Consider the following 57,671-nt stretch of genomic DNA (forward strand, 5'->3'; position numbering starts at 1 on the left):
AGATCCCCGCGGCTTTGCCGTCCCTTCTGTCAGGGCTTAAGGTGGCCGCGACTTACAGCATCAGCGGAGCTGTGGTGGGAGAATGGATCGGGGCGCAGGAAGGACTTGGATATTATCTGCTGCGGGTGAAAAACGGATATATGCTGGATAAGGTATTTGCCTGTGTGGCAGTGATTATCGGTCTCAGCCTTTGTATGAACGGGGCCGTAAGGCTGCTTGGGCGGCTGTGGCTGCCCTATGAGAGAAAGCATAAGCCATACCGCAGATACAGCGGCGGGATGGACAATGAGGCATCCGGCAGGATGTAAGTGTATCCGAAGGTCACAGGAAACGTTTATAAAGGAGGAAAATGTATTATGAGAAAGAATTGGAAAAGTATGGTAAAGATGACGGCGGCAGCAGCCATGACGGCCGCTTTTGCGGCAGGAATGGCCGGATGCGGGAACCGGGCGGAAACCTCCCTTGAGCCTGTTACAGTAATCCTGGATTACGTTGCCAACACGAATCATACGGGGATGTACGCTGCTCTGGATCAGGGATACTATAAGGAAGCAGGTCTGGATGTAAATATCATCGAGCCTACGGAGGGAGCCACCGCAACCCTGATCGCCGTGGGGAAGGGTGATTTTGGAATCAGCTATCAGGAGGATGTGACTGTGGCGCGTACTTCACAGGATCCCCTTCCCATTAAGGCAATCGCAGCTCTGATCCAGCACAATACGTCAGGCTTTGTAACCTACGCGGACAAGGACATTCATTCTCCCAAGGATTTTGAGGGGAAAACCTATGCAGGCTGGGGCGGCCCCGGTGAGGAGGCAGTCTTAAAAGCGGTGATGGCCAAGGATGGAGGCGACTTTTCCAAGCTGAACATGGTAATCTCCGACGGTTCCGGTTTTGAGGCGCTCAAAGACAAAGCAGATATCATGTGGTTTTTTGAGGGCTGGGACAATGTAAAATGCAAACTCAGCGATTTCCCCATTAACTATATGGAGCTTCGCCGGCTGGATGAGCGTCTGGACTACTATACCCCGGTGATCATAGCCAATGAGGATACCTTAAAAAACAAACCGGAAATGGTAAAAAAATTCCTGGCTGCCACAGCAAAGGGCTATGAGTACGCAATCAGGCAGCCTCAGGAAAGCGCCAGGATCCTTCAAAAATACGCGCCTGACTATTCTCTGGAAATGCTTACCATGTCTCAGGAATATCTGGCAGGCAAATATATGGAGGACACAGATCGTTGGGGTTCCATGAAGGACTCTGTGTGGGATAATTACACGGACTTTATGGTGGAATACGGCGTGATCGACAAGGCGGTTCCGGCTGGGGAGTGCTATACCAACGAATTTCTTCCGCAGTAAAGGAACCATCCGCTATAGGAGGGCAGCCTTCGGCCGGGTATGTGATTCACTGATGGGGCAGAGGAATGACTGCAAGTGCATATAAAAAGGAGGAAGCAGGCCTGTTTTCCTGCAAGAGATAATGAAATTAGAGATTTCCGGTCTTACATTCAGCTATGAAAATAAGAAAATACTAAACGGTCTGGATCTTTCCATTAGGGAGGGTGAGTTTGTAAGCCTGTTAGGCCCGTCCGGCTGCGGCAAATCCACTCTTTTAAAGCTTCTCACCGGTGTGATTTCACCGGAGGGAGGCCAGGTATTTGCAGATGGCCAGAGGATCCGGGGGATTACGGAGCATTTCGCCTATATGCCTCAGAATGACCTGCTTTTCCCGTGGAAAACCATTTTGGAAAATGTGTGTCTTTACGGCAGGATCCACGGCGGACTGGAGCAGATGAAGGGCGAGGCCATGGCCCAGATGGGTGCATTCGGTCTTAAGGGGTATGAGAATGAATATCCCTCGGCTTTGTCGGGAGGGATGCGTCAGCGGGCAGCATTTTTAAGGACCCTGCTGTGCCATGCGGATATTCTGCTTTTAGATGAACCCTTTGGAGCGCTGGATGTGATCACGCGGGGGGAGATGCAGGACTGGCTTTTGGGAGTTCGGGACAGAATGAATCGAACGGTGCTTTTAGTGACCCACGATATAGATGAGGCGATCTATCTCTCTGACCGTATCCTGATTCTGGATCCTGCCACGGGAAAGACAGGAAGCGAAATCGTGATCACCGAGGCCGAGCGAAGCCGTGACTGGCTTTTTCGTCAGGGAGAACTGCGTCAGCGGATCTATGGGGAGATTATGGGCGGCGGGAAAAATGACTAAAGCGCACGGACTGGGGGATTTTTGTCGGATTGTCCATTCAGGAGAGGAGATGGGAGAATGACAGCGGTACAGAGAGGGCATATTGTAGTAACCGACGCCCATGCTCATACAGGTACAAAAGAGGAGACGCGGGAACGGATTCGGGATGGGATCATGACCATGATATGCGCAGGGGAGCCAGAGGATGCAAAACGACTGGATGAGATTTTAAAATGGCCTGGAGCCATACAGGCGCTTATTCCTGCGGCGGGCCTTCATCCCTGGAACAGCGGGAAGGCCTCTGTGGAGGACATGATGCCGTTTATGGAAAAATATCCGGTGATCGGTGAGATCGGTATGGACACACTCTGGTGCGATGTGCCTGTGAAGGTTCAGAGGGAGGCATTTGAACGCCAGCTGGCCTTTGCCATGGAGCAGAAAAAGCCGGCGGTACTCCACACGAAGGCACAGGAAAAGGAAATCGCCCGGATTCTTAGAGACTATCCGAACCGCTATCTGGTGCACTGGTATTCCTGCAGCCGCTTTCTGGATGAATATCTGGAGCAGGACTGCTATGTGTCCATCGGGCCGGATGTAGTCTGGAACCCGGCTGTACAGGAGGCGGCCCGGAGAGTTCCAAAGAACCGGATCCTGGCGGAAACGGACGGTTTGGGGGCGGTGGAATGGGCACTTAAAGAGGGAGAGAAAATGGGAATAAAAAATACGCTGCCGTCTGCCGCCCCGGTGCGCCCGGTGGGAGCCTCCCTGGAACAGACGATAAAATGTTCAGCCGGTTTGCGGGGAATGGATCCGGCTGACCTGGCCATCAGGATTCGTGAAAATATGATCCGGTTCCTCTCGAATGGCATCGCCTCTTCCTGAATTACTGCCAATACACATCATATATCAGGGGAAATAAAGATGTTTCATTTATTATTAGCCATTATTTATCTTGCATTCATCAGTCTGGGGCTTCCTGATTCCCTGCTGGGCTCTGCGTGGCCCTCCATGTATCATGAGCTTTCTGTTCCCGTTTCTTATTCCGGCATCATTTTTATGATCATCGCCTGCGGTACGATTATTTCCAGTCTGCTGAGCGATCGGCTGACAAAAAAGTTTGGAACGGGAAGAGTAACCGCATTCAGCGTCCTGATGACAGCAGCCGCGCTTCTGGGATTTTCGGTAAGCGATTCATACCTTGAACTGTGCCTGTGGGCTATTCCCTATGGATTGGGGGCAGGCAGTGTGGATGCTTCTTTAAATAACTATGTTGCCCTGCACTATGCCAGCCGTCACATGAGCTGGCTGCATTGTATGTGGGGGATAGGGGCCACTTTAGGGCCTTATATTATGGGACAGATGCTGTCCGGCGGAGAAAGCTGGACCAGGGGATACCGGCTGATAGCCCTGCTTCAGGCTGCTCTTACGGCAGTGCTGTTTTTTAGTATCCCTCTGTGGAATCGGGGAGACAGAGGCAAGGACAGCCGGCAGGCTGTGTTAGACAGTGAGGAGGCAGAGGCCAATGTACAGCTTTCCATAGCGGAAATCCTTCATATCCCGGGTGCAAAGGAAATTATGACTGCATTTTTCTGCTACAGTGCGCTGGAGCAGACGGTAAGCCTGTGGGCCAGCAGCTATCTGGTTCTGCACCATGGTCTGCCTGCCGAGACAGCTGCAGGCTTTGCAGGACTGTTTTTTATCGGGATTACAGCAGGAAGATTTGCCAGCGGCTTTTTAACCATTAGATTCAATGATTCCCAGATGATTCGCATGGGAACTGTCCTGATTTTGGCGGGAGCGGCAGCGTTTCTTCTTCCTCTGGGAACTGGAACCGCACGTTTGGGACTGGTTTTAACAGGCCTTGGCTGTGCGCCAGTGTATCCATCTATTATCCACTCTACCCCGGCTAACTTTGGAGCAGAACGTTCGCAGGCCATGATCGGTGTCCAGATGGCCTCGGCCTATATAGGCACCTGTCTTATGCCCCCGCTTTTCGGGCTGATCGCCAACCACATAAGCCCGGCCTTATTTCCGCCGTATCTTCTTGCCATACTGGCTTTAATGGCATGGATGTATGAGAGGATGCTGTCACAGGTGCAGCGCTCCCGGTGCAAAGCAACGGACTGCAGATGAAAATGCCGAAAACTGCAATTTCCGGTTTACAATCCGATCTCCTGATAGTATAATGATTTCCGGGAATGAAGTTCTCCCTTGGGAATGATACCCCTAAACCGCTTACTAGGCTGATGACTTCTGTGATTACACCGTCGCAGAAGAACACCAGCTTTTTTTGTGCATTTTCTTCGGCCTCGGTGAACCTCAACCGATACGCACAAAATATTTACACTTAAAGGAGGAACATCCATGCTTACGTCCCTTTCATTTATTTTCCTTGCAGGCCTGGCTCTGGCGGCTGTCTGCAAACGGCTTAAACTGCCCCGCATCATTGGTATGCTCATAACCGGTATCCTGCTGGGGTCTTATGTACTGAACCTTCTGGATCCATCCATTTTATCCATTTCCGCAGACCTGCGGCAGATGGCTCTGATCATCATCCTTTTAAGGGCCGGCCTGTCTCTCGACCTGGCAGACCTTAAAAAAGTAGGCCGTCCCGCAGTCATGATGTCCTGTGTTCCGGCCAGCTTTGAAATACTGGGTTTTTTACTCCTTGCTCCCGTCATTCTTGGAATTACAAGGATGGATGCGGCGGTTATGGGCGCTGTTTTAGGCGCCGTCTCTCCAGCAGTAGTGATTCCGCGGATGGTGTAGCCTATGGATGAGGGATATGGTACGGATAAGAGCATCCCTCAGCTCATCATGGCCGGGGCCTCCTGCGACGACATTTTCGTTATTGTGCTGTTTTCCACATTTGTTGCCATGGCACAGGGAGGCACTGCCAATGGAATGGATTTTGTCAATATTCCAGTGTCCGTTCTTCTTGGAATAGCGTTGGGGGCAGCGGCGGGATATTGCATGAACCTCTTTTTTGAGGCGGCCTATGCCAGCGGGAATTATATAAGAAACAGCATGAAGGCTGTTATTGTGCTGGGCGTATCATTTCTCCTTATGGCTGTGGAGACCTGGCTGAATGGCATTGTTTCTTTATCCGGCCTTCTGGCAGTTGTCAGCATGGCCTGTGTGCTGAACCGAAAGAGCCCGGCAGTTTCCAAACGGCTTTCAGAAAAATTTGGAAAACTGTGGATTGCCGCTGAGGTGCTGCTGTTTGTACTGGTAGGCGCTGCGGTGGATATCCGCTATACTCTAAACGCCGGATTTCCGGCCGTGCTTATGATCCTGACGGCGCTGGTGTTCCGTTCCCTGGGTGTGTCTCTCTGCCTGGTGGGAACGGCCTTAAATCGAAAGGAGCGTCTGTTCTGCATCATTGCCTATCTTCCCAAGGCCACAGTTCAGGCTGCCATTGGCTCTGTTCCGCTGGCCCTGGGCCTGCCCTGCGGTCAGCTCGTTCTCTGTGTGGCTGTGCTTTCCATTCTCATAACAGCTCCTCTGGGCGCTGTGGGAATGGACCTGACCTTCCGTAAGCTGCTCAAAAAGGAAGAGCACAGCATGGCTGACAGACAGGAAGATTCAGCACCGCCATTTACCGGTAGTACGTCAGCATAAGATCCACCATCCGCCCATAGCTTTTGATCCCATCGGTCTGGCTGTGGGCTTTTAAATAGGTGTCGTTCATTTTGGCGGACGCCTCTGCCACTTTTCCTTTGAACCGATCCCAGAAGGCGTTATTTTCCCCCAGATCCTGCACTGCCTGGGGATCTAACTGTCCATACAGTCTGCGATACCCGTCAAAATCCGCCTGGGCCAGGGCATTTCCCGCGTATACCCAGCCAGTCAGATACCCACTGTAGCGAAAAGCCGTATCTTCCGACCCGATACAGGCCAGATAACCGATAAAATTGGCCTCATCCTCCCGCATATAGCCCTTTAGATGGGACAGCTCATGGCAAATGGTATGGGGAATATTGTAAAATGGTATTTCACGGTTATAGTTAGCCTCGATGGTAAAAGGCGAGTAGATTCCAGTCAGCTGCTGCACGGATAAGAGCCGGGAGTTGATCAAAGGCTTTGGAAACGGATACCAGCCTCCAAGCTGGGGAAATTCATTTCCAAGTCCGCTCATAGCTTCCCGCCCCAGCTGTCCCATGCTCTGAAAATAGGACAGACTGCGGTCAGGGTCTGTCTCCTGAGGGATATTTTCGTTGACTTTCTGAACTAGAAACTCACACAGTTCATAAAGCTCCCTCTGGGAACTGCCCTCGGCCAACTTCTCCGAAAAACCGGCCTCCACCGAAAAGGGCGTCCTGTAATAATTGATTCCGCAGTTGATGGTGTAGATAAAAAACAGCAGTGAGGACAGGAAAAATGCCTTTTTTAAGAGGAAAAGGGGCTGCCGAAAGGAATGGATCAGCTGATACACACAGGCGGCTGATAAAAGATAGAGCCCTGCTTCTGACAGAGAAAAAGGAAATAGTCCACAGGCCCGTCCTACTGTATTTTTTAAGAAGGAATAAACCGTGACAGAATACTGCTGGGCAAAGCCGGATACATTTCTGGCGCACCAGGTAAGGAGAAGAGAGACGGCAAGCAAAAGCACGGCTGCGGCTTCCTCTTTTGTGAAACTTTTTATTAGGGACAGTATTTTTCGTCTTATGTAATTCGATTTCATAGGCAGTACCATTTCTCTGAATATTATAAGTGCCATCCACAAGGGAAAAACTGTGCGAAACGGCAGTTTCCTACATTATAATATCAGAAAAAAACACCGTCAAGGGCTGGATAAAACAGCGCGCATCCAGCCGGGCAGGTTTGTTTCTCTATCTTGACGCGGCCTGTCATTTCCACTATACTTAGCAGAGAATGCCGCTGTCAGAAACGAAAACCGTCGGTTTTTGCGTCTTGGGCGGCAATTAACAATCAGGAGTGAGACTGCTATGGGATATCAGGATGATTATGTAATGCGGACCATTACCGATCTTGTGCGCACGATCGCAGGTGTGGCTCTCGGAAAGAATGAAATTGACTATGAACTGCCTTCACTGGATGACGCCTATACGCCGGCGGACCGTATCTACCGCCATTTAAAGGAGATGGTAGATGCCGGAGACATCAATGGGGCGGAAAATGAGCTGTATGAGGCGCTGGATGTCACGGACAGAAACTATCTGGAAATGGCGCTGGCCTTCTATATGTATTTAAACCAGCTGGATGATAATACCCTCTATACCGCCAACTATTCCAGAGAGGAGATCGTGGACGGGATCAACAGTGTCAGCGCCCAGTTCGGCATCAGCGGTTTTGAGCACTTTGTAGACACCACAATGGTGTAGAGGATGGACAGCAGAAAAGAATGTGCCGGTTATCTGGCAGACTGTTATAAAGAAATATTCTTCGGCCCGGTCAACAAGCGCTACCGCTCTATGACCGGGGCCGAGATGCGCAAGCGTCTGGCCCGCCTGACGGAAAAAGGACTGGCGGAGGTGGAAAAGGCAAATGAGCTGAATGACATACACGCCATGTTTGCCAAGGTCTGTGCCTGTCTGATGAAAAGGGAAGGCCATTTAAAACCCGGCCCCCAGCTTGGGGAGTGGGAGGAAAACTGCCGCAATATGCACCGATTCTGTGCACTGCTGGCAAAAAAGGATCTGGAATACCTGCCGGAGCTTTCTTTGGAGGAGCTGGAGCGTGTTTTGAAGATGCAGGGGATCCGCAGATATCTTCTTACAAATTCCCTGGAACGGGCATATCAGCTGTTCTATATTCCAAAGACCATCAAAAAAGGCATCCGAGAGTCGGTAAAACGGCGTCCGGAGGACGAATACCCCGAAGCCAGGGCCATGAAACGCCGGTTCATTCTCCATATCGGACCTACAAACAGCGGAAAGACCCATGATGCTCTGGAACGGCTGAAACAGGCGGAGCATGGGGCATATTTCGGTCCCCTGCGTCTTCTGGCTCTGGAGGTGTATGACCGCTTAAACAGTGAAAACGTGCCCTGCTCCATGATTACCGGCGAGGAGACCCTGGAGATCCCCGGCGCAGTCTGTCAGGCCTGTACAGTAGAAATGCTCAATGACCACGAATATTTTGATGTGGCCGTAGTGGATGAGTGCCAGATGGCATCCGATCCCTATCGGGGCCACAACTGGACCAGGGCTGTATTGGGGCTTCGGGCGGAGGAGATCCATCTGTGTATGGCTCCGGAGGCAGAGGATATCGTGATTCAGATGATCCGCCGCTGCAAAGACAGCTTTCAGGTTGTGCGCCATAAGCGCAATACCCGGCTGACCCTGGAGAAAAAGCCCTATTCCTTAAAACGGGATCTGAAAAAGGGAGATGCGCTGATCGTATTTTCAAAGAAATCCGTTCTGGCGCTGGCGGCCCATCTGGAAAATCAGGGCGTCCGCTGCAGCGTTATCTATGGAAGCCTGCCGCCGGCCACCCGAAGGGAACAGGTGCGACGGTTCCTGGAACGGGAAACTGAGGTGGTGGTCAGCACCGATGCCATCGGTATGGGCTTAAATCTTCCTATCCGTCGGATCGTATTTGTAGAGACACGGAAATTTGACGGCACTTCCAGACGCAGCCTTCTGCCGGAGGAGATTCGTCAGATTGCAGGCCGGGCAGGACGCTTCGGTCTGTATGAGGAGGGCTTTGTGACCGCCATCGATGATATAGAAACTATTGAAGACGGCTTATCCGCCCGTCCCCTTCCGATTATGAAGGCATATGTGGGCTTCCCGGAGCAGCTTTTAAGCCTGCCTGCGGATATTGATACCCTTGTAAAGATCTGGGCCGGGATGGAGGCCCCTGCGATCTATGAGAAGATGGAGGTGGACGAGCTTTTATCTCTGTATATGAGTTTTGAGCATATTCACAGGGAGCATATGGAAGAATTTTCCAAACAGGAGATCTATAAGCTGATCACCTGCTCGGTAGATATTGATAACAAGCTGGTGATGGAGCTTTGGAGAGATTACTGCCGGGAGTACCGGGGGGCGGAGGAACTGGAATTTCCCTACCATCCGGGGCCGGATCTTTATGATATGGAGAGCTATTATAAAATGCTGGATCTCTATTTCCAGTTTTCAAGAAAGGTGGGTCTGCCGGTGAAGGAGGAGGAGCTTTCTCTTGAACGGCGCCATACTGAGGAGGAAATCAGCCGCATCCTGCGGACAGAGTGCGCCAGCTACACACGAAAATGCTCCATCTGCAGCAGAGAGCTTTCCTGGGATTATCCGTTTTCCATCTGTGAGCGCTGCTTTGAACAGGGACGCTCCGCCCGGCCGGGAGGCAGGAGGGGAAGGAGAGGGTAAAACGCCCCCTCCCAATATACTATTTCACCATCTTTCTCATCTTCGCGATCAGAGGAATCACCATCAGTACCCATACGACAGGTTCGGCCACGATAATGCCCCAATACTGGAAGATATCTGCCAGAAAGAAGGCTGCAATGATCTTTCCGACCAGTTCGATCATACTGGAGCACACGGGCGTCACATGGTCGCCCATGCCCTGGAGACCATTTCTGAGGATTGAGATGGCGGCGGGAGCGAAGTAGAACAGGGTGTTGAATCTCAGATACAGGGCCGCGGTAGAGCGGATCACAGGATTATCCGAGCCGGTGACCATTCCCGCCAGAGCAGGAGATGCGGTGAAACTGAGAAGAATCATCCCAACAGCCCAGATCCATGTCAGGATCAGCGCCTGGCGTATGCCCCCGCGGATCCTGTCCATGCGTCCGGCTCCTGTATTCTGACCGCAGTAATTGGCCATGGTGACGCCCATGACGCTGAAGGGGAGCATGAAAAATTCTGTGATCTTCCGGGCGGCTGTATGGGCCACAATGATATCCTGGCCAAAGGTATTGATGGCACACTGGAGCGACAGCGTGCCGAAAAAGACCAGCGACATCATAGCGGCCATGGAAAGGCCGGAGGCATAAAGGGCCTTTGCCTGTTTGGCGGATATTTTAAAATCCCGGAGGGTAAAGCGGAATACCTCATATTTACGGAACATATAAATCAGGCTTAAAAAGGCCGCCAGCCCCTGGGAAAATACAGTCGCCCAGGCCGCTCCCGCCACGCCCCAGCCAAAGATCAGGATAAAGGCCAGATCCAGCCCAACATTGAGTACCGCTGCAAAAATAAGAAAAAGCAGAGGGGCAGCCGTATCGCCTATTGCCCTCAGAACAGAGGCGCAGGCATTATAAAGCATGGTAGCAATCAGGCCCATAAGGACGACGCGGATGTAGCTGTCCGCCTGATCCATGAGCTCCTGGGGGACATTTAACAGATGAAGGATTGTTTTCAGACTTCCCATACAGGCAAACGTCAGCACAAGGGCGGTTATGGTTCCTAAGAGCAGGCTCCCCGCGGCATAGCCCTTGACGCCCTTTTGATTGCCTGCTCCAAATTCCCTGGCAATCAGAAGGGAAAAACCGCTTGTCAGGCCGGAGAGAAAACCGATGAACAGAGTGCTGACAGAGGCAGTAGCTCCCACTGCCGCAAGAGCTGTTTCTCCCAGAGTGCTTCCCACGACCCGCGTATCTGCAAGACTGTAACACAGCTGAAACATATTTCCAAGAGCTACCGGAACTGCAAACTGGATCATGACCCGCGCCGGAGTACCTTTTGTAAGGTCTTTCATATTGGATTCCCTTTCGTATTTTAGTCATCCTCCACATTGTACCTGATTTATTCCCGAACCGCAACCGGATATGGCAGCTGCGCGGTTGTGGGCGCCTCCCTATATCCTGCGCACTAAAATTTCCCGTGTCGTCCGCTGGCGAAGCCCAACCACCTTTTTATGTATCCGGTAGGCCGAGAGCCCGGCCATGCGGCTTTTGAAAATACAGGTCACGGGTTCGCCGAAGCGAAACCCCTGCTGTCCCAGACGGCGTTCCATGGACGGTTCACAGATAAGCCACACCACGGTTGCTGTTTCTCCGGCGTTCAGATCGCATAATGGAAATACCATTCCTGTCCCATCCTGTTTCTTCTATAATAAACATCTTATGCGCCAGTGGAACAGAATGTGCGTTAAAGATCGGCGGACAGTCGGACGGCTACCTTCTTTTGAAGGACTAAAGAGTTAATTTCTGTCCGACAGTCATAGGCCAGAATGTGCACCCCGGCGTCTGCACCCGCCCGCAGAGCGTCTCCGAAGGCCGGGTGGGTCTTATCATTGGGGCGAAATTCAGTAACCCCGTTCATCTGCACCACGAAAAGCACAAAGGCTTCAAAGCCCTCCCTAATCGCCCTGGAAAGCCCCTGAATATGCTTTATGCCCCGTTGGGTGGGAGCGTCTGGAAACATTACGATTCCATTTTCTTCTAAAGTTACCCCTTTTACCTCCATAAACGCGGGACGTTCCTGTCCTGTCTGCTCATTTTGCAGGGTAAAGGCAAGATCAAAACGGGAATCCCCGTGGGTGACTTCCCGACGAAGGTTTCCGGGCTGGAAAAAACCGTCCTGCCTATCCCAGGGCTGCAGCTCCCAAAGCGCGCCCATTAGTCTGCAGTCGGCGGGCTTGCTGTCTGTCATGCAGAGCTGCTCCATCCACTCCCAGGCTGCTTTATTCGGAGCTTGAGAATCCATATTGATCAGCAGGTCTCCCTTATATACCGCTATCAGGTCAAATTCCGTTTTTCTCCCGGCAGCTCTGGCTCCCGGATGGTACTCCAGCACTACTCTGCATCCGGGGATCAGAAGCTCCCGGCACCGTCCCGTATTCTTCACATGGCAGACCATCCTCTGCCCATTCACTTCCACATAAGCAATAAAACGATTGGGCCGTTCCAGAAAACGGCCCAATACAGTGTGTTCATATTTCATCCTTAAAACATCCTTTCATTCCCTGTAACCTGCATTTTTATCTGTGCCGGGCATATCAGCCATTGACATTGTACCAGGGAACGGCCGGACAGTGCCTTTAAGGCCACGGCGGTTCAGGCTGTCAGAAGAATCGTTTCCTTACAACCTCTGCCAGCACCTCGGCGGTCTCATCCACCCCCAGTAGGGAAGAGTCAAGCAGCAGGTGCTTGTGGGACGTATCCGACGGCAGATATCCGGCATATTTCCTGTGGTAGGCATTTCGGGCCTTATCCACGCCTGCGATCATCCGTCTGGCCTCTTCCTGTGTCATTCCCAGCTGCTTCACGCAGTTTTCGAGCCGCGCTTCATAGGGAGCATAGATAAATACGTTCATTACATTTTTCTCATTCTTCAGCAGAAAATCCGAGCACCGCCCAACGATGATACAGCTGGATTTTTTCGCCAGCTCCCGAATAATGTCCTTTTGCACATCAAAGATCATATCCTGAATATACTCCTCATCGGTTCCCAGCGGAAACATATGGGAGAAAAAGCCGTGGTGGGACCGCTCCTCTGCGCTGCTGATCTGTGACAGCGGAAGATTCAGCTGCTGCGCTACCTGATCTACAATGTCCCTGTCATAATACTCGATTCCCAGCTTTCCTGCAAGCCTTTGCGCCACGGCACGGCCCAGACTGCCAAATTCCCTGGCAATAGTGATCGTATATCGTTCCATCTCATACCCCTCCTTAAGCCGTTACAATGGTTTTCTGATAACCTCTTACCGCACAGCTCAGTGCAAAACAGATTACAAAATAGCATAGGGCTTCAAAACCCAGTAAAAGCAGCATCCCGCGCCAGTCATATATGGTTCCCATAACAACCGTACAGTTTCGCATAAACTCCGCCACATCTACCATTTTTAAGAAAGAAGTATCCTTAATGATCGTAATGACCTGACTTAACAGCGCCGGAATCACCTTTTTATAGGTCTGGGGCAGCACAATATACCACAGCGTCTGAAAAAAGTTAAATCCCTGCGAACGGGCCGCTTCAAACTGTCCTGCGGGAATGGAGTTTAATCCGCCTCGCAGGATCTCTGCCATAACAGCAGAGGTAAACAGGGTGATGGCAAAGACGCTGACTGCTACTTTATTTCCTTTTACTGTAAAATAGATCCACAAGATCCACAGCAGGTTCGGCGTGCATCTAAAAAATTCCGTATAAGCCGCAACCAGAGTTTTCGCCCATCGGAAGTTTCCTTCGGCATAGGTTCTCACCAGCGCCAGGATCGTCCCAAAGAACAGGCTGAACAGGGTAGCCAGGATGGCGATCACAATCGTCATCCCAAGGCCCTTAAACATAAATCCCACATTTGCAGGTGTAAAAATCTGATGAAATAATGTCATCATGTGCTTTCCTCCTCAAAGACCATCCGCTTCGGCGCAGGCAGACGCATGGAGCGGATCTCCAGATAGCGGGCCAGCCTTGCAAGAGGGAAGCAGATGATAAAATACAGGACGGCGCTTGTTAAATACGCCTGGGCAAAATATCCCCGGTCCGCGCCCCAGGAATCTGTAAAATACATCAGATCCATACCGGCCACCATAGCCAGAATGGAGGTGTTTTTTACCAGATTCAGCGCCTGATTGGCCAGGGGAGGCATGATAATCCGAACGGTCTGAGGGAGAATGATGTAATACATGGTCTCCAGATAGGAAAATCCCTGGGAAGCCGCAGCCTCAGACTGTCCCTTTGGAATTGCCTCAATACCGGTCCGGATGACCTCGGAAATATAGGCTCCATGGTAAATGCCCACGCCAATCACGCCAAGAACAAACTTGGGGATACGGATGCCGGAGCCGGAGGCTGTGCTTGACAGGATGATGGGAAGCACAGAGTAGTAGAACAGCACCTGCAGGGCAAGGGGCGTATTCTGAATAAATTCCACATAGATTCTGGAAATGATTCTGGCTGGCTTAAAGCGCATGGAAGAAAGAGAGCCGAAGATCACGCCCAGGATTAAGGCCAGCAAAAGGCCCGAAACGGCAATCTTAAGGGTCATGATAAATCCCGGAATATAGTAGTCCGGCAGCGCCTTCCACAGCGCAGCCCATCGTTTTCCTTCAAAAAGACCTTTAATCATAGCAGTATTCCTCTTTTAGTGTTTACTTAAGCCCCCACTGTGTTTCAAGGGCGTCCATGGTGCCGTCAGAGAGCATGGCGTTTACCTTTTTATCAACCAGTTCAGCCAGTCCAGTGTTTTTCTTTGCGGAGGCTACGCCATATTCCTGCTCGGCGAACCGGTCGTCCAGCAGGTGGTTGGAATCATTGATGTAGCCTGCCAGGATAGCGCCATCCACAGAGAAGCAGTCGATCTGTTTGGTAGCCAGCGCCTGCGCCAGGGCGGGATAGCTGTCAAACTCCTGAAATTCCGGTTTTACATTCAGTCCTTTTTCATCTACATAGTCCTTAAAGCCTTCCTTGGTAGTAGAGGACTGAGCCACGCCGATGATCTTGCCGTTAAGATCTTCAATGGTGCTGATGCCGGAATCATTGTTTACCAGAAGACCTACCGCATCCGTGTAATAGGGGGTGGAGAAGTTATAGGTTTCTTTTCTGTCATCGGTAATCGTAAAGGTAGCGATCACCAGGTCGATTTCGCCGTTTTCCAGCAGAGGTCCTCTTGTCTTTGCGGTGACACCCTGGAATTCCACCAGCTTTTTCTCCTTTGCTTCATCGGCGGTGCAGCCAAAGATCTCTCCGGCGATATTGTAAGCCAGATCGTCCTCAAAACCCTCATACTCGCCGGTGGCTGTATTTTGAAGGCTGAACTTGGGAACATCGGACTTGCAGCCGACCTTTAAAACGCCGCGATCCCGGATCTTTTTTACGTCCGCCGCTGTGCCGTCAGAGGAAGCAGAGGATGAACCTCCGTCTGCTGCCGTGGTTGCCTGGGCGTTTCCTGAGGAACCGGAGCAGCCGGTTAAAGCGGCTGCTGTCATCATCGCTGCCAGTGTCGCACATAAGATTCTCTTCTTCATGGTTGTTTCCTCCTGTATATAGACATTTTTTATAGGAACCGATTCTGAGCAAAACCTTCTTTAATGAAGGATCTTGCTTAAAAATGCTTTGGTTCGCTCATGCTCCGGCGCAGTAAAGAAATGATCCGGCGTCCCTTCTTCCACAATATATCCGCCATCCATAAAGATCACCCGGTCGGCCACCTGTCTTGCAAAGCCCATCTCGTGGGTTACGCAGATCATGGTGATATTTTCATGGGCCAGCTCGACCATAACGTTTAGCACCTCCTGAACCATTTCAGGATCCAGAGCCGAGGTGGGCTCGTCAAACAGGATCAGGGGCTGGCTGGTGCACAGCGCCCTGGCAATGGCAACGCGCTGCTGCTGTCCGCCGGAGAGCTGAACCGGATAGTTTCCCGCCTTTTCCTTAAGTCCTACGCGTTCCAGGCACTTAAGGGCTTTTGAGCGCGCTTCGTCTTTTGGCACACGCTGGAGCTTTACAGGCGCCAGGGTCAGGTTTTCCAGCACCGTCAGATGGGGATAGAGGTTAAACTGCTGAAACACCATGGAGGAATATTTTTTAGCCATCTCCAGATGATTCTTCCTGGTCACGGTCGTTCCCGCAATGGATACTGTACCGGACGTGGGTTCCTCCAGATGGTTAATGCACCGGATAAAGGTGGATTTGCCGGAGCCGGAGGGGCCGATGATAACCAGCTTTTCCCCTTCCTTTACTGTCAGGTTGATATCCTTTAAAACTTCCAGATCACCAAAATGCTTTTTCAGATGTTCGACTTTTACCATATCAGCCATATTCGTTCCGCCTTTCCTGGGATTTTTTGGAAAACATTCAGATTAAAAAAACAAAAACGGCGCAAAAAGAACAAAGTGTCTTTAAGCGCCGTCGCTTTCTTTTCTTAAGTTGTATTTCCGTTAGTTGTTTTGCATTATAGGCATAAAACCTTAAAAAGTCAAGTGTAAATTTTTCCCGGTTTCCAGTTGCGCCACCATTTAAAATATGCTAAACTTTCTGCAAACAAGGCAAAAACCCTCACACAAAGAAAGGAAATGTATCATGGCATTATCTTACCAGAGTACCAGAGGCGGACAGACCGGGGTGACGGCATCCCAGGCAGTCCTTCAGGGCCTGGCTGCCGACGGCGGCCTGTTTATGCCCACGGAGATCCCGGCGTTAGACGTATCTTTAGAGAAGCTGGCCGGGATGACCTATCAGGAGACAGCATATGAGGTAATGAAGCTTTTCCTTACGGACTATACAGAAGAAGAATTAAAGTCCTGCATCGCAAAAGCCTATGACAGCAAGTTTGACACCGAAGAGATCGCCCCCCTTGCAAAGGCGGACGGAGCCTATTATCTGGAGCTTTACCATGGAAGCACCATTGCGTTTAAGGATATGGCCCTGTCGATCCTGCCCCATCTGATGACAACAGCGGCTAAGAAGAACCGCGAGGACAGAGAAATCGTGATTCTTACCGCTACCTCCGGCGACACCGGAAAAGCTGCAATGGCGGGCTTTGCCGATGTTTTAGGCACCCGTATCATCGTATTTTATCCCAAGGGCGGCGTAAGCCCGGTGCAGGAACGCCAGATGCGCACCCAGAAGGGGGACAACACCTTTGTCGTTGCCATCCACGGCAACTTTGACGATGCCCAGACCGGAGTTAAGAAGCTTTTTAACAACAAAGAGTTTGCCAGGGAGCTTTCTGATAAGGGTTTCCTGCTTTCTTCCGCCAACTCCATCAATATCGGCCGTCTGGTGCCGCAGATCGTGTATTATGTATATGCATATGCCAGACTTCTGGCAAATGAGGAGATACAGGGGGGAGAGGAGATCAACATAGTGGTTCCCACCGGTAATTTCGGCAACATCCTTGCCGCCTACTTTGCCAAGAAAATGGGACTTCCCATCCGTACTCTGATCTGCGCCTCCAATGACAACAAGGTGCTGTATGACTTTTTCACCACAGGTACCTATGACCGCAGAAGAGAGTTTATCCTGACGAATTCTCCGTCCATGGATATTCTGATCTCCAGCAATCTGGAACGTCTGATCTATCTGAGTGCGGGCTGCGATGCGGCTGCCAACACGGATTTAATGAGGGAACTGGCGGAAGAGGGGCGCTACACAGTAACCGGTTCCATGCGGGACTTTATGTCGGATTTCAGGGGCGGTTTTGCCACACAAAAGGAGAATGCCAAAGCCATCCGAACCATTTTCCAGGACACAGGATACCTGATTGACACCCATACGGGCGTAGCCGCTGCTGTATATGACCAGTATAAAAATGACACAGGAGACATGACAAAGACCGTCATTGCCTCCACCGCCAGTCCCTTTAAATTCGCCCGCAGCGTGATGGAAGCGGTAAAGGGCAGGGACGCAGTGGAAGGAAAGGACGAGTTTGCCGTTGCAGACGCCCTTGCAGAGGAAGCGGGAATCGCCCTTCCAGAGGCAGTGGAAGAGATCCGCACCGCATCGATCCGCCACAGCAGAGAGTGCGCTGTGGATGAAATGGAAAAAACGGTGAAGAATATCCTGAGGATTTTATAAAAACTCTTCCCTTTTCCTCATGGATGGGTTATAATGGGAAGAGTGTTAAAAACGTAACAAAGTGTGCCGCCGGAAGTATGCGGCGGCACGCCAAAGTATAAGGAGGACAAACAATGTTAGTATCAGCAAGAGAAATGCTTGAAAAAGCAAGAGACGGCAAGTACGCAGTAGGACAGTTCAACATCAACAACCTGGAGTGGACAAAGTCCATCCTTCTGACGGCTCAGGAGCTGCAGTCTCCTGTGATTCTCGGCGTATCCGAGGGAGCAGGCAAGTATATGACCGGTTTTAAGACTGTAGCCGCTATGGTAGAGGCGATGATTGACGAGTTAAACATCACCGTTCCTGTAGCTCTGCATCTGGATCACGGCTCCTATGAGGGCTGCTATAAGTGCATCAAGGCAGGCTTCTCATCCATCATGTTCGACGGCTCTCATTATCCCATTGCCGAGAACATTGAAAAGACAAAGGAGTTAGTAAAGATCGCTCATGCGATGGGACTGTCCTTAGAGGCTGAGGTAGGCTCCATCGGCGGTGAGGAAGACGGCGTAGTAGGCATGGGCGAGTGTGCAGATCCTGCAGAGTGCAAGGCCATTGCAGATCTTGGAATTGATTTCCTGGCAGCAGGCATCGGAAATATTCACGGCAAATATCCTGAGAACTGGCAGGGACTGAACTTTGACGTATTAGCAAATGTAAAGGAAGCTGTAGGCGGTATGCCTTTGGTTCTTCACGGCGGTACCGGTATCCCTGAGGATATGATCAAGAAAGCGATCAGCCTGGGCGTTGCCAAGATCAATGTAAATACAGAGTGTCAGCTGTCCTTTGCAGAGGCTACAAGAAAGTACATCGAGGACGGCAAGGATCTGCAGGGCAAGGGCTTTGACCCAAGAAAGCTGTTAGCTCCCGGCGCAGACGCAATCCGCGCAACTGTAAAGGAAAAGATGGAGCTGTTCGGATCCGTTGGCAAGGCAAATGCGTAAGCATTAGTCCTGCGAATAACTCTATTAACGCAGCTTAACAAAGCTTATTAGAATAAACAAATTCATATTTTGGAAAAAGCGCTTGCATTTTCCGGGGAAATGGTTTATTTTATAGAAAAGAACGAAGGCGTTCTCTTTTTGCAAAAGGAGAGAACGCCTTTTTCTGTACAGAGCCGCCTGTGGGCGGAACGGGAGGCCGGCCGGGAAGACAACCCCCGTCAGGTCTGCGTAAACAGGATGTAATTGGGGAAATGTGAAAAGAACCCAAAAGAGAGGATGGAGTATCTATGAGCGAAGTAATAAGTGTTTCAGAGATGTTTGGCAAGGACGTATTCAATGACGCTGTGATGAGAGACCGCCTGCCAAAGAGTGTGTACAAAAAACTGAAAAAGACCATTGAGGATGGTGCGGAGCTGGATCCCAGCATTGCGGATGTAGTAGCCCACGCCATGAAGGACTGGGCCATTGAGCACGGCGCCACCCATTTTACCCACTGGTTCCAGCCTCTCACCGGCGTGACTGCGGAGAAGCATGATTCTTTCATCTCTGCCCCGGTAGACGGCAAGGTCATTATGGAATTTTCCGGCAAAGAGCTGATCAAGGGCGAGCCGGACGCCTCCTCCTTCCCCTCCGGCGGACTGCGCGCCACCTTTGAGGCCAGAGGCTATACCGTCTGGGACTGTACCTCTCCGGCCTTCTTAAAAGAGGATGCCATCGGCGTGACGCTCTGCATCCCAACCTCCTTCTGCTCCTATAAGGGAGAGGCCCTGGACAAGAAAACGCCTCTGCTGCGTTCCATGCAGGCAGTGAATGAGCAGGCCTTAAGGATCCTGCGCCTCTTTGGAAACACCACCGCAAAGCGTGTGAATCCGTCCGTAGGCCCGGAGCAGGAATACTTCCTGGTTGACCGTCAGAAGTATCTGCAGAGAAAAGACCTGATCTATACCGGACGCACCTTATTCGGCGCTATGCCGCCAAAGGGCCAGGAGATGGACGATCACTATTTCGGCATCATCCGGGAGCGTGTGGGTGCATATATGAATGATGTAAACAAAGAGCTTTGGAAGCTGGGCGTGCCTGCAAAAACGCAGCACAACGAGGTGGCTCCCGCGCAGCATGAGCTGGCTCCTATCTATGAGGGAGTAAACCAGGCTGTAGACCACAACCAGATCATCATGGAGACCTTAAAGAAAGTGGCCGGACGCCACGGAATGGCCTGCCTGCTCCATGAGAAACCGTTTGCAGGCGTAAACGGTTCCGGCAAGCACAATAACTGGTCGCTTACCGCAGACGACGGCACCAACCTGATGAATCCCGGCGATACGCCTCATGAGAACATTCAGTTCCTTCTGGTATTAGCCTGCATCATCAAGGCGGTAGACCGTCATGCGGATCTTTTAAGAGAGTCCGCTTCCGACGTGGGGAATGATCACAGACTGGGTGCAAACGAGGCTCCGCCAGCCATCATCTCCATCTTCCTTGGGGAGCAGCTGGAGGATGTTATCGACCAGCTCTGCGATACCGGCGAAGCTACCCACTCCAAGAAGGGCGGCACCCTGCGCACCGGAGTGAACATTCTTCCTGACCTGGATAAGGACGCTACGGACCGCAACCGTACCTCACCCTTTGCCTTTACAGGAAATAAATTTGAGTTCCGCATGGTAGGCTCTTCTGATTCCGTGGCGTCTGCCAACACTGTATTAAATACCATTGTGGCAGAAGCGTTCAAAGAGGCTGCGGATATCCTGGAGAAGGCGGACGACTTTGATCTGGCTGTCCATGATATGATAAAGGAGCTTCTGGCCGCACACAGGAGAGTCATTTTCAATGGAAACGGCTACTCCGACGAGTGGGTTCAGGAAGCTGAAAAGAGAGGGCTTCCCAATATCCGCTCCATGGTAGACGCCATTCCCGCCCTTGTGACAGATAAGGCGGTAAAACTCTTTGAGGAATTTGGCGTGTTTACCAGGGCTGAGCTGGAGTCCCGCGCCGAGGTTGAGTATGAGAGCTACGCAAAGAGCATTAACATCGAGGCAAAAACCATGGTGGATATGGCCGGAAAGCAGATCATTCCGGCTGTGATCCGCTACACTGCCCAGCTTGCAGGCTCCATTTCCGCAGTCAGAAATGCCTGCCCGGAGGCGGATGTCAGCACTCAGACAGAGCTTCTCTTAGAGTCCTCGGATCTCTTAACAGAGACAAAGACGGCTTTGGCTGCTCTTGAGGATGTAAACAACAGGTGCGCCGCAATGGAGAGCGGAAGAGATCAGGCAGTGGCTTGCCACAGTGAGGTAGTTCCTGCCATGGAGGCCTTAAGAGCCCCGGTAGACCGGCTGGAGATGCTGGTAGACAAGGAACTCTGGCCCATGCCAAGCTACGGCGATCTGATTTTCGAGGTATAATTACATATTCATTCATAAACAGAAACCAGCCGGAATGCCTGCTTAAAAGGCTCCGGCTGGTTTTTCCAGCGCAAAATCACAATCCAGAATCTTTTTTCCTGTTCCGATCTGATGTATAATGGCAAAAGAAAAGGAGGCGTGTCATCACACATGAAAATACTGATCGTAGAGGATGAACGGCTGTTAGCCGGATCCATAGAGGAACTTTTGAGGAACCAGGGCTTTGGGGCAGAGGCGGTACATGACGGGGAAACGGGACTTTCCTATGCCCGGACCGGGGTATACGACCTGGTGATCCTGGATGTGATGATGCCGGGGAAAAATGGGTATGAGGTGGCAAAGGCCCTTCGGTCCAGCCATCTGGGAACGCCTATTCTGATGCTGACGGCCCGTTCGGGGCTGGAGGACAGGATCACGGGACTGGACGCAGGAGCCGACTATTACCTGACAAAGCCCTTTGATTCCAGGGAACTGACGGCCTGTGTGCGCGCCCTGCTGCGCAGGCAGGGGAGTCAGGTGGATGAGATGGGGTTTGGCAATACGATCCTGGATCTGTCCACTGCCGTCTTAAGCTGCGCAGGAAAGGAAATACGGCTTTCTGCAAAGGAATTTGATATCCTGCGCCTTTTGTTTCAGTCCGGGGCAGGAAACCTGTCAAAGGAGACTATTCTTGCCAGAGTATGGGGGTATGATTCTGATGCGGTGGAAAACCATGTGGAGGTTTATATGGGCTTTTTGAGGAAAAAGCTTCTAAGCATCGGCTCCAATGTGCGGATCGAGGCAATCCGAAGAATGGGTTATCATCTGGAGGTGGCAGAACATGATTCGTAGGCTGCGAGTGAAATTTGTAGTCATCAATATGACTATTGTAGCGCTCATGCTGAGCGCTGTTTTTGGTCTGGTATACCATTTTACAAGGTCTGACCTGGAGGATAAGAGCATCCGCATGATGGAGAGCATAGCCCGAAATCCCTTTCAGATCGGCGTTCCGGGGGAGCAAAGCGAGCAGATCCGTCTGCCCTTTTTTATTCTGCAGCTGGGGCCGGGGGGAGAACTGATTGCAAGCAGCGGAGGCTATTATGATCTGTCGGATCAGGAGTTCCTGCACGATCTGATCGTAAAAGCCCTCTCCGCCCCCAAAAGCATAGGAGTGCTGAAGGAATATGGGCTGCGGTATTACCGAACCAATACCCATCTCACGCACAGCCTTGTGTTTGCTGATATCTCCAGTGAGACGGCAGCGTTAAGAGGGCTGGTGAGAAACTGCTCCCTGATTGCGGCGGTCAGCTTTGCGGTCTTTCTGGCCGTGAGCATCTGGCTTTCCGGCTGGGCCGTAAGGCCGGTGGAGGAGGCCTGGAGGCAGCAGCGCCAGTTTGTGGCGGACGCCTCCCATGAGCTTAAGACTCCTCTGACCGTGATCATGACCAATGCAGAGCTTTTGCAGTCCCCAGGCTGTGAAGAGGAGAAGAGAAAACAGTTTTCGGAGGGCATCCTCACCATGTCCCGGCAGATGCGGGGGCTGATTGAGCAGATGCTGGATCTTGCCAGGGCGGACAGCGGCCAGACGGAGGAGGTCTTTGCCACAGTGGATATAAGCCGCCTGATTGCTGACGGAATCCTGCCCTTTGAGCCGGTTTATTTTGAGCATGGGCTCAGCCTGTTTTCAGAGATAGAGGAAGAAATACGGGTATGGGGGTCAGAGGAACGGCTGCGTCAGCTGCTTGAGATCCTTTTGGACAATGCCTGTAAATATTCCGCGGAAAATGGAAGAGTCTGGGTAAAGCTTAAAAGACAGGGAAAGAGCCGCTGCGTGCTTGCGGTGGAAAATGAGGGCGCGCCCATTTCGCCGGAGGAGCTGCGCCAGCTGTTTAAACGGTTCTACCGCGCCGACTCTGCCCGCAGTGCCTCAGGCAGCTACGGACTGGGCCTTTCCATCGCTGAACGCATCGTACAGCTGCACAAGGGAAAGATAAAGGCAGAGAGCAGAGGCGGGATCAACAGTTTTTCAGTGGAACTGACCTGTTTATAAAAGGTGTTTTTTTGCAAATACTGCCTCCTGAAGAAATTTTCAGCGTCATTTCAGCATAAATTGTTATAATGCGAGAATGAAGAACACAAGTAGGAGGTTTATCATGATACAGGTTGAGCATTTGACAAAATGCTACGGCGATGTGACGGCAGTGGATGATCTGTCCTTTGAGATAGAGGGCGGTCATGTGTACGGCTTTTTAGGCCCAAACGGAGCAGGAAAATCCACCACCATGAACATCATGACCGGATGCTTGTCGGCTACAAAGGGAAGCGTAAAGATCGAGGGCTTTGATATTTTTGAGGAACCGGCTGAGGCAAAGCGAAGGATCGGTTATCTCCCGGAGCAGCCGCCCCTTTATATGAATGAGACACCGATGGAATACCTGAGGTTTGTGGGGGAGGCAAAGGGAATTAAGGGAAAGGAGCTGGAGCGCCAGATCGGCAGTGTGCTGGAACGGACAGGCTTAACGGAGGTAAGAAACCGCCGTATCAGCGCATTGTCCAAGGGCTACAAACAGAGAGTGGGAATCGCCCAGGCTCTTTTGGGGGATCCCAAAGTTATTATCCTGGATGAGCCTACTGTGGGACTGGATCCCCTGCAGATCATTGAGATCCGTGACCTGATCCGGGATCTGGGCCGGGAGCACACGGTTATCTTCAGTTCCCATATCCTTTCTGAGGTGCAGACCATTTGTGAGAAGATCCTCATTATCGCAAAGGGGAAACTCATTGCCTTTGACGAACCGGAAAATCTGGAAAAACGCCTTCTTTCTCCCGGTGAGATTACCCTGCTTGCAGAGGCGTCCGGGGAAGAGACCAGGGATATCCTGGCCGGGATCGAACATATCACAGATATTTCCATAGAAGAAAAGAATGGGGGGCGCACCGCCGTCAGCCTCCGGTCCGACTGCGAGGACATCTATGAGGTATCACGGGGCCTGTTTAGCAGCTTTGCCGCAAGAGACTGTGTGCTTTTGGAGATGAATGTAAGAAAGGCTGATTTAGAGGAGATATTCATAGAGCTGACGGAAAAGGGAGAGGAGGAGACGGTATGACCGCTGTGTTAAAGCACGAGCTGCGCAATTATTTTCATTCACTGACCGCCTATGTATTCGGCGCGTTTTTGCTGGCCTTTGTAGGTCTTGGAGCCACTCTTTACAACCTTCAGGCAGCAGTCAGCAACTTTGAGTTTGTCTTAAGCTTCGGCAGCCTGGTCTTTGTGGTGATCGTTCCCATCCTGACCATGCGCGTCATCGCCGAGGAGAGAAAACAGAGGACAGACCAGCTTTTATATGCGCTCCCTATTTCCACTACCCAGGTGGTGCTGGGAAAATATCTGGCTCTTCTGATCGTATATTTGATCCCGTTGGCCGTTATTTCCCTGTACCCCCTGGTATTTTCAAGGTTCGGTGACGTATATCTGCCAACCTCCTACGGTTCTATTTTTGCCTTTTTTGCGCTGGGAGCGGCTCTGATTGCGCTGGGGATCTTTATTTCATCTCTGACAGATAATCAGGGCTTTGCCGCAGGTATCGGGATTGCGGTGATCCTGCTTAACTATTACAGCACCAGCCTGTCAGCCTATGTCTCCTCTACGGCGGCCGGTTCTCTGATCGCCCTGTTTGTCTTGGTTATTATCCTGGGACTGGTTATACGGTATCTTACAAAAAATGAAAATCTGGCCTATGGCTTTTATTTCCTGGGCGGCGGTGCAGTGCTGATTCTGTATTTTGCTGACAGGGAGATCCTGGCGGGGCTTCTGCCCTCTCTTATGAAAACGCTGTCGCTGTTTGCGCGGTTCAATGTCTTTGTAAATGGCGTATTTGATCTCACGGCCATTGTGTATTTTGTGACCTTTGCCGCATTTTTCCTGTTTTTATCGGTGCAGTCACTGGAAAAAAGGAGGTATAACTGATGAAGCAGAACCGCAATGCGCTTCGGGGCGGAGCCTATTCCCTGATCGTTACAGCAGTAGTGCTGGCGATGCTGATCGTGATCAATATACTGGCCGGGGCTTTGCCGGACAACCTGACAAAATATGACATCAGCTCATCCAAACTGTATTCCATTACCAGCAACACAAAAGCAGTGGTAAACGGGCTTGATAAAGACGTGACAATTTACTGGATCGTACAGGCAGACAAGGAAGATCCGGTCATTGAAAACCTGCTGAATAAGTATGACAGCCTTTCAGATCACATCCAGGTGGTAAAGAAAAATCCGGATGTATATCCCACCTTTGCAAAAAACTATACCGACGAGACTGTGGCGAACAACAGCCTTGTAGTAGAGTCCGGGGAACGCAGCCGCTTTATCAGCTATGATGATATCTACGTTAAGGAAGCAGATGTTTATTCCTACTCTTATAATACGTCCTTTGACGGAGAAGGGGCCATTACCTCCGCCATCGATTACGTCGTCAACGAAGAGCAGCCGAAGATGTATTTTTTAGAGGGACACGGGGAGAAGGAACTGCCCGCCTCCTTTAAAGAGCAGATCGAAAAAGAAAATATACAGCTGGATCAGCTGTCCCTGCTGAATGTGGATTCAGTTCCGGAAGATGCTGACGGCATCATGATCTACGGACCTTCCAGCGATATTTCCGAGGCGGAAAAGGAAATTCTGTCATCCTATACCAAAAACGGCGGAAAGCTTTTTGTGGCAGCAGGCCCTGTAAAGGAAGGAAGTCTTGTTAACCTCCACGGCCTGATAGAGGAATACGGTGTGACGGCAGAGGAGGGAGTCGTAGTAGAGGGAGACAGAGAGCACTATGCCCTTCAGACACCCTACGCCCTGCTTCCTAAGATGGAAAGCAGTTCCATTACAGATCCTCTGATAGAGGAGCACTATTACCCCATCCTTCCCCTGGTTGAGGGACTGAAGGTAGACGAGACAGAGGCTGCGGGCAGAGTAACCACTCTTTTGTCAACCACAGCGGAAGCCTTCAGCAAGACAGCCGGTTATAATCTTTCCACCTATGAAAAGGAAGAAGGGGATATTGACGGCCCATTTGCGGCAGCTGTATCCATCGCCTGCGAAAATGACGGTCAGATCCTCTGGTTCGGATCCTCGGACTTTTTGGAGGATATGTACAATGCCCTTTCCTCCGGCGCCAACAATAACCTTGGTATGAACGCCATTTCTTCCATGATCGGGCAGAGCGAGGCCATGGCGATCCGCAGCAAGTCCTTAAATTACAATTACCTGACTATCAGCGATTCTACCTCCGCCATGCTCCAGGCCATGATGATTGGAATATTTCCTCTGATCTATCTGGGGATCGGCATTTGTGTAGTAATGAGAAGAAGGAGAATGCAGAATGAAGCGGGCTAAACGATTATATATCCTGTTAGGCGCTCTGGCTGTTCTGTCAGCGGCGGCTGTAGGCGTGGTTAAAACAGAACATCATAAGGAAAAGATCAAAAACAGCGATGAGATCATCCTTGAAATACCTCAGGACAGTGTTTCCGCCCTCTCATGGGAAAATGAGTCTGAAAGCCTTTCCTTCCACAAGGGGGAGGACGGAACCTGGACTTATGACAAGGACGGGAACTTCCCTGTCAGCACAGATAAGATGCAGGAACTCTTAAAGCCGTTTGAGCAGTTCGGCGTATCCTTTGTCATTGATGATGTAGACGATTATGGACAGTATGGGCTGGATCACCCGGTCTGCACCATCCATCTGGAGACTGCGGATAAGAGCTATGATGTGCGTCTGGGAAATTTCAGCAATATGGATTCAGAACGGTATGTATCCATCGGAGACGGAAAGGTCTATCTGGTAAAGGACGATCCGCTGAATTATTTTAATGCCGGTTTAAAGGATATGCTAAACCGGGATAAGGTGCCGGCCCTTGATAAGGTGACTGACATACGGTTTACCGGGCCGGAGACCTATGAGGTGGTTTACAGCGAGGACAGCAAGGCTTCCTACAGCAGCGCAGACGTCTACTTTAAGCGGGATGGAGAAAATCTGCTCCCTCTGGATCCAAAACTGGTAAACGCCTATATAAAAACCCTCCAGAACCTGAATCTCTCTGATTACGCGTCCTACTATGTTTCTGATGAAGAGTGGGGCACATACGGTCTGGATGCGCCGGAGCTTACGATAGAGGCAGATTATACCTCTAAAAATAAGGATAAAGAGCAGACGTCTGGAACCTTTACCCTGAGTATCAGCCGCGATCCGAAAGAGAAAAAGAAGGCAGAAAAGGAAAAAGAGGAAAATGAAAAGGATGAGGAGATCACCGCTTATGCGCGGGTAAACGGCTCTCATATCGCATATAAGCTGTCCTCCGGGGATTATAAAGCGCTTATGGCCATGAAATACGATGACCTGCGCCATAAAGAAGTTTTCTGGGCGGATGCAGAGGATATCACAGGAATCGATATTTCTCTGGAGGGAAATGACTACAGTCTTACCTCCAAAGGCGGCAAGAAAGACCGCACCTGGTATTACCAGGAAGAGAAGCTTGATATGGCTGACTTAAAGTCTGCGCTGGAAGGTTTGAAGGCAGACAGCTTTACACAGGAGGAACCAAAACAGAAGGAGGAGATCCGGCTGACGGTTCATCTGGAAAATGAGGTTACACCCCAGGTTTCTCTGGCTTTCTACCGCTATGATGGAAGCCACTGCCTGGCCCAGGCAGACGGAAAAACCGTATCTCTGGTTCCAAGATCTCAGGTAGTGGATCTTACAGAGGCAGTAAACGCCATTGTTCTGGGAAATGCAAAATAAAGACCACAGACAGAAACGACCAGGGGCCGGCTGATTCATACAGCCGGCCCTTGCATTTCTCATTTTCTGTGCTATAATGTTCATATATTCATGATAAAATGATAAAATGAACACAGGCGGAGCATACGGAAATAAAAACCCAAGGTGCAAAAACGTACAGCATGGAATATGGAGGATCATATGGATCGATACGGATTGATATGCAGGAATATTTTAGAGTGTCCCGGCATTACACAGAGGGAGCTGGCAAAGAGTATGGATCTGTCTCTGGGAACAGTCAACGGGCTGATAAGGGAATGTCTGGAAAAAGGCTTTATCAGAGAGAGAGATGGAGAAAAGGGCAGAGAGCTGGCCCTGACGGATAGGGGCAGAGAACTTCTGGCCCCTTATAAGGTTGACGGCGCCCTGATCATCGCTGCGGGCTTTGGCTCCCGGTTCGTGCCGCTGACCTTTGAGACGCCCAAAGGCCTTTTAGAGGTATTCGGCGAGCGTATGATCGAGCGCCAGATCCGTCAGCTTTATGAGGCTGGAGTAGAGGATATCACCATTGCGGTGGGATATCTGAAGGAAAAATTTGAGTATCTGATTGATAAATATAACGTAAAGCTTCTATACAATCCCGAATATTCCTGCAAGAACACCCTGGCTACGGTCTACCGGGCCAGACATCTGCTGCAGGGCCGGAATATGTACATATTATCTTCAGACAACTGGCTGCGGGAAAATATGTACCATGCCTACGAGTGCGGAGCCTGGTACAGCGCCGCTTTTAAGGAGGGCGATACCAGGGAATGGTGCCTGACCTTCAACAAAAAGGGGAGGATTACCGATGTAAATGTAGGCGGAAAGGATCAGTGGGTCATGTACGGCCCGGTTTATCTGTCCAGAGAATTTTCTGCCCGGTTCCTTCCGGTGCTGGAAGCCTATTATGAAACGCCGGGAACGGAACAGTTCTATTGGGAACAGCCCTATGTGGATATGCTGAAGGGCGAGGCAAAGCGCCGCCTGGAAGCGGAGGGGGGAGATCTGCTTGCCAGGGCGGAAACGTTCTCCGGCCAGAAGGCCTCCGGGTGGGATCAGATCGAGATGTACGCCAACCGCCAGCCCAGGGATCAGGTCTATGAGTTTGAGAACCTGGAAGAACTGCGCCTGTTCGATCCCAGATATCAGAACCATTCTGACAACGCGGCCATGGATCTGGTATCCAGGGTTTTTGAGGTGCCGGAGTCAGAGATCACCGATATCTGCTGTCTGAAGGCGGGAATGACAAACAAATCCTTTTTATTCCGGGTAAACGGCAGCCGCTGCATCTGCCGCATTCCCGGACCGGGAACAGGACTTCTCATCAACCGCCGACAGGAAAAGGCGGTCTATGATACAGTGGCTTCTCTGGGAATTACGGAGGAGGTTCTTTATATGAACCCTGATACCGGCTACAAGATTGCACGGTACTATGAGGGAACCCGGACGGCGGATGCAGAAAACTGGAAAGATATGGAAAACTGTATGGGAATCATCCGAAAGCTTCACCAGTCGGGCCTGAAGGTGGGGCATTCCTTCGATATCCGGGAGCGGATCGGATTTTATGAACGGCTGTGCCTGGAGCATGGGGGCATTCCCTTTGAGGATTATGGCCAGGTCAGGGGATGGATGAATGAACTTATGGACCGCTTAGACCGTATGAACCGTCCGAAGTGCCTCTGCCATATCGATGCAAATGTGGATAACTTCCTTATGTTTCCGGACGGCAGTGCAAAACTTCTCGACTGGGAGTATGCCGGGATGTGCGATCCGGTGATGGACATTTCCATGGCAGCCATCTACTCTTACTATGACGAGGAGCAGACAAAGCGGCTGTTAGAACTGTATTTGCAGCGCAGACCTGAAAAAGAAGAGTATTACGCGGTCTTTGCAAACGCCGCACTGGGAGGCTTCCTCTGGTGCCTGTGGGCTGTGTACAAGGCGTCCCTGGGCGAAGAATTTGGGGAATACACCATCATCATGTACCGCTACGCAAAGGGCTACTATAAGAAACTTCAGGCGCTCCGATAAAATTTACGAAATTGTAATAAAATCGTTACCTTTTTCGGAACGGATCTGTGGTATAATCAAAATTATGACAACACAGAAGGACAACCCTCTGGAAGTATATCGGGGCGTTCCGGAGCGGTTTTCTGCTCACAATGCAGACAAAGCAGGGAAGCGTTTTGGCGCGCCAAAAGGAACAGGAGGAGACAAAGGCATGAAACATAAGAAATACCTGGCTGCACTGGCAGCAGCCGGTATGATCGGCGCCATGGCCATCGGGACGGCGTTTACATCATATGCGGCAGACGGATGGACCAAGTCGAACGATCACTGGACGTATATCTATCAGGGCAAGACCCATACAGGATGGCTTCAGACCAGCGAGGGCTGGTATTATATGGATCTTTCCACCGGCTATATGACCACCGGATTTAAACAGATCGACGGCAAGTGGTACTTCTTCCGTCCCGGCGGCCTGATGGCAAAGGGATGGATCAACCCCGAATACGGCAAATGGTACTATATGCTGGATGACGGCACCATGGTTACGGGCTGGTTAAGGATCGGTGATGACTATTATTTCATGCGCGGCGACGGGAGCATGGGAACGGGCTGGCGTCAGATGGACGGAGCCTGGTATTATTTCCAGGATAACGGCAAGTGCGTAGTGAATGCCTGGGCGCAGATCAAGGATAGCTGGTATCTCTTCGGCACAGACGGCAAGATGATGACTGGCTGGGCCAAGGTAGACCAGGATTACTTCTACTTGAATACAGACGGCCGTATGCTGATCGGCTGGCTCAGCGACAGCGAGGGAAACAAGTATTATATGGATATGACCAACGGCAAGATGTCCGTAGGCTGGAAGCAGATCGACGGCAAGTGGTATTACTTTAACAGCAACGGCCATATGATGACAGGCTGGATCCTGGTAGACAGCAAGTATTATTACCTGAATCCTGCGGACGGCGGCGTGATGACGGCAGGAACTACCCTGGATATCAATGGTACATCCTACACCTTTGATGCCTCCGGCGTATGCCAGAATGCAAACGGCGTATCCGCCCAGACCCCGACTGGAGGCAGCCAGTCCTCCACCGGCGGAGTGACCGGTGAAAACGGAGGTCCCGGCGTATCGAAAGGTTCAGGCAGTTCAGGCTCCGCCGGTCCCGGAAGCTCTTCCGGCACCAGCACAACCAGCACAACCGGTCCTTCCGGAACTGGAACTGACAGCTCTCTGACGGCAGGACGCACCGACGGTCCAGGCTGATGAGTGATCATAACAGGATACGCCTTTGGGAACGCATGGCGTTTACAGACAAAGGCGCAGGAGAGCGTGGCTGAATCTCATTCCCGCTCGGATATAACAGGGGGATGCTGCGGCGGGATAAGCTGACGGCATCCCCCTGTTTGTGTATACGTCCCGCGCCATATGCGCAGGAAAAAGTAAGACTGAGGAGACGATCATGAAAAGGAAACAGGAGATGAAAAAGCGCTGCCAGGCTTTGCTGCTGGCAGGCATACTGGGAGCCGGCACTCTGGGGCCGGCGGCCACTGTCTACGCCATCGGGCCGGGAGAGACCGGTTCCCAGACAGGGCAGGTTACTTCAGGCGGCCCCGGAGCGACAGGAAATAATACCTCTTCCGGCAATACAGAGACCGGTTCCCAGAACACGGGAGCAAAGAGCACCGATACGTCGCAGACCAATACAAACGCCTGGAAAAAGGTAAACGGTGTGTATCAGATGCCCGACGGCAGTTCCATCCAGAACGTCCTTGCAAGAGGTATCGACGTATCCAGATGGCAGGGCGAGATCAACTGGAGCCAGGTAGCTGCAGACGACGTATCCTTCGTGATGCTGGGAACACGCTCCAAGGGTGCCGTTGACCCCTATTTCCATCGGAATATCCAGCAGGCCAGCGCCGCAGGCGTCAAGGTAGGCGTGTATATCTATTCCCTGGCGACTACGGTGGAAATGGCAGAGGCAGAGGCTGACTTTGTTCTGGATCTGATCCATGATTACCCCATTTCCTACCCCGTGGCATTCGATATGGAGGACTCAACCCAGGGAAATCTTTCAAAAGCAGACCTGGCGGCCATTGCCAATGCGTTCTGCAGCAAAATCTCTTCTGCGGGGTATTATCCTATTATCTATGCAAATGAGAACTGGCTGAAAAACAAGCTGGACATGAATCTGATGGATTATCCCGTATGGGTGGCCCGTTACTCCGCCCGCCCAACCTACGAAAATCCCGTTATGTGGCAGGCCACCAGTACCGGCTCTGTAAACGGTATCAATGGAAATGTGGATATTGACTTCCAGTTTAAAGATTTCACCTCTGTGATTCCTGCGAATACCTGGCGTACCATTGACGGCAGACGGTATTACTACAGCAATTATACCAAGCAGAAGAACGCATGGGCCCAGGACGGAAGCGACTGGTACTATATGGACGAAGAAGGCCTTGCCTCCACCGGCTGGATCACCGTTTCCGGCGTCCGCTACTATCTGGATGAAACCACCGGAAAGATGCAGACCGGCTGGCGTCAGGACGATGGGAAATGGTATTATCTGGGCAGCTCAGGAGCGGTGAAGAAGGGATGGATCAATGACGGAGGCGTCTGGTATTATTCCAATCAGGAGGGCGTGATGCAGACTGGCTGGCTGGAGATCGACGGCAAGCGCTACTATATGGAACCCTCCGGGAAAATGGCTGTGGGCTGGACCAGCCAGAATGGAAAATGGTATTATCTGGATCCGTCCGGCGCTATGATGAAGGGATGGATCAATGATAATGGAACCTGGTATTATTCTGACCAGAGCGGCGTGATGCAGACCGGCTGGCTCAATGATGCGGACGGCAAATATTATCTGAAAACCTCCGGTGCCATGGCTACTGGCTGGCGTCAGCTGGACGGAGCCTGGTACTACTTTGACGGCAGCGGCCGCATGGCTGTCGGCATGATCGAGGTAAACGGTCTTCACTACTATATGGATCCCTCTACCGGCCGCATGGTATCCGACCGGGCAGTGGACATCGGAGGAGTCACCTATCAGGCTGCTGCCGATGGAAGCTTAAGCCAGCAGGGAGAGAGCGGCGCTGTATCCGGCAACACAGGCTCTGAGGCTCCGGGAACACCTTCTGAGAATACCGGTTCCTCTTCTGGCGCGCCGGGAACCGCTGCCGGAAATGAATCCTCTTCAGGAACCATCATTATTCCATCCAACGGAAACAACAGTTCCGATGGCGCTTCCTCCCAAACCGGCTCCCCATCCGGTACGGTAACCGGAATCAACGGAGGCCCCGGCGTCAGTTCATCCACGTCTCAGTCCCAGGTAGTGACCGGGACAAAGCCGGGAGAGCAGTAATAATATCCATTCTTTATAACTCTAACATCATGTATATTCAGACGGGGCGCCGCAAAATGCAGCACCCCGTGTTCTAGTTTCCCGCTCCCGGCCATATCATATAATCAATATATGCAGTCTGCCGGGAGGCTCTTGTAACCTGTGAAATTCAAGCAATCCATCCGCCTGCTTTCCGTCATCCTGGCGGCGGATCTCTTTCTTTTGGCATTCCTGATCCAAATCATATTTATCCCGGCCCCTTCCGCCGCCGTTTCTGCTCCGGAAGCGCCCCGGACGGAAAAATACGTGGCGCTTACCTTCGATGACGGCCCTGATCCCATCCATACTCCGGTTCTCCTAGACGGCTTAAAAGCCAGAGGGATTCCCGCCACCTTCTTTCTCATGGGAAGCAGTATTCCAGGCAATGAAGCCATCGTAGCGCGGATGAAAGCGGAGGGCCATCTGATCGGAAACCACAGCTATAACCATGTTCCCCTCACAAAGGCAAAAACCTCTGCTGTCTGCCAGGCCCTGGACCGCACCAGCACGCTGATTCAGTCTATTACCGGCTCGGCTCCCGAATATATGCGCCCTCCTTACGGCGACTGGAACGAAGAACTGGAATGTCAGGCGGGCATGACAACCGTCCTCTGGTCTGTGGATTCTCTGGACTGGAAGCTAAAGGACAGGGAGCGGATCGTAAAGAGGGTCTTGAAAGATGTGGAAGATGGGGATATTATATTGATGCATGATATTTTTGGCACATCCGTATCAGCTGCTCTGGAACTGGCGGATATCCTTCAAAAGGAAGGCTATACCTTTGTAACCGCCGATGAGCTGCTGATCGACTGATATTTCACAAAAACATTCCGTAAAACCCCGCCAACATGAAAAAGGAATAAAAAATGAACCTGTTTGATTATATGAGAGAAAATACAATGGAAAAAGAAGCGCCTCTGGCTTCCAGGCTTCGCCCAAAAACTCTTGAGGAGGTGGTAGGCCAGCAGCATATCATTGGAAAGGACAAACTGCTTTACCGGGCCATCAAGGCTGATAAGCTGGGCTCGCTGATTTTTTACGGCCCGCCCGGCACCGGAAAGACTACCCTTGCAAAAGTAATCGCCAACACCACCAGCGCTGATTTCAAGCAGATCAACGCGACGGTAGCAGGGAAAAAGGATATGGAAGAGATCGTGGCTGTGGCAAAGGACAGCATGGGAATGTACGGCCGAAAGACCATCCTGTTTGTAGATGAGATTCACCGTTTCAACAAGGGCCAGCAGGATTACCTTCTCCCCTTTGTAGAGGACGGAACGCTGATTCTGATCGGCGCAACTACGGAAAATCCTTATTTTGAGGTCAACAGTGCGCTGATTTCCCGCTCCCGCATCTTTGAGCTTAAGCCGCTGGAAAAATCAGATATCCTGGAGCTGATACGCCGCGCTGTCACCGATGAAGAACGGGGAATGGGAACGTATCAGGCGGTCATTGATTCAGACGCCGCTCAGTTTCTTGCCGATGCTGCGGGAGGGGACGCCAGGGCCGCCTTAAATGCCATAGAGCTGGGAGTTCTTACCACGCAGCGCAGCGGGGACGGGAAAATCCATATCGATCTGGCTGCGGCGCAGGAATGTATTCAGAAACGGGCTGTGCGCTATGATAAGAACGGGGACAGCCATTACGATACCATTTCCGCTTTTATTAAAAGTATGCGGGGCTCGGATCCTGACGCGGCGGTCTACTATCTGGCCCGTATGCTGTATGCGGGAGAGGATATCAAGTTCATCGCCCGCCGGATTATGATCTGCGCGTCAGAGGATGTGGGAAACGCCGATCCTCAGGCGCTGACAGTAGCGGTAAGCGCCGCGCAGGCTGCCGAGCGCATCGGTATGCCTGAAGCCCAGATCATCCTTTCACAGGCCGTGACCTATGTGGCCTGTGCCCCCAAGAGCAATGCCGCCTGTCTGGCCATTCAGGCCGCTATGGATACGGTAAAGACCACACGCTCCAATCCGGTTCCGGTTCATCTTCAGGATCGTCACTACAGGGGGGCTGCCGATCTGGGCCATGGAAATGGTTATCTTTATGCGCACGATTACCCCAGGCACTATGTAAAGCAGCAGTATCTGCCTGACGGTATGGAAGGCGCTGTCTTTTATGAGCCATCGGATAACGGGTATGAGAGACAGATCCGAAAACATATGGAGTGGCTGAAAAATTAAACTTTACAATCAGTGGGAACAGAGGCTATAATATCTGTATAAGGGCAGGACGGCAGGCTGCCGGCTTGTCCGTCCTCCGTTTCGGATTCATCTATGACCAGCTCCCCTCAGGAACTGGACAACATCCCCAAGATCATTTTTCAAAAGAACCAATGATACAGCAATACAGGATTATTCAGAAACACATAAAAACAGGCGTACGCCTGCGTCCTGCCCCATAGAAATAAGGAGAACAGATATGCGAGAAAAATTACAGACGCTGCCTTTGGCAGAACTTAGGGAATTAGCCAGATCCCAGGGACTAAAGGGGATCAGTGCGCTCAGAAAAGCAGAGATCATAGATCTTTTATGCCAGAAGGAGGAAAGCGGGAGAGAGAATAGCGGGAAAGAGAATAGTCCTGCGGCTCCTGCGGCTTCGCCGTCCAGGCCTGCCAGGACAGCCAGAGCTCCTCACACTCCGCGGTCCCGCAGAGAGACGGAAACGCCCGGTGCACAGAGGGAGCAGAAAGAGGCCAGAGAACTCCGCGATACCCGCGAATCAAACAATTTTAAAGATGCAAATGAAGTCCGCGATGCCCGTTCCTTTTCTTCCGAGCGCCGGCCTTATACCTACAACTCCCGCTACGAAAACCGCCAGTCCAGCCGCACGGACAACCGCAGCGAGAACCGTTATGACACCCAGAACGACAGCCGCCAGGAGGCCCGCAGCTTTCAGCCGGTCTCTGCATCCCAGTTTACTGAGAATCAGGAGTTCCGTCCGTCCCGTCCTGAGATGCGCAACGATGCCGTAGGCCTTTCCAATCAGGATATGGCGGAGCTGGACAGCGGCATCGAGGCAAACGGCATTCTGGAGGTCATGCCGGACGGATTTGGCTTCATCCGCTGTGAGAACTTCCTTCCCGGTGAAAACGATGTATATGTGGCTCCCTCCCAGATTCGCCGTTTCAACCTGAAAACCGGCGATATCATAGCGGGAAACAGAAGAGTAAAGGCAATTACCGAAAAATTTGCCGCCCTTCTTTATATCAAAACCGTAAACGGCTATCCCTTAAGCGCCACAGAGCGCCGGCCCAACTTTGAAGATCTGACCCCCATTTTCCCTAATCAGCGCCTTCACATGGAAAATACCAGAGAACGCACTTCGGTAGCCATGCGTGTTCTTGATCTTCTGGCCCCCATAGGAAAAGGCCAGAGAGGTATGATCGTTTCTCCGCCAAAGGCAGGAAAGACGACCCTTTTAAAGCAGGTAGCCAGAGCCATTACCACCAATCACCCGGATATGCACCTGATGATCCTGCTCATCGACGAGCGTCCTGAGGAAGTAACCGATATCAAGGAAGCAATCGTAGGCCCTAATGTAGAAGTGATTTATTCCACCTTTGACGAGCAGCCCGACCGCCATAAGCGCGTATCGGAAATGGTTATCGAGAGAGCTAAGCGTCTGGTTGAGCACGGCAGGGACGTGATCATCCTCTTAGACAGTATTACACGCCTTTCCAGGGCTTATAATCTTACCATAGCTCCCAGCGGCCGTACGCTGTCAGGCGGTATTGACCCGGCGGCCCTTTATATGCCGAAACGTTTCTTTGGAGCTGCCCGCAATATGCGTGAGGGCGGAAGCCTGACGATCCTGGCCACTGCGCTGGTAGATACCGGCAGCCGCATGGACGACGTAGTGTACGAGGAATTTAAAGGAACCGGCAACATGGAGCTTGTTCTGGACCGCCGCCTTTCTGAAAAACGCATTTTCCCGGCAATTGATATTTTAAAATCCGGTACCAGAAGAGACGATCTTCTCCTGACACGGGAAGAAGCCGAGGCAGTAGACATCGTGCGCAAGGCAACGAACTCTCTCCGTCCCGACGAAGCAGTGGAAAAGATTCTGGATCTCTTCTCAAAAACCAGGAACAACCGGGAATTCTGTGAGATGGTCAAGAAAATACGGTTGGTGTAGCAGAAACAGAATATCCTTTTCTTTTTCTGGCCAGTGTAGTATAATCGAAAACATAAAAATGCAGGCGCTGTTATGCATTGGGAAATCAGGAGGGAGTATAGAAAATGAAAGACTATATGAAGATTTATCAGGAATGGCTGTCCAATCCGTACTTCGATGAGGCCACAAAAGCAGAGCTTAGGGCTATTGAAGGCGATGAAAACGAGATCAAAGAGCGTTTTTACATGGATCTGGAATTTGGAACAGCCGGCCTGCGGGGTATTATTGGGGCTGGTATCAACCGCATGAATATCTATGTGGTAAGACGCGCCACCCAGGGACTGGCAAACTATATCATCAAGCAGGGGGCTGCCGATAAGGGAGTAGCCATTGCATATGACTCCCGCCATATGTCTCCCGAATTTGCCATGGAGGCAGCTATGACTCTGGCGGCCAACGGCATCAAGGCATACAAATTTGAGTCTCTCCGTCCTACACCGGAACTCTCCTTTGCTGTGCGGGAGCTGGGCTGTGCAGCCGGCATCAACATTACTGCCAGCCACAATCCGCCGGAGTACAATGGCTATAAGGTATACTGGGAGGACGGTGCGCAGTTTACGCCTCCTCACGATAAAGGCGTGACCGAAGAGGTTCTGGCCATCGAGGATCTCTCCAGCGTAAAGACCACTGACGAAGCTTCCGCCATTGCCGCAGGCAGATATGAGGTTATCGGAAAAGAGATTGACGACAAATACATTGCGCAGGTAAAGGCCCAGGTAGTAAACCAGAAGGCCATTGATGAGATGCAGGACGAGATCACTATTGTATATACTCCCCTCCACGGCACCGGCAACATTCCTGCCAGAAGAGTGATGAAGGAGATCGGCTTTACCCATGTGTATGTAGTTCCTGAGCAAGAGCTTCCTGACGGCGATTTCCCCACTGTAAGCTATCCAAATCCAGAGGCAGCGGAAGCTTTTGAATTGGGGTTAAAGCTGGCAAAAGAGAAAAATGCTGACCTTGTCCTGGCAACGGATCCTGATGCCGACCGCCTGGGCGTATATGTAAAAGATACAAAATCGGGAGAATACATCCCGCTGACTGGAAATATGTCAGGCTCCCTGCTGTGCGAATACGTTCTCAGCCAGAAGAAGGCCGCAGGAAAGATCCCGGCAGATGGACAGGTGGTAAAATCTATTGTATCCACCAACCTGATCGATGCGGTAGCGAAAGCCTACGGCACAGAGCTGATCGAGGTTCTCACCGGCTTTAAGTGGATCGGAAAGCAGATTCTTAAAAATGAGACATCCGGGACCGGAACATATCTCTTTGGAATGGAAGAAAGCTATGGCTGTCTCATCGGCACATATGCCCGTGATAAAGACGCTATTTCCGCCACAGCCGCGCTCTGCGAGGCGGCTGCCTATTATAAGCAGAAGGGCATGACTCTATGGGATGCTATGACAGCCATGTATGAGAAATACGGCTACTACAAGGATTCTGTTAAGTCCATCGGTTTATCCGGCATTGAGGGTCTGGCAAAGATCCAATCCATCATGGAGACACTGAGAAACAATACGCCCGCCGAAGTCGGAGGCTGCAGGGTAGTGTCTGCAAGAGATTATAAGCTGGATACCGTCAAGGACATGGCATCTGGAGAGGTAAAGCCAACCGGCCTTCCATCCTCCAATGTGCTTTACTATGACCTGGAGGACGGCGCATGGATCTGTGTGAGGCCTTCCGGCACAGAACCTAAGATCAAATTCTACTTCGGTGTCAAGGGAACCTCTCTGGAAGATGCAGACCACAGGGAAGCTGACCTGGGTGCAGCCGTTATGGCCATGGTAGATAAGATGATGTAATTCCAATACGGAAAAACAAAAGCAGATAAAAGTGTAACGATTCCAGATGGCACTTCTTCTTGAATGTCTATGGTCATTCAGAAAGCATCGGAGATTCCTTTGATGTGAAAACAGGTGCAAAATCATGCTTGTAAGCGAGCCTAACGCCTGTTCTTGCACCTGTATTTTTGCCGTCCTGAACAGTTGTGTAAATAAAAAAGGCCCTGATGCCGGTTCTGTCAGACCGGTTTCAGGACCTTTTTCAAATATTATTTTCTTTTCCGTTTCTCTGCAATCTGCCGAAGCTCCTTAAGAGCAGCCCCGAACCGCACAGACGAAGCGGTGGGATTACCGCGCAGGATTCCCTTTCGGTAAAAATCCATATGCAGGGCCAGATGCTGACGTTTGCGCGCTAATTCAGCCACCCGCCTTGACAGCTCCCGGATCCGTTCTTCACCGGTGTCTTTGCAGAGCATGGCCTCATCCTTCAGGCGCATTGCTTTTTTTGCTGTACCAGTTTTGAACTGCTGGGCACAGAACAGGGCTTCGTCTTTCAGAAATGCCGCCTGCTCCACGGCTCCGTCTCTCAGACTGGCGGCCCGTTCCGCAGCTCCGTCCTTCAGACTGGAGGCCCGTTCCACGGCTCCGTCCCTCAGACTGGCGGCGCGCTCTGCAGCTTCGCCTACCAGCCATCCGGCTACGGTAGCTGCCTCTGTCCTGACGCTTTCCAGTTTTTGAGCCGCCTCTTCCTTTACATCTTCCAGCCTCTGACCGGTCTCATCCCGCAGGAGCGCCATCTGTACCTGGATATCCTCTAACTCCGTCCGCATACGGGTCATCGCATCCAGAACCTTTGCAAGGCTGAGAGCTGCCCGCACAGACTGCACCGTATCATAGACAAAACACAGGGTCACTGCGGATACCACAATTATCGCTGTCTGCTCTGAAAGTCCTAATACCCAGTGTTCGATGGGCTTGTGGATCACCTCAGTGAGAAACAGTGTCAGAAATCCCCAGGCGATCGAAGAGGTGAGACAGATATATCCGTTCAGATTAAACTTCTGGCTGCTGTAATCCCAGTATTTCACCTTAAACAGCCGTTCCATCCCCCAGCCCGTCACATACTCCAGGGCCGTAGCCGCCGCTACGCCCGACAGATACACAAACAGCAGATTATCCTGCACTGGAAGAGACACCCACAGCATCATCACCGCCCCGGTTCCGTACAGAGGGAGCATGGGAAGCCTCAGAAAGCCTCGGTTTACCAGCCGTTTTTCCTTTAAAGACACATAGGAGGATTCAAAGATCCATCCGAAAAAGCAGTAGAGATAAAAAAAACAAAGCCATTGATACCAGGTATATTCATACATACAGATCCATCCTCGCAGTAAAAAATTCTTCTAACGTTTAAACAGTAGTATAATACCCGTTTTATGAAAAAAAATCAACTGTCTTACCATGTCACCACCCGGTCGATCACCGCCTGCTGCTCCTGGGACGACCGGGTCAGATACACTCTTGTAGTTTCGATGCTGTCATGGCCCATCAGGTCAGCCAGCAGAGAAATATCGTTAAATCTGGACAGAAAGTTCTTCGCATACCGGTGACGGAAGGAATGGGGATACACCGTTTCCGGCCGGATCCGGTATCGTTTTGCCAGTACCTTAAGCTGGGCGCTGATGCCCCGGGGAGAGATAGGTTTTCCCCTCCGGTTGGTAAACACATATCCTGAAACCATCCCTCTCTGGTTGAGCCATGCAGCCATTTCCTTACAAAGCGTCTCAGGAAAATAGATCCGCCGTATTTTTCCGCCTTTTGAATAAAGATCCATACATCCCACGGCGATATGCTCCGCCTTGATCTGTACCAGTTCGCTGACTCTGGCTCCGGTCGCGCCCAGAAAACGGACAACAAAATACCAGAACAGATCCTGATCCTTTCGCAGTCCCCGTTTCAGCTTTTCATAATCCCTCTTTGAGATTACATTATTGAGAAATGGTTTCTGCTGGCTTTTCACTGCAGGCAGCTTAAAATCCGCAGGAACCGTGCACGCTGCGTTTGGGGGATCGAATACGGTTTCCTGGCATTCCTTCCGGCAGTGCCTTAATGCCTTCACATATTGATTCATTCCATAGATTCTGGTATTGACGGTGGAAGGCCGACATTCCTTAAGAAGCTCCTTTTTATATGCCTGCAGTGCCTCAACCGTCACCTCTTCATGGCTCTCATAAAAACGCCGCACCGAAGCTAGATATACCCGCACTGTATTTTCAGAGGCTCCTTTCCCCAAAAGTACCTCCCGGAACCATTCCAGTTCCTGTACAGCCGATATGGTTTTCTCATCCGTATTTTTCATAGCTTCATCCCATCCTTTCACCAGTCAACCACCTTATTTACAATCCGGTACTGCTCCGCACTGCTTCGTCTCAGATAGATTCGGGTCGTCTCGATGCTTTCATGCCCCAGAAGATCCGACAGAAAGGCAATATCTCCGCAGGCTTCAATAAAATTTTTTGCAAACCGGTGCCTGAAGGAGTGAGGATACATTACTTCCGGATCCAGTCCGTACCGTGCGGCAAAGGTCTTAAGCCGTGTCCTCACGCCGGATGGTGTGACCGGCGCGCCAAACCGGTTCAGAAACAGCGCTCCGCTTTTGCGTGCGGCAAACTCCGGCCATTTTAAAAGCTCCTCCTTTAAACGGGAAGGAATATACACCCTTCGCATCTTATCTCCCTTGGAATAGATATCCTTATATCCCTGGTGCACGTCCTCCACCTGAAAAGTCACCAGTTCACTGACGCGCACTCCGGTAGCGGTGATCATCCGAATCACAAAATAATACACCAGCTCTTCGTCCTCTGCCAGACGCCGTTTCAGATACTCATAATCCGCCTGGCTGATAATCTTATCCAGATAGGTTTTCTGCTGAATCCGTATCATAGGCACCGGATCCGCGTTCATTTCCTTATCCTGCAGGAAACAGTTTAATGCCCGGATCCGAAGATTTACCGTCTGAGGCTTGTAATGCTCCAAAAGGTACACCTTGTACAGCTGCAGGTTCCGGGCTGTCATCTGAGGATACATCCGGTAAAACTGCTCGACTGCACAGCGGTAAACGCAGATGGTGTTGGCAGACAGGTTCCTCTCCTTAAGATGCCGGACAAATAGTTCCAGTCTCCGCCCGGTTGATGGTTTCATTGTTTCATTCATAAAATATGCCCTCCTTGATGCAGACGGCGCTGCGGGGATGAACGGAAGGCTGTTTTAAAAAGGCCGGCCCGTCTTAAAATACCCGCCCGCTTTCCCCGCCGCGCCGGATATCCTCTGCATTTTATCCTTGTTTTCCAGAAAATGTAAGTGTGGGGGCATACAGAGCTTCCAGATCACTATTTTATCGATGATTTTTCTTTGTTCATGGGATGATTTGGTGAGATAGATCCTGGCTGCTGCGGACACAAAGAATCCCCCTCCGGCGTTGGCGTACCGGAGGGGGATTCTTCTGCCTGACTGATGTCACGCAATGGAATGGTAGGTATAATAAAAAAGAAAATGTTAAAAAAGGGGGGACCGGACGGATCGCTCCGTCCGGGTATGAGTATGAAAAAGCTTGTAACTAATTCTCTTATAGTATGCCCTGAAAATGTGATAAAAGTATGGACGTTCTATAAAAAAAACATGAAATTCCTTATGAAATTATTACAGGAAATGTAACGATTTATCCCATTTGTTCCCCATACAGCCGAAAACCCGTCCGGCAGTACCGGACGGGTCATCATCATAAATACATAGAGGGGATATGATTAAATAGGGGGGCCGGACGGATCACTCCGTCCGGTATGAGTATGAAAAAGCTTTGTGATTTCAAGTAATCACTTGAAACAAAGGCCTGTCCACCTCTCGGTGAACATTACTAATCATAATGAACAAATATGTCTAAACAATGTACATAACATTAAAAAAACATAAAGAAAATAAATAAAGAAAAAAAACCTTTGAAAACTCGGGAATATTGTATATAATAAAAGAAATGTAAAATCAATTACCCACAGCCTTCCGTCCGGCCTGTAAAAAGGGGCCTGACACCGGGCTGTTTTTGCCTGCCCTGCGGCTATGCGCCGCACCACACCTGGAGATGAGGAGGAAATATTCATATGTTTTCAATGATGTCCAATGACATTGGAATCGACTTAGGAACAGCCAGTATCCTTGTATATATTAAAGGAAAAGGCGTTGTATTAAAAGAACCGTCCGTAGTAGCCATTGACCGCGATACCAACAAGATCATGGCAATCGGAGAGGAAGCCCGTCTGATGATCGGACGTACCCCCGGCAATATCGTAGCTGTCCGTCCGCTGCGCCAGGGTGTTATTTCTGACTACACCATTACGGAAAAGATGATGAAATATTTCATCAACAAAGCCATTGGCAAACGTACGTTAAGAAAGCCGCGGATCAGCGTATGTATTCCCAGCGGCGCTACGGAAGTGGAGAAAAAGGCGGTGGAGGATGCGACCTATCAGGCAGGAGCCCGTGAGGTAGCCATCATCGAGGAGCCTGTAGCAGCAGCTATCGGCGCGGGTATTGACATTGGAAAAGCCTGCGGAAATATGATTGTTGATATTGGAGGCGGTACGGCGGATATCGCTGTTATCTCCCTGGGAGGCCCTGTTGTCAGCACCTCCATTAAGACTGCCGGCGACGATTTTGATGAAGCTCTGGTCCGCTACATGAGAAAGAAACACAATCTTCTGATCGGTGAACGTACCGCAGAGGAGATCAAGATCAATATCGGAGCGGCCTACCGCCGTCCAGAGGTTCTGACCATGGAAGTCAGGGGCCGAAATCTTGTGACCGGTCTTCCAAAGACCATCGTGGTTACCTCGGATGAGACGCTGGAAGCGTTGAGAGAACCGGCTCTTCAGATCGTAGATGCGGTACACAATGTCTTAGAGCGCACTCCGCCTGAGTTGGCAGCCGATATCTTTGACCGCGGCATCGTGATGACTGGCGGCGGCTCCCTCTTAAGCGGTCTGGATGCTCTGATCGAAGAAAAGACAGGCATCACAACCGTGATCGCTGACGATCCTCTTACTGCTGTAGCAATCGGCACCGGTAAATTCATCGAGTTTGCCCACGGTATGACCTCCGCGTTGGAAGCGTCCATGGGAATTGCCGGCAGCAAAGAGAGAGAAGACTACTAAAATGAAGAACCCGGTTTTACGGCCGGGTTCTTTTTCATCAAAGCATGATAGCGTCTCATCGGCAGATGGGCGGCGTTTTGGATAAAAGACGGCAGCATACTATCACAGAAAGGGCGGTGTTTCCCGCGATGGCAACCATTACAGGATTTATTGAAAAAATCAAATTCCGCAATGAGGAAAACGGTTACACCATTATGACAGTTACCGACCAGAGCGATGGTGACGAGGTGGTAATGGTAGGGGTTCTTTCCTATGCCGCAGAGGGTGACATGATCCAGGCCAGCGGACATATGACAGAGCACCCGGTTTACGGCGAGCAGCTCCAGATCGAAAGCTACGAACTGAAGAACCCGGAGGATGCCGCTTCCATGGAGCGCTACTTAGGTTCCGGGGCCATCAAAGGCATCGGCGCGGCCATGGCTGCCCGGATTGTCCGGCGCTTCAAAGCCGACACCTTCCGTATTATGGAAGAAGAGCCGGAACGCCTCTCTGAGATCAAGGGCATCAGCGAGAAAATGGCCATGGCTATTGCAGAGCAGGTTCAGGACAAAAAAGAGATGCGCCAGGCTATGATGTTTCTTCAAAACTATGGTATCACCCTGAACCTGGCTGCCAAGATCTATCAGGAATACGGCCCAAAGCTCTACGGCATTATCAGGGAAAATCCCTACCGTCTGGCAGACGATATTCCTGGCGTAGGCTTTAAAATGGCAGACGAGATCGCGCAGAAGTCGGGGATTTTCACCGATTCCGACTACCGTGTCCGGGCCGGTATCCTCTACGTTCTTCTTCAGGCCTCCGCAAACGGTCATACATACCTTCCCAAAAGCGAACTTTTCCGCCAGGCCTCCGAGCTCTTGAAAGTAGCTCCTGAGACCATGGACAAGCATCTGATGGATATGCAGATCGATCGGAAGCTGGTTGTAAAAATGCCGGTTTCTTCAGATGAAGGCGGCTGTTCAGATCCCCTGGTCTATTCTGCCCATTATTATTATCTGGAACTGAACGCAGCCCGTATGCTCCATGATTTAAATATCCGAGGCGATATTCCTGAAACGGAGATCCGGGACAATCTCATGAAAATTCAGCAAAAAGAGAACATTCACCTGGATGAGCTTCAGGAAAAAGCAGTCTTTGAGGCCGTTAACAGCGGTCTGCTTGTTATCACCGGAGGCCCCGGAACCGGAAAGACCACCACTATCAACACCATCATCCGATATTTTGAAGCCGAAGGCATGGAGATTCTTTTGGGAGCGCCTACCGGCCGGGCTGCCAAGCGGATGACAGAGGCCACTGGCTGGGAAGCAAGGACGATCCACCGTATGCTGGAGCTGGTTCCCATCGGTATGGCTGCTTCTGGAAACGGTTCCTTAAGCAGCAGTTCATCCACCGCCGGTATGCGCTTTGACCGCAACGAGGAAAATCCTCTGGATGCTGACGTAATCATTATTGATGAGATGTCCATGGTAGATATAAGTCTGATGCATTCTCTGCTGCGGGCGGTCAACGTGGGGACCCGTCTCATCCTGGTAGGAGACACAGATCAGCTTCCCAGCGTAGGCCCCGGGAATGTGCTTAAGGACATTATAAACTCCGGCTGCTTCAATGTAGTAAAGCTCACGCACATCTTCCGCCAGGCGGCCCAGAGCGATATCATTGTAAACGCCCATCGGATCAACGAGGGAGAGGATGTAGACCTTTCCAGGCGCAGCAGGGATTTTCTCTTTATCCGCCGTGATCATCCCGACGCCGTTATAAGCGCTGCGATCACTCTTATACAGAAAAAACTGCCCGGCTACGTCCGCGCAGAGCCGGATGAAATCCAGGTCATGACTCCCATGCGCAAAGGAGCCTTAGGGGTAGAGCGGCTGAACCAGATCCTGCAGGAGCATTTAAACCCGCCGTCGCCGGAAAAAAAGGAAAGGGAAGCCGGTGGCATCATCTACCGCACCGGGGATAAGGTAATGCAGATCCGCAACAACTATCAGCTGGAATGGGAGACCCGCAGCAGCTATGGCATCCCCACAGATAAAGGTGCCGGCGTGTTCAACGGCGACATGGGAATCATCCGCGAGATCAACGAGTTTGCCGAGATTCTCACTGTAGAATTTGACGAGGGGAAAATGGTGGAATACAGCTTTAAACAGTTAGAAGAACTGGAACTGGCCTATGCAATCACTATCCATAAATCCCAGGGTAGCGAGTACCCGGCTGTGATCATTCCCATGTATTCAGGCCCGCGGATGCTTATGACCCGCAATCTGCTTTATACGGCTGTCACCAGAGCGCGCTCCTGCGTCTGTCTGGTGGGGCGGCCGGACGCATTTTACAGTATGGCCTCAAACTCTGCGGAACAGGAACGCTGTTCCGGCTTGAAGGCCCGTATCGAGGAAATCTATAAGGAGGTATCATGCCCCGAATAATATCTGTAGCCCGGCTGTACACCGGTTTTCTGGATCTTCTGTATCCCCGCCGTTGTCCCGTATGCTCCCGGATCGTCCTGCCCAGGGGGCGTCTGATCTGCCCGGGCTGTATGGAAAAGCTGGCCTGGGTCCGCCGCCCTGTCTGCAAATGCTGCGGCAAAGAGGTAGTAAGCGATACCGTGGAATACTGCTATGACTGCACAAAACACGACCGATCCTTCCGCTTTGGTATGGCTCTTATCAATTACAACGAGATCGCCGGCCGTTCCATGGCGCGGATTAAATACCACGGCTGCCGGGAGTATCTGGACTTCTATGCAGAAGCCATGCTTCGCCGCTTCGCCCCGGCCATTTCACGCCTTTCTCCCGATTGCATCATTCCCATTCCCGTCCACCCCAGCCGCCTGAAAAAACGCGGCTTCAACCAGGCGGAAGAGCTGGCTGCCCGCATCGCCCGTAAAACGGGTATCCCCCTGGAAAACGGTTTTCTGAAACGGATAAAGAAAACACTTCCCCAAAAATCCTTAGATCCCGCTGCCCGCCTGAAAAACCTGGAGCAGGCCTTCGACTGTGCCCGACTGCCTCCCGGCATTCATACCGTTCTACTGATCGACGATATCTACACCACAGGCAGCACCATGGAAGCCTGTGCCAGAGCGCTTAAAAGCGCGGGAGCTGAAAAAGTAGCCTTTGCCGTGATCTGCATTGGTTCAGGAAGATAGGCAAAAAAGGCCTCTCATCCTCTTGACGAACCCGTGATTTTTGTGTTATAGTATACGGGCGAATGGAAGACAGGTCTTTTTTTTATGCTCAAAAATGAGACCTGGAGCAAAACAAACGATTTACGATAATTTATATGGAGGTGGAAGTCGTGCGCACAAAAATCACACTGGCATGTACGGAATGCAAGCAGCGTAACTACAACATGACGAAGGATAAGAAAACTCATCCCGACCGCATGGAGACAAAGAAGTACTGCAGATTCTGCAAGAGACATACGTTACACAAGGAAACAAAGTAATCCTGTTCAGTAAAGGACGTGAAATTATGGAAGAGAATACAGTGAATTCAGCTGTAGAAACCACAGAAAAAGCGGCCAGGGCTGACAAGAAAACGGCTAAGCACGAGAAAAAGCCAAGCTTTTTCAAGGGCCTGAAAAACGAGTACAAGAAGATCGTCTTTGCTGACAAGGAAACCGTAGCCAGGCAGACAGCTGCAGTGGTAACGATGTCCATTTTCTTGGGCGCTCTCATCGGCGTACTGGATATGGTCATAAAGTTCGGTTTAAGTTTTATTCTTTAATTCAAAGGCGAGGGTGATTGTATGTCAGAAGCACATTGGTATGTAGTCCATACCTACTCAGGTTATGAGAACAAAGTCAAAGTCGATATCGAAAAGACCATCGAAAACAGAAATCTTCAGGATCAGATCCTGGAAGTGTCTGTGCCCATGCTCCCTGTAGTAGAGCTGAAAAACGGCGTGGAGAAGAAAGCCGACAAAAAGATGTTCCCAGGTTATGTACTGATCAACATGGTCATGAATGATGATACATGGTATGTAGTACGCAATACCCGCGGCGTGACAGGCTTTGTTGGTCCGGGCTCCAAACCGGTTCCTCTGACAGAAGAAGAGATGGCAAGTCTGGGCTTCGTTAAGACAGATGTCTTAGTCGACTTTGAAGTAGGAGATATGATAACCGTTATCTCCGGTGCATGGAAAGATACGGTAGGCGCCATCAAGGCGATCAACGACAGTAAGCAGACCATCACCATTAACGTAGAGATGTTCGGCCGTGAGACACCGGTCGAGCTGGGATTTGCTGAAATCAGAAAAATGTAAGCAGATTCGTGTAACAGACAGGAAGATCAGCTTTTGCAGGCGCGAAAGCTGGTGGGAGGGAGATTCCCGACAATACCACATGATTTTAGGAGGTGCCTAAGATGGCAAAGAAAGTAACAGGATATATCAAATTACAGATTCCAGCAGGCAAGGCTACACCAGCTCCGCCAGTTGGTCCGGCTCTTGGTCAGCACGGTGTAAACATCGTACAGTTCACCAAAGAGTTCAATGCTAGAACAGCAGATCAGGGTGACATGATCATCCCTGTAGTTATCACCGTATACGCTGACAGAAGTTTCAGCTTCATCACAAAGACTCCGCCGGCAGCCGTTCTGATCAAGAAGGCCTGCAACATCAAGAGCGGTTCTGGTGTTCCTAACAAGACCAAGGTTGCTGTATTAAAGAAGGCTGACCTGCAGAAGATCGCAGAGACAAAGATGCCTGACTTAAACGCTGCAAGCCTGGAAGCTGCTATGAGCATGGTAGCCGGTACAGCAAGAAGTATGGGCGTTACCATCGAGGAGTAATCAGGAATACCCGTTGTATTTGCAACAGAGAACGTGGGAGGGAGATTCCCCGTCAATACCACTAGGAGGTTATTTTAAATGAAATCAGGAAAAAGATATGCAGAGGCCATGAAGAACGTAGACCGCGCTGCACTTTATGACGTAGCAGACGCTATCTCTATCGTTAAGAAGAACGCTTCTGCAAAATTTGACGAGACTGTAGAGCTTCATATCAGAACAGGATGTGACGGACGTCACGCTGATCAGCAGATCCGCGGCGCTGTTGTACTTCCTCACGGAACCGGCAAGGTTGTTCGTATCCTTGTATTCGCTAAGGGACCAAAGGCTGACGAAGCACAGGCAGCAGGCGCTGACTATGTAGGAGCTGAGGAACTGATCCCGAAGATCCAGAACGAAGGATGGCTGGACTTCGATGTTGTTGTAGCAACTCCTGACATGATGGGCGTTGTTGGCCGTCTGGGCCGCGTACTTGGACCCAAGGGCTTAATGCCAAACCCCAAGGCTGGTACCGTAACCATGGACGTAACCAAGGCGATCAACGATATCAAAGCTGGTAAGATCGAATACAGACTTGACAAGACAAATATTATCCATGTGCCAGTAGGAAAAGCTTCCTTTACCGAGGAGCAGTTAGCGGACAACTTCCAGACGCTTATGGACGCTATCTTAAAGGCAAAGCCAAGCACCGTAAAGGGCGCATACTTAAAGAGCGTAGCTCTTACATCCACTATGGGTCCTGGCGTAAAGCTGAACGTGGCAAAGCTTTCCAACTAATTTGGAGTCCAGAATATAAAATCACAGCGGGAATCGCAGTTTGCGGTCCCGCTGTTTTTAGATTTCATGGAATGCTCCATTCTATGCTGGAAAAATCATATTAAAATCAGTTGACATTTAAAAGCAAATGTGCTATCTTAATACAAGTGTTGAATGCCCGAAGACAGCAGGTACCGTAAGGTGTAAGTGTTATCGCCTGCCGAGGAACATACAAAACTCTAAGTGAGATTTTGCATCCTCTCTGTCCCTGCGGCAGGGAGGTTTTTTATATCCGTTCCCATGCTATGGTTTTCAATGCGCAAATACTATAAGGAGGTAAACCATTCATGGCAAAAGTTGAATTAAAGCAGCCAATCGTAGACGAGATCAAGGCTATGCTGGACGGCGCCTGCGGAGCAGTCGTAGTTGACTACCGTGGTCTGACAGTAGAGCAGGATACAAAGCTGCGTAAGCAGTTAAGAGAAGCTGGCGTGTCTTACAAGGTATACAAGAATACCCTGATCAAGCGTGCCGCAGAAGGAACAGAGTTTGCAGCTCTGGATCCGCATCTGGAAGGACCTACTGCTCTTGCAGTATCCAAGGAAGATGCAACCGCTCCTGCAAGAATCCTGGCTGAGTTCGCAAAGACAGCTCCAAATCTGGAACTGAAAGGCTCCGTAGTAGACGGAACTTACTATGATCAGGCTGGTACTCAGGTGATCGCTACGATCCCATCCAGAGAGATCCTTCTTGGCAAGCTGCTTGGAAGCATCCAGTCCCCAATCACCAATCTGGCACGCGTTCTCAATCAGATCGCAGAAAAGAACGGTGGCGCAGCAGAGGCATAAGTTTTGCTGCCTGAGAAAAAGACCATATAATCGATATTAAATAATAAACAGGAGGAAATTAAAATGGCAAAGTTAACAACCGCTGAGTTTATCGAAGCTATCAAGGAATTATCCGTATTAGAACTGAACGAGTTAGTAAAGGCATGTGAGGAAGAGTTTGGCGTATCTGCAGCAGCAGGTGTTGTAGTTGCAGCAGCAGGCGCTGGCGCAGCAGCAGCTGAGGAGAAGACAGAGTTTGACGTAGAGCTGACTGAGGTTGGTCCTAACAAGGTTAAGGTTATCAAGGTTGTTCGTGAAGCTACCGGTCTTGGCCTGAAGGAAGCTAAGGACGTTGTAGACGGCGCACCAAAGGTATTAAAGCAGGGCGCTTCCAAGGAAGAGGCAGAGGATATCAAGACCAAGTTAGAGGCAGAGGGAGCAAAGGTTACTCTGAAGTAATCACCACCCATACTGATAACTTCCTGAGATATCATTTCTGTATCAACGGATATAAAAAGACCGCCGGTTCCGCAAAAATGGAGCCGGCGGTTCTTTTTATATCTTACGGTATATAGACGCCATCGGTATCTACCCGGTACTGTCCCACCATAGTATCCCTGGCCATACTGCAGTCTGAATCATTGAAGAAATACCACTGTCCGCCTAACTCCTTCCAGCCGGTAGCCGCAGCTCCCGTTTCGGTCAGATAAAACCGTTTTCCATTATAATCCATCCAGGCATTTTTCATCATCCGTCCGTCGCCGCCCATATAATACCACAGATCGCCGCTTTCAACCCAGATATTAGAAGCCTGTGCTCCCTGAGCGTTGACCCAGTACCACTGGCCGTCCGTGCTGACCCAGGACTGTTTTGCCATCTCTCCGTTGTCCTTCATCCAGTAGCGGTTCGCGCCATCCTGAACCCACTGGTTCTTCACAGGATTTCCATTGGAATCAAAATAATACCACTTGTTTTGAACATCTACCCATCCCGTTTTCCGGGAGGTAGCCACCGGGTTCACCGAAGTAGTCACATCTGCCAGTCCCATAAAAGCGGATCCGGCTCCCAGCACAGCCGCCAACCCCAAAGCAGCCGCAGTTTTCGTAAAACGTCTCATATTCCTTCTCCTTTCAACACAATCGTCTGAAAATAGATGTTTGATAGTAATATAGTAAATCCCTTTGCGGTCACTGTCAATTATAAAATGATAATTTTAAAAGAAAAAAGCCCCGGCCAATGTGACAAGCAATATGCCCTGTCGGATCTGCCTGGTTTGAGCCTGCCGCTTAATTTTGATACAAAGCAGGCGGCAGAAATAACTCCCAGAGCAGGAAACCGTTTTCCATCTCTGAACCCTCTGATTCATGTACTGATATAAGTACAAAAAGGGTCACATTCAATACTTTTGTAATAATTATGTAAGAAAATGCACAGGTAAATGTTATGGCTTTTTTTCGGAATTTATAATATACTATTTCATGTGATGGAGCTGGTTATTCATCCGGGAAATGTCAATATTCCTAAAAAACAGGAAAAAATGCAAAAAATGCAAAAAAAGTATTGATAATTTTCCTTATCGGAAGTATAATCTACTCGTAATGCAATTAAGGAATTTCAAAAAGTATTTCAAAATCAAAAAGGAGAGTGCATTCATTATGAAGAAGCAGACAAAGTTAGTTGCTGTACTTTCAACAGCAGCACTGCTCGCTATCGGCGCTTCCATGACTTCCTTCGCAGCTACAGGCTGGGCAGAAGAGGATGGCACATGGGTATACTATGACAAAGACGGCGAGAGAGCAACCGATACCTGGAAGAAGTCCGGAAACAACTGGTATTACTTAGACAGCGACGGTGAGATGGCAGTAGATCAGCTCATCGAGGACGGCGACAACTACTACTACGTAGATGTAAACGGCGTTATGGCTTCTAATCAGTGGGTTGCTATTGAGAACGAGGATGCTGGTGAGGACAACGAGCCAGAGCATTACTGGTACTACTTCCAGGCTAATGGTAAGGCTCTGAAGAATGGTGATAATTCAAGCGTAGCTCTGAAGACTGTAAACGGCAAGAAGTATGCTTTCGATGAGGAAGGCAAGATGCTGTACGGCTGGGTTTCCGCAGACAACGCAGAGCGCATTGACAATACAGATGGTGATGGCTTCAAGGAAGGCGATTACTACTTCGGCGGCGAGGATGACGGTGCAATGACCACTGGCTGGTTACAGATGGACATTACATACGATGAGGCAACCAATGATTACGAGATCGCTCCTGTATTCAACGAGGATGAGGATCAGAGCCGTTGGTTCTACTTCCAGTCCAATGGTAAGAAGGTTAAGGCTTCTGACGGTGATGTTCAGAAGAGCAAGACTATCAATGGTAAGAAGTACGAGTTCGATCAGTACGGTGCTATGACAGCAGAGTGGTCTCTGGATGTTGAGTCTGCATCTGATAACGGTGTAAGAACTGGCAACAGCTCCTCCTCTACTAACAGTGTAGCAGCTCAGTACGCTAAGGAGTGGAGATACTTCAACAGCGTTGAGGATGGTTCTCGCGTAAGCAAGGGCTGGTTCAAGGTAGTAGCAGCTGAGTACCTGAACTATGACAAGTATAATGATGATGAGGATGCATGGTACTATGCAGATGGAAGCGGCAACCTGTATGCAGGTGAGTTCAAGACCATCAATGGCAAGAAGTACGCATTCAGAAACGATGGCCGTATGATCAGTGGCCTGAAGTTCATCAAGGGTGAGGGCACAGGCAGCTTAGATGTGAAGGCTGATGATGATGACAGCCATCCTTTCGATGATGAGGATCGTTTCGATGAGAGCGCTCTGTGGTATGAGGCTAACGGCTATGACTGCTACTACTTCGGTGATGGCGACGATGGCGCTATGAGAACCAACAAGACCAGCGTAAGCATTGACGGCGACAACTACAACTTCTACTTCGAGAAGTCCGGCGGCAACAAGGGTGCTGGTGTGACTGGCGAGAAGGATGACAAGTATTATCAGACTGGTAAGCTTGTAAGAGCTGGCTCTGATGAGAAGTATCAGGCTGTTCAGTATGTAGATGAGGCTGATAAGAAGGGCTATGCTAAGCTGGATGATGCTGATGATTTCATTGATGCAGTTAAGGATGCTGGTTATTCTGTAAGCCAGGAGATCACTCAGGCAAATATTGATGCTCTTGGTATCAATAAGGATACTGATGATATTAAGGAGATCGCTGTTATCACAGGTACTGATGGCAAGGCTGGTACCGATGCAAAAGAGTTCTTCTTAGTAAATACTTCCGGTAAGGTAATCGACAGCAAGTCCAAGAACAAGGACGGCAATGATTATCAGTTCGTAGTTGCTAAGGGCGGCGCTATCCTTGGTTACTACGTTGAGGACTAATCCTTAAACGGAAACTGACAATTAAAAATTAGGGGGAGAGCGTTGTGGCTGATATTGTTATTAGCTGCGGCGCTCTTCTTTTATATTTTAAAAGGAGGGATACCTGAATGATTAAAAGAAAACTGAAAGCTATCATATTGGCAGCGGCACTTTCTATTTCTGCAGCGTTCACTGCTGTTGCAGCCAATACCACTACCATGGAAAGCTGCGGAGCATATCTGTTTGAATGGCGTCCGGTAGACTGCGGGGATGGTCAGGCATTTGCCATCTTAGTAGGGGGAAACACAATTAATGAAAGCGATGTAATCCTCAGAAGGGGGTATGACTATGCATATACGTTTAACCCCATGACATATTCCCGGCCTTGGGGACAGGTGCCGGATCTGGTAAATATCGATGGTGTATGGGGGATTCCAGAAAACTGGTCATCTCTTCCAGAAGGAGCACAGCCTACCACTCGTATTGTACTTTATACCAACAATAAAAACCTTTCCACCAATGAACGATATATCGACGTGGTTCATCTGCCAGGAAATGTAGACACATCTACTCTTCCAGCAGAAGTCCGTAAATATCTGATCAATGTGGATGGATCAGATGCAGGAGCATATGAAGGAACAATCACCGCTGGCTGGGTTACGGAAAACAATCAGAAAAAATACCGCAAATCCGATGGAACTTATGTTACCAATGGCTGGCTTAACGTAGATGATGAGTCCTACTATATGGATGAAAACGGTGTTATGCTGGCAGATACCATCACTCCTGATGGAGTATATGTAAATGCCAATGGTGAAAAAACAAACTATATGCCCGGCTGGTACCAGGATGCCGGAGGCTGGCACTATATTTTGAAAAATGGTCATTATGCCGGAGCAACCTGGATTCAGGATACAGATGGGAAATGGTATTACATGAATATTGGAACCTATATGGAAACCGATGACATCACCCCCGACGGCTACTATGTAGATGCCAATGGCGTATGGGATGGAAAGCCAAGTACTCAAAAGAACACTGTAAACCTTGGTCCTGGTATGGCAAAAGGATGGGAGCCGATCGATACCGGATGGAAATTCAAGCAGGAAGATGGGACCTATCTTACAAATAGCTGGCATCAGGATCCTGATGGCAAGTGGTATTACCTGAACGAGGATGGCTGGATGCTAAAAGACCAGACTACACCAGACGGCTACTATGTGGATTCTAATGGGGTGTGGAATGGAGCAAGTGCTGAAAACTAGCACAATGACTGTATGATATGTAAAAAGACTGCCCTGTTAAATGGAGCAGTCTTTTTTGCATGGATCATTTCAACAGGCATATTTTATCAAAGGGTATGAGGAAAAGAGAACTGTCCTGTTTTTGATACTCTAACACCTCTTTCGTAAAACCGGTCTTTGAAAATAAAAAATAGAAAATCTGATCATAATGGAACAGTTTGCCCCTGTCTAATAACTGTTTTGTAATTTCTATATTAACAGGTACATTCCGCCATTTACACTCACACAATAATGCCTGATTATCCTGAATCGCCATAATATCGATTTCTTCCTGCCTTTTTTTGACAGGATCCGTTCCCCACCACCTTCCGGTATTACCGGGTAAAAATGGGAGCTTGGTGTATATTTGAGGATGGTAAAGATATTGCTGGCAAATATCCTCAAACACGCGTCCGCTTTCTTCAAAAAATGTAAATGGGTGTAGTTTAAACTGAACCGTTCGGAGCCCGTAAAGCGGATTCTTATAGCCTAATACCTGCTCTTCCATAAAGCTAATGGAAGAACTGCGCAGAATTAGAAATAAACGGTTGGTTTTCCAGCACTGGTCAATGTGGCTCTGAAGAATGGATGAGATAGGAGCCGGTCTTCAAATTACTAAATTGAGGGGCTGATACCGCGTGGACGGCTAACGGTGATTCTGGCAGACCCGCCAGATTTTCTTTTTTCGTCCGTCCCCTCCACAGCCATATAGTAAACGGCGTGTTTATCCTTAATAAATTCATTAATCAGAGTGGTTTTGCCTATGCGCCTTCTTCCATGAAATACCGCAAATTCAAAATGATCACTGTTATAAAGCGATTCTAATTTTGCCAATTCTCTGGACCTGCCAATAAACATATGTTCACCTTTTCTGCTAATCAAACAATTAGTAATTATATAATTAGTATACATTACAATGACGAAATAATTTTCTCTCAATGCAATTAAGGAATTTCAAAAAGTATTTCAAAACCAAAAAGGAGAGTGCGTTCATTATGAAGAAGCAGACAAAGTTAGTTGCTGTACTTTCAACAGCAGCAATGCTCGCTGTCGGCGCTCTCTTGACTTCCTTGGTAGCTATAGGCGGGGCAGAAGAGGGGGGACATGGGTATACTATGACAGAGATGGCGCGCGTGTAACAGGCACATATAAGACGTCCGGAAACAACGGGCATTACTTAGAAAGCGACGGAGAAGATGGCGCTATGAGAACCAATAAACAACCGTTGCAATTGACGGCGAGAATTATAACCTTGACTTTGAAGAATCTGGCGGCAGCAACGGTACTGGTAAGGCTGGTGAGAAAGATGACAAGCAAAATGATTTAATATAGCATAAGGGGGAAACGTTATAACTGATATAGTAATATACTGGCTGTAACGCTTATTTTAGCTGTTGAAGGTGATTTAAGAAAATCTTTTTGTAAAACAATGTTAATTTTAAGAAAGATAAGTATTTTATATGATAAGAAAATATTTGTTATATTTGGGTCTGTTTGCCATCTTAGCGACCTCCTCTGCTATTCTGATTTTTGCTGATACTAATTCTCTTGTTTCCAACACTTTAATGAAAAAGTGCGGAGTATATCTCTTCGAGAGGCCTCCAATTGACTGTGATAACAGAAATTATTTACAATTGCTGAAAGCTACGTAATTTCAAATAGGGGCTATAATTACGCCTATAAGTTGCGCTTTTAATGGCAAGATGGTATACTGTAGAGCATGAAAGCTAATATACCACACAGAAGTAAAATCGAAAAGAGGTTAAGCATGGATAAAAATCAAAGTTCATACCCCCTGTCTGCTCAGATCGAGCAGTTTAGACGCGATTGGAGAAAGGAAAATTCCAGAATAGTAGATATTTTTGTTCTTTTGATTTTGGTAGGACTTCCCCTTGTGTTTCAGGATTTTTATTTTAATATTTTAGTTGTTAAATACTATTATTATTGTGCCATGGTTATTGGAATGGTTGTTTTTACCGTTATAGTGGCCATCATTTATATACGACGTGATAAACTTTATTTTGGCGGAGAAACGCTTAAGCTGATTCGAGGCGACTTAAAGGTATCATCTTTGCAAATTGTCGATTGGGCTATGATTGCTTTTGCATTAGCAGCAGTCATTTCTACGTTGCAGTCAGAATATGTCTACGAGTCCTTTTGGGGAAATGAGGGGAGGTATTGTGGCTTGTTTCTGATTCTATTGTATACAATCTGCTATTTTCTTGTAACACGGTGTTTTAATTTTAAGAGATGGTATATAGATGTATTTTTAGGAACAAGCGTAAT

General features: G+C 50.0%; 50 protein-coding genes, 3 pseudogenes, 1 riboswitch and 1 other annotated feature (2 of these 55 cut by a window edge). Of the genes and pseudogenes, 38 read left to right on the plus strand and 15 right to left on the minus strand.

The features are described 5' to 3' along the window. The 6 genes and pseudogenes from HW447_RS08270 to HW447_RS08295 form a co-directional block, all read left to right on the plus strand. Positions 1-308, plus strand: the 3' end of a protein-coding gene (locus HW447_RS08270) for an ABC transporter permease (RefSeq protein WP_243176248.1). It extends 499 nt beyond the left edge of the window; 308 of the gene's 807 nt are visible here — the last part of the coding sequence; its start codon lies beyond the left edge, outside the window; the stop codon is at positions 306-308. Positions 309-356: 48 nt separating this feature from the next. Next, a complete protein-coding gene (locus tag HW447_RS08275; RefSeq protein WP_176254849.1) occupies positions 357-1,361 on the plus strand; it encodes an ABC transporter substrate-binding protein in 1,005 nt (334 codons plus the stop codon). A gap of 121 nt (positions 1,362-1,482) precedes the next feature. Continuing rightward, complete coding sequence (locus HW447_RS08280; RefSeq protein WP_176254850.1) at positions 1,483-2,223, plus strand: ABC transporter ATP-binding protein; 741 nt, start codon at positions 1,483-1,485, stop codon at positions 2,221-2,223. A gap of 57 nt (positions 2,224-2,280) precedes the next feature. Beyond that, a complete protein-coding gene (locus HW447_RS08285) occupies positions 2,281-3,084 on the plus strand; it encodes a TatD family hydrolase (RefSeq protein WP_176254851.1) in 804 nt (267 codons plus the stop codon). Between the two features lie 39 nt (positions 3,085-3,123). Then, entirely contained in the window at positions 3,124-4,335 is a 1,212-nt protein-coding gene (locus HW447_RS08290; RefSeq protein ID WP_176254852.1) for an MFS transporter, read from the plus strand. A 52-nt stretch (positions 4,336-4,387) separates the two neighbouring features. After that, a riboswitch (Fluoride riboswitch) is annotated at positions 4,388-4,465 on the plus strand. A 101-nt stretch (positions 4,466-4,566) separates the two neighbouring features. Beyond that, positions 4,567-5,823: pseudogene (locus tag HW447_RS08295) on the plus strand (cation:proton antiporter). Here the strand turns inward: HW447_RS08295 and HW447_RS08300 are convergent. Beyond that, a complete protein-coding gene (locus HW447_RS08300; protein WP_390471213.1) occupies positions 5,801-6,859 on the minus strand; it encodes a DUF3810 domain-containing protein in 1,059 nt (352 codons plus the stop codon). The pseudogene HW447_RS08295 and the gene HW447_RS08300 sit on opposite strands and share 23 nt — an antisense overlap. 292 nt (positions 6,860-7,151) lie before the next feature. Here HW447_RS08300 and HW447_RS08305 point away from each other — a divergent pair, with 292 nt between their 5' ends. Further along, positions 7,152-7,547 carry a DUF6483 family protein gene (locus HW447_RS08305; protein WP_176254854.1) on the plus strand — a complete coding sequence of 132 codons (396 nt, stop codon included), beginning with the start codon at positions 7,152-7,154 and terminating at the stop codon, positions 7,545-7,547. Positions 7,548-7,550: 3 nt separating this feature from the next. Beyond that, the gene (locus HW447_RS08310) at positions 7,551-9,533 is read left to right on the plus strand and encodes a helicase-related protein (RefSeq protein ID WP_176254855.1); all 1,983 of its coding nucleotides are present in this window, start codon (positions 7,551-7,553) and stop codon (positions 9,531-9,533) included. A 19-nt stretch (positions 9,534-9,552) separates the two neighbouring features. On the opposite strand, the gene HW447_RS08315 is transcribed toward HW447_RS08310, so the two are convergent. From HW447_RS08315 to HW447_RS08350, 8 genes are all read right to left on the minus strand, one after another. Then, positions 9,553-10,866, minus strand: a complete 1,314-nt coding sequence (locus HW447_RS08315; RefSeq protein ID WP_176254856.1) for an MATE family efflux transporter — start codon at positions 10,864-10,866, stop codon at positions 9,553-9,555. A gap of 99 nt (positions 10,867-10,965) precedes the next feature. Further along, a complete protein-coding gene (locus HW447_RS08320; RefSeq protein ID WP_176254857.1) occupies positions 10,966-11,196 on the minus strand; it encodes a FeoA family protein in 231 nt (76 codons plus the stop codon). 62 nt (positions 11,197-11,258) lie between these two features. Further along, positions 11,259-12,053 carry a DNA/RNA nuclease SfsA gene (locus HW447_RS08325; protein WP_176254858.1) on the minus strand — a complete coding sequence of 265 codons (795 nt, stop codon included), beginning with the start codon at positions 12,051-12,053 and terminating at the stop codon, positions 11,259-11,261. A 121-nt stretch (positions 12,054-12,174) separates the two neighbouring features. Continuing rightward, positions 12,175-12,768: a cytidylate kinase-like family protein gene (locus HW447_RS08330; RefSeq protein WP_176254859.1), complete on the minus strand. Its 594-nt coding sequence runs from the start codon at positions 12,766-12,768 to the stop codon at positions 12,175-12,177. A 13-nt stretch (positions 12,769-12,781) separates the two neighbouring features. Then, the gene (locus tag HW447_RS08335; RefSeq protein ID WP_176254860.1) at positions 12,782-13,444 is read right to left on the minus strand and encodes an amino acid ABC transporter permease; all 663 of its coding nucleotides are present in this window, start codon (positions 13,442-13,444) and stop codon (positions 12,782-12,784) included. Then, positions 13,441-14,178 (minus strand): amino acid ABC transporter permease, encoded by a 738-nt coding sequence (locus HW447_RS08340; RefSeq protein WP_176254861.1) that lies wholly within the window; start codon positions 14,176-14,178, stop codon positions 13,441-13,443. Before HW447_RS08340 ends, HW447_RS08335 begins: the two co-directional genes overlap by 4 nt. Positions 14,179-14,200: 22 nt before the next feature. Then, positions 14,201-15,076 carry a transporter substrate-binding domain-containing protein gene (locus tag HW447_RS08345; RefSeq protein ID WP_176254862.1) on the minus strand — a complete coding sequence of 292 codons (876 nt, stop codon included), beginning with the start codon at positions 15,074-15,076 and terminating at the stop codon, positions 14,201-14,203. 60 nt (positions 15,077-15,136) lie between these two features. Then, positions 15,137-15,868, minus strand: a complete 732-nt coding sequence (locus tag HW447_RS08350; RefSeq protein WP_330589121.1) for an amino acid ABC transporter ATP-binding protein — start codon at positions 15,866-15,868, stop codon at positions 15,137-15,139. A gap of 262 nt (positions 15,869-16,130) precedes the next feature. Here HW447_RS08350 and thrC point away from each other — a divergent pair, with 262 nt between their 5' ends. The 16 genes from thrC to HW447_RS08430 all read left to right on the plus strand — a co-directional run bounded on the left by thrC (position 16,131) and on the right by HW447_RS08430 (position 39,176). Continuing rightward, on the plus strand, positions 16,131-17,627 hold the full coding sequence (gene thrC / locus HW447_RS08355; RefSeq protein ID WP_176254863.1) for a threonine synthase: 1,497 nt from the start codon (positions 16,131-16,133) through the stop codon (positions 17,625-17,627). A 113-nt stretch (positions 17,628-17,740) separates the two neighbouring features. Beyond that, positions 17,741-18,610, plus strand: a complete 870-nt coding sequence (gene fba / locus HW447_RS08360) for a class II fructose-1,6-bisphosphate aldolase (RefSeq protein WP_176254864.1) — start codon at positions 17,741-17,743, stop codon at positions 18,608-18,610. A gap of 287 nt (positions 18,611-18,897) precedes the next feature. Then, positions 18,898-21,012, plus strand: a complete 2,115-nt coding sequence (locus HW447_RS08365) for a glutamine synthetase III family protein (protein WP_176254865.1) — start codon at positions 18,898-18,900, stop codon at positions 21,010-21,012. 150 nt (positions 21,013-21,162) lie between these two features. Next, positions 21,163-21,843, plus strand: a complete 681-nt coding sequence (locus HW447_RS08370; RefSeq protein WP_176254866.1) for a response regulator transcription factor — start codon at positions 21,163-21,165, stop codon at positions 21,841-21,843. Further along, positions 21,833-23,041, plus strand: coding sequence for a sensor histidine kinase (locus tag HW447_RS08375; protein ID WP_176254867.1), 1,209 nt, complete (start codon positions 21,833-21,835; stop codon positions 23,039-23,041). Before HW447_RS08370 ends, HW447_RS08375 begins: the two co-directional genes overlap by 11 nt. Positions 23,042-23,144: 103 nt before the next feature. Then, entirely contained in the window at positions 23,145-24,098 is a 954-nt protein-coding gene (locus tag HW447_RS08380) for an ABC transporter ATP-binding protein (protein ID WP_176254868.1), read from the plus strand. After that, positions 24,095-24,958, plus strand: a complete 864-nt coding sequence (locus HW447_RS08385) for an ABC transporter permease (RefSeq protein ID WP_176254869.1) — start codon at positions 24,095-24,097, stop codon at positions 24,956-24,958. Before HW447_RS08380 ends, HW447_RS08385 begins: the two co-directional genes overlap by 4 nt. Next, complete coding sequence (locus tag HW447_RS08390) at positions 24,958-26,376, plus strand: GldG family protein (protein ID WP_176254870.1); 1,419 nt, start codon at positions 24,958-24,960, stop codon at positions 26,374-26,376. Before HW447_RS08385 ends, HW447_RS08390 begins: the two co-directional genes overlap by 1 nt. Further along, positions 26,363-27,781: a DUF4340 domain-containing protein gene (locus tag HW447_RS08395; protein WP_176254871.1), complete on the plus strand. Its 1,419-nt coding sequence runs from the start codon at positions 26,363-26,365 to the stop codon at positions 27,779-27,781. Before HW447_RS08390 ends, HW447_RS08395 begins: the two co-directional genes overlap by 14 nt. A 180-nt stretch (positions 27,782-27,961) precedes the next feature. Then, the gene (locus tag HW447_RS08400) at positions 27,962-29,833 is read left to right on the plus strand and encodes a phosphotransferase (RefSeq protein ID WP_176254872.1); all 1,872 of its coding nucleotides are present in this window, start codon (positions 27,962-27,964) and stop codon (positions 29,831-29,833) included. A gap of 190 nt (positions 29,834-30,023) precedes the next feature. Further along, entirely contained in the window at positions 30,024-31,079 is a 1,056-nt protein-coding gene (locus tag HW447_RS08405; RefSeq protein ID WP_176254873.1) for a cell wall-binding protein, read from the plus strand. Between the two features lie 196 nt (positions 31,080-31,275). After that, on the plus strand, positions 31,276-33,180 hold the full coding sequence (locus HW447_RS08410; protein WP_176254874.1) for a GH25 family lysozyme: 1,905 nt from the start codon (positions 31,276-31,278) through the stop codon (positions 33,178-33,180). Between the two features lie 141 nt (positions 33,181-33,321). Continuing rightward, a complete protein-coding gene (locus HW447_RS08415) occupies positions 33,322-34,011 on the plus strand; it encodes a polysaccharide deacetylase family protein (protein WP_176254875.1) in 690 nt (229 codons plus the stop codon). Positions 34,012-34,064: 53 nt separating this feature from the next. Then, a complete protein-coding gene (locus HW447_RS08420) occupies positions 34,065-35,381 on the plus strand; it encodes a replication-associated recombination protein A (RefSeq protein WP_176254876.1) in 1,317 nt (438 codons plus the stop codon). 238 nt (positions 35,382-35,619) lie between these two features. Beyond that, positions 35,620-37,335 carry a transcription termination factor Rho gene (gene rho / locus HW447_RS08425; RefSeq protein WP_176254877.1) on the plus strand — a complete coding sequence of 572 codons (1,716 nt, stop codon included), beginning with the start codon at positions 35,620-35,622 and terminating at the stop codon, positions 37,333-37,335. 104 nt (positions 37,336-37,439) lie between these two features. Then, complete coding sequence (locus tag HW447_RS08430) at positions 37,440-39,176, plus strand: phospho-sugar mutase (RefSeq protein WP_176254878.1); 1,737 nt, start codon at positions 37,440-37,442, stop codon at positions 39,174-39,176. Positions 39,177-39,424: 248 nt separating this feature from the next. On the opposite strand, the gene HW447_RS08435 is transcribed toward HW447_RS08430, so the two are convergent. The 3 genes from HW447_RS08435 to HW447_RS08445 all read right to left on the minus strand — a co-directional run bounded on the left by HW447_RS08435 (position 39,425) and on the right by HW447_RS08445 (position 42,353). Then, the gene (locus HW447_RS08435) at positions 39,425-40,525 is read right to left on the minus strand and encodes a putative ABC transporter permease (RefSeq protein WP_176254879.1); all 1,101 of its coding nucleotides are present in this window, start codon (positions 40,523-40,525) and stop codon (positions 39,425-39,427) included. 83 nt (positions 40,526-40,608) lie between these two features. Beyond that, complete coding sequence (locus HW447_RS08440) at positions 40,609-41,511, minus strand: tyrosine-type recombinase/integrase (protein ID WP_176254996.1); 903 nt, start codon at positions 41,509-41,511, stop codon at positions 40,609-40,611. Between the two features lie 17 nt (positions 41,512-41,528). Next, complete coding sequence (locus HW447_RS08445; protein WP_390471211.1) at positions 41,529-42,353, minus strand: tyrosine-type recombinase/integrase; 825 nt, start codon at positions 42,351-42,353, stop codon at positions 41,529-41,531. Positions 42,354-43,306: 953 nt separating this feature from the next. Here HW447_RS08445 and mreB point away from each other — a divergent pair. The 10 genes from mreB to rplL all read left to right on the plus strand — a co-directional run bounded on the left by mreB (position 43,307) and on the right by rplL (position 51,184). Then, positions 43,307-44,356 carry a rod shape-determining protein gene (gene mreB / locus HW447_RS08450; protein ID WP_176254881.1) on the plus strand — a complete coding sequence of 350 codons (1,050 nt, stop codon included), beginning with the start codon at positions 43,307-43,309 and terminating at the stop codon, positions 44,354-44,356. 128 nt (positions 44,357-44,484) lie between these two features. Then, positions 44,485-46,779, plus strand: coding sequence for an SF1B family DNA helicase RecD2 (gene recD2, locus HW447_RS08455; RefSeq protein ID WP_176254882.1), 2,295 nt, complete (start codon positions 44,485-44,487; stop codon positions 46,777-46,779). Beyond that, positions 46,767-47,501, plus strand: coding sequence for a ComF family protein (locus HW447_RS08460; protein ID WP_176254883.1), 735 nt, complete (start codon positions 46,767-46,769; stop codon positions 47,499-47,501). The genes recD2 and HW447_RS08460 overlap by 13 nt, the downstream gene beginning before the upstream one ends. 134 nt (positions 47,502-47,635) lie before the next feature. Next, positions 47,636-47,800: a 50S ribosomal protein L33 gene (rpmG, locus tag HW447_RS08465; protein WP_278284752.1), complete on the plus strand. Its 165-nt coding sequence runs from the start codon at positions 47,636-47,638 to the stop codon at positions 47,798-47,800. A gap of 26 nt (positions 47,801-47,826) precedes the next feature. Then, positions 47,827-48,081 (plus strand): preprotein translocase subunit SecE, encoded by a 255-nt coding sequence (gene secE / locus HW447_RS08470; protein WP_176254884.1) that lies wholly within the window; start codon positions 47,827-47,829, stop codon positions 48,079-48,081. A 21-nt stretch (positions 48,082-48,102) separates the two neighbouring features. After that, positions 48,103-48,618 carry a transcription termination/antitermination protein NusG gene (nusG, locus tag HW447_RS08475; protein ID WP_176254885.1) on the plus strand — a complete coding sequence of 172 codons (516 nt, stop codon included), beginning with the start codon at positions 48,103-48,105 and terminating at the stop codon, positions 48,616-48,618. Positions 48,619-48,719: 101 nt separating this feature from the next. Beyond that, positions 48,720-49,145, plus strand: coding sequence for a 50S ribosomal protein L11 (gene rplK, locus HW447_RS08480; protein WP_002566637.1), 426 nt, complete (start codon positions 48,720-48,722; stop codon positions 49,143-49,145). A 78-nt stretch (positions 49,146-49,223) separates the two neighbouring features. Beyond that, entirely contained in the window at positions 49,224-49,919 is a 696-nt protein-coding gene (rplA, locus tag HW447_RS08485) for a 50S ribosomal protein L1 (protein WP_176254886.1), read from the plus strand. Between the two features lie 139 nt (positions 49,920-50,058). Next, positions 50,059-50,195 (plus strand) — a sequence feature (ribosomal protein L10 leader region). A gap of 50 nt (positions 50,196-50,245) precedes the next feature. After that, on the plus strand, positions 50,246-50,746 hold the full coding sequence (gene rplJ, locus HW447_RS08490; protein WP_176254887.1) for a 50S ribosomal protein L10: 501 nt from the start codon (positions 50,246-50,248) through the stop codon (positions 50,744-50,746). A 63-nt stretch (positions 50,747-50,809) separates the two neighbouring features. After that, positions 50,810-51,184, plus strand: a complete 375-nt coding sequence (rplL, locus tag HW447_RS08495; protein WP_066550292.1) for a 50S ribosomal protein L7/L12 — start codon at positions 50,810-50,812, stop codon at positions 51,182-51,184. A 103-nt stretch (positions 51,185-51,287) separates the two neighbouring features. On the opposite strand, the gene HW447_RS08500 is transcribed toward rplL, so the two are convergent. After that, positions 51,288-51,842, minus strand: a complete 555-nt coding sequence (locus HW447_RS08500) for a hypothetical protein (RefSeq protein ID WP_176254888.1) — start codon at positions 51,840-51,842, stop codon at positions 51,288-51,290. Positions 51,843-52,380: 538 nt separating this feature from the next. Here HW447_RS08500 and HW447_RS08505 point away from each other — a divergent pair. Both HW447_RS08505 and HW447_RS08510 read left to right on the plus strand, forming a co-directional pair. After that, positions 52,381-54,123 (plus strand): argininosuccinate lyase, encoded by a 1,743-nt coding sequence (locus HW447_RS08505; RefSeq protein ID WP_176254889.1) that lies wholly within the window; start codon positions 52,381-52,383, stop codon positions 54,121-54,123. Positions 54,124-54,230: 107 nt separating this feature from the next. Beyond that, on the plus strand, positions 54,231-55,367 hold the full coding sequence (locus tag HW447_RS08510) for a choline-binding protein (protein ID WP_176254890.1): 1,137 nt from the start codon (positions 54,231-54,233) through the stop codon (positions 55,365-55,367). Between the two features lie 64 nt (positions 55,368-55,431). On the opposite strand, the gene HW447_RS17865 is transcribed toward HW447_RS08510, so the two are convergent. Next, on the minus strand, positions 55,432-55,893 hold the full coding sequence (locus HW447_RS17865) for a DUF234 domain-containing protein (protein WP_207714799.1): 462 nt from the start codon (positions 55,891-55,893) through the stop codon (positions 55,432-55,434). 199 nt (positions 55,894-56,092) lie between these two features. Next, positions 56,093-56,243 (minus strand): annotated as a pseudogene (locus tag HW447_RS18515) (ATP-binding protein); the annotation flags it as partial. A 137-nt stretch (positions 56,244-56,380) separates the two neighbouring features. On the opposite strand from HW447_RS18515, the pseudogene HW447_RS08520 reads away from it, so the two are divergent. Then, positions 56,381-56,580 (plus strand): annotated as a pseudogene (locus HW447_RS08520) (argininosuccinate lyase); the annotation flags it as partial. 573 nt (positions 56,581-57,153) lie between these two features. Next, positions 57,154-57,671, plus strand: partial view of an O-antigen ligase family protein gene (locus tag HW447_RS08525; protein WP_176254891.1) — the 5' portion only. Its footprint extends 1,111 nt past the window's final position; only the first 518 of its 1,629 coding nucleotides appear in the window; the start codon lies at positions 57,154-57,156; its stop codon lies beyond the right edge, outside the window.

The sequence above is a fragment of the Enterocloster alcoholdehydrogenati genome, assembly GCF_013282095.1.
GTDB lineage: Bacteria > Bacillota > Clostridia > Lachnospirales > Lachnospiraceae > Enterocloster > Enterocloster alcoholdehydrogenati.

Coding starts and splice junctions, on each gene's coding strand:
- rplL (WP_066550292.1), top strand. CDS start 50,810: ATGGCAAAGTTAACAACCGCTGAGTTTATCGAAGCTATCAAGGAATTA.
- HW447_RS08400 (WP_176254872.1), top strand. CDS start 27,962: ATGGATCGATACGGATTGATATGCAGGAATATTTTAGAGTGTCCCGGC.
- HW447_RS08510 (WP_176254890.1), top strand. CDS start 54,231: ATGATTAAAAGAAAACTGAAAGCTATCATATTGGCAGCGGCACTTTCT.
- HW447_RS08340 (WP_176254861.1), bottom strand. CDS start 14,178: ATGATTAAAGGTCTTTTTGAAGGAAAACGATGGGCTGCGCTGTGGAAG.
- thrC (WP_176254863.1), top strand. CDS start 16,131: ATGGCATTATCTTACCAGAGTACCAGAGGCGGACAGACCGGGGTGACG.
- secE (WP_176254884.1), top strand. CDS start 47,827: ATGGAAGAGAATACAGTGAATTCAGCTGTAGAAACCACAGAAAAAGCG.
- HW447_RS08350 (WP_330589121.1), bottom strand. CDS start 15,868: ATGGCTGATATGGTAAAAGTCGAACATCTGAAAAAGCATTTTGGTGAT.
- HW447_RS08275 (WP_176254849.1), top strand. CDS start 357: ATGAGAAAGAATTGGAAAAGTATGGTAAAGATGACGGCGGCAGCAGCC.
- HW447_RS08410 (WP_176254874.1), top strand. CDS start 31,276: ATGAAAAGGAAACAGGAGATGAAAAAGCGCTGCCAGGCTTTGCTGCTG.
- HW447_RS08405 (WP_176254873.1), top strand. CDS start 30,024: ATGAAACATAAGAAATACCTGGCTGCACTGGCAGCAGCCGGTATGATC.
- HW447_RS08335 (WP_176254860.1), bottom strand. CDS start 13,444: ATGATGACATTATTTCATCAGATTTTTACACCTGCAAATGTGGGATTT.
- rplK (WP_002566637.1), top strand. CDS start 48,720: ATGGCAAAGAAAGTAACAGGATATATCAAATTACAGATTCCAGCAGGC.
- HW447_RS08500 (WP_176254888.1), bottom strand. CDS start 51,842: ATGAGACGTTTTACGAAAACTGCGGCTGCTTTGGGGTTGGCGGCTGTG.
- nusG (WP_176254885.1), top strand. CDS start 48,103: ATGTCAGAAGCACATTGGTATGTAGTCCATACCTACTCAGGTTATGAG.
- HW447_RS08505 (WP_176254889.1), top strand. CDS start 52,381: ATGAAGAAGCAGACAAAGTTAGTTGCTGTACTTTCAACAGCAGCACTG.
- HW447_RS08460 (WP_176254883.1), top strand. CDS start 46,767: ATGCCCCGAATAATATCTGTAGCCCGGCTGTACACCGGTTTTCTGGAT.
- HW447_RS08445 (WP_390471211.1), bottom strand. CDS start 42,353: ATGAAACCATCAACCGGGCGGAGACTGGAACTATTTGTCCGGCATCTT.
- HW447_RS08375 (WP_176254867.1), top strand. CDS start 21,833: ATGATTCGTAGGCTGCGAGTGAAATTTGTAGTCATCAATATGACTATT.
- HW447_RS08325 (WP_176254858.1), bottom strand. CDS start 12,053: ATGAAATATGAACACACTGTATTGGGCCGTTTTCTGGAACGGCCCAAT.
- HW447_RS08310 (WP_176254855.1), top strand. CDS start 7,551: ATGGACAGCAGAAAAGAATGTGCCGGTTATCTGGCAGACTGTTATAAA.
- HW447_RS08435 (WP_176254879.1), bottom strand. CDS start 40,525: ATGTATGAATATACCTGGTATCAATGGCTTTGTTTTTTTTATCTCTAC.
- mreB (WP_176254881.1), top strand. CDS start 43,307: ATGTTTTCAATGATGTCCAATGACATTGGAATCGACTTAGGAACAGCC.
- rplJ (WP_176254887.1), top strand. CDS start 50,246: ATGGCAAAAGTTGAATTAAAGCAGCCAATCGTAGACGAGATCAAGGCT.
- HW447_RS08395 (WP_176254871.1), top strand. CDS start 26,363: ATGAAGCGGGCTAAACGATTATATATCCTGTTAGGCGCTCTGGCTGTT.
- HW447_RS08380 (WP_176254868.1), top strand. CDS start 23,145: ATGATACAGGTTGAGCATTTGACAAAATGCTACGGCGATGTGACGGCA.
- fba (WP_176254864.1), top strand. CDS start 17,741: ATGTTAGTATCAGCAAGAGAAATGCTTGAAAAAGCAAGAGACGGCAAG.
- HW447_RS08305 (WP_176254854.1), top strand. CDS start 7,152: ATGGGATATCAGGATGATTATGTAATGCGGACCATTACCGATCTTGTG.
- HW447_RS17865 (WP_207714799.1), bottom strand. CDS start 55,893: ATGGAAGAGCAGGTATTAGGCTATAAGAATCCGCTTTACGGGCTCCGA.
- HW447_RS08440 (WP_176254996.1), bottom strand. CDS start 41,511: ATGAAAAATACGGATGAGAAAACCATATCGGCTGTACAGGAACTGGAA.
- HW447_RS08365 (WP_176254865.1), top strand. CDS start 18,898: ATGAGCGAAGTAATAAGTGTTTCAGAGATGTTTGGCAAGGACGTATTC.
- rplA (WP_176254886.1), top strand. CDS start 49,224: ATGAAATCAGGAAAAAGATATGCAGAGGCCATGAAGAACGTAGACCGC.
- HW447_RS08320 (WP_176254857.1), bottom strand. CDS start 11,196: ATGGTATTTCCATTATGCGATCTGAACGCCGGAGAAACAGCAACCGTG.
- rpmG (WP_278284752.1), top strand. CDS start 47,636: ATGGAGGTGGAAGTCGTGCGCACAAAAATCACACTGGCATGTACGGAA.
- HW447_RS08345 (WP_176254862.1), bottom strand. CDS start 15,076: ATGAAGAAGAGAATCTTATGTGCGACACTGGCAGCGATGATGACAGCA.
- HW447_RS08285 (WP_176254851.1), top strand. CDS start 2,281: ATGACAGCGGTACAGAGAGGGCATATTGTAGTAACCGACGCCCATGCT.
- HW447_RS08330 (WP_176254859.1), bottom strand. CDS start 12,768: ATGGAACGATATACGATCACTATTGCCAGGGAATTTGGCAGTCTGGGC.
- rho (WP_176254877.1), top strand. CDS start 35,620: ATGCGAGAAAAATTACAGACGCTGCCTTTGGCAGAACTTAGGGAATTA.
- HW447_RS08390 (WP_176254870.1), top strand. CDS start 24,958: ATGAAGCAGAACCGCAATGCGCTTCGGGGCGGAGCCTATTCCCTGATC.
- HW447_RS08370 (WP_176254866.1), top strand. CDS start 21,163: ATGAAAATACTGATCGTAGAGGATGAACGGCTGTTAGCCGGATCCATA.
- recD2 (WP_176254882.1), top strand. CDS start 44,485: ATGGCAACCATTACAGGATTTATTGAAAAAATCAAATTCCGCAATGAG.
- HW447_RS08280 (WP_176254850.1), top strand. CDS start 1,483: ATGAAATTAGAGATTTCCGGTCTTACATTCAGCTATGAAAATAAGAAA.
- HW447_RS08290 (WP_176254852.1), top strand. CDS start 3,124: ATGTTTCATTTATTATTAGCCATTATTTATCTTGCATTCATCAGTCTG.
- HW447_RS08315 (WP_176254856.1), bottom strand. CDS start 10,866: ATGAAAGACCTTACAAAAGGTACTCCGGCGCGGGTCATGATCCAGTTT.
- HW447_RS08430 (WP_176254878.1), top strand. CDS start 37,440: ATGAAAGACTATATGAAGATTTATCAGGAATGGCTGTCCAATCCGTAC.
- HW447_RS08385 (WP_176254869.1), top strand. CDS start 24,095: ATGACCGCTGTGTTAAAGCACGAGCTGCGCAATTATTTTCATTCACTG.
- HW447_RS08420 (WP_176254876.1), top strand. CDS start 34,065: ATGAACCTGTTTGATTATATGAGAGAAAATACAATGGAAAAAGAAGCG.